Origin of the sequence: Paraburkholderia xenovorans LB400 (assembly GCF_000013645.1) — a bacterium.
In the GTDB taxonomy this organism is placed as follows: domain Bacteria; phylum Pseudomonadota; class Gammaproteobacteria; order Burkholderiales; family Burkholderiaceae; genus Paraburkholderia; species Paraburkholderia xenovorans.
In genome coordinates this window covers 519,045-576,715 of record NC_007952.1, presented here as the reverse complement: position 1 = coordinate 576,715, position 57,671 = coordinate 519,045, and the positions used below count along the sequence as shown (strand labels likewise).

The following is a 57,671-nucleotide window of genomic DNA, read 5'->3' as shown; positions in this document are numbered from 1 at the left end:
ACCGCCACCGAAGCGCGGATCTGCGGCAGCACCACCTGAAAGAAGATGCGCGTGCGGCTCGCACCCATGACGAGCGCTACGGCTTCGAGCGACGCGTCCGCGTGACGCAGCCCCGAGCCCACCGCGATGATCACGAACGGCACGACCAGTACCGCATGCGCCAGCGCGAGTCCGCCTATCGTGTTGACGAGCGCGAGCGCCGAGAACTGCTTGTAGATGCCGAGCCCGAGCACGACCACCGGCACGAGCATCGGCGTGATCGCCAGGGTTTCGAGCACCCGCTTGCCCGGAAAGTGTCCGCGCGCCAATGCATAGGCGCCGGGCACGCCCACGGCGATCGCGATCGCCGAAGCGAGCAGCGCCACCATCACGCTCGTCATGCACGCGCCCCACCACGCCGGATCCGCAAAAAACTGCTGGAATAACGAGAACGAGAAGGTCCGCGGCGGGAAGGTCAGTTCGCTGCCGCCGCCAAACGAGATGGGCACGATCACGAGGCTCGGCAGCAGCAGGAACAGATAGCCGCACCAGCCGCCGACCGAACCCAGCACGCGCAGCGCCGCGCGCCGGTCGCGGCGCTTCGGTTCGGGCTGGACCAAGTCTTTGCCCACGTGGGCCGCAGTGTTCATCATACGAGTGCCTCCTTGCCGTGCTGCACGCGCCCGAGCATTCCGATGAGCGCGCCGGAAAGCACGAGCAGCATCATCGCGATCGCGGCGGCGAGCGTCCAGTCGAGCGTCTGCCGCGTGTAAAAGTCGATGAGGTTGGCGAGCATCATGTCGCGCGGGCCGCCGAGCAACGCGGGCGTGATGTACATGCCCATCGAGAGCGTGAGACACATGAGCACGCCCGCCACTACGCCCGGCATGGAAAGCGGCAGCGTGATGCGCGTGAAGATCATCGCCGGACCCGCGCCCATCAGTTCGGCGGCAGACTTCAGATTGCGGTTCTGCGTAGTGAGGCTCGCCAGAATCGGCAGCACCATGAAGGGCAGCAGATAATTGGTCATCCCGATTACGACGCTCGTGCGGCTGAACATCAGATCCGGATGCCACGCATCGCCGCTCAGCCATCCGGCGAGCTTCGCGACGATACCCGCGCTGCCCAGCACCACCGTGAACGCGTAGCTTTTCACGAGAATGCTGGTCCAGAACGGCAGCATCACCATCACCAGATACGGTGCGCGTTTCCCTGCCGGCATGCGCGCGAGATGCAGCGCGACGATATAGCCCAGCACGAGGCTGGTTGCGGTGGCGAGCACGCTGATGATCACGGTGTTGCCGAGCACGCGATGAATCAGCGTACTGCTCAGCGCCTGCTCGTAGCCACGCAGCGTGAAGGCGTGCTCATAGACGCTCGACCATCCCACCACGCCGAGCGGCCAGAGAAAAAACACCGCGAGCAGGCCGTAAAGCGGCAGCAGCATCGCCACGACGGCTTTGAGGTTCAGCGTATAGTTCATCGCCCGCTCCCGTGTTACGTCAGCATCCACGTCGTAAAACGGTTCTGCAGCGCGTCGTAATGATCGCCCCACCACGTGTCGTTGATGATCACGCTGTTAGGGTCGTGCATGTCCGGCATGCGCGCCTTCGCGGTAGCGGAGACGAGCGGCAACGCCTGAGCCACGTTCGGTGCGAACTCCACCTTTTCGCAGAACGCCGCCTGACGGTCCGGGCGCAGGCAGAACGCCACGTATTTCATCGCCGCCTGCGTGTTCTTGCCGTACTTCGGCACCGCGAGATATTCGAGGCTGTTGAGCGTCTGCTTCATCGACATCGCGATCGACGTCCCCGCGCGCTGCGCCGGCAGCACGCGGCTCAGGTAGGTGTAAGTGAAATCGAGTTCGTTGCTCGCGATGAGCGACACCGTCTCGGGCGTCGTCTCGATCCACTTGCGCACCGCCGGCTTGATACGGTCCATTGCCTTGAAGGCTCGCTCGATGTCGAGCGGATAGAGCTTGTCGGGCGCGACGCCGTCGGCGAGCAACGCCATCTCGAGGTTCTCGCTCACCCGCGGGCGCAGGCCGCGGCGTCCCGGAAACGCCGTCACGTCCCAGAACTCGGCATAGGTGAGCGGATGCTTGCCGGCGCGCTTCGGGTCGAAGCCGATACCGCCCGCGTACGAATAGGTGCCGACAAAGTCCGCGCCCGTCCTGGTGATGAGTCCGTCGGTCCTGACGATGGCCGGATCGAGCTTTTCCCACATCCCGCCACGGGAGCCCGCGACGATCTGCGGCCCAATGCTGTCGAACACGTCCCACGAGACGTTCTTCGATTCGACCTGCACCTTCATCCGCGCGAGGTCGGCGCTGTTGACGAGATTCACCGCGATGCCGGTCTCTTTCGTGAACGGCTCGGCGAAGGCGGCACGCACCGCTGCCTCATACGCACCGCCCCAACAGGTTACGCTGATGCTTTTAGATTGAGCGCGCACGATGGCGGGCGCGCCGAGGATCGCCGCGCCGGCGAGCGCTCCGGCTCGCTGCAGAAAGGCGCGCCGCGAACGCGACGAAGAATCGGCTTGCGTGGCGGCATCGGCATCGGCGTCGTTGACTGCCTTGTTGCAGCGGTGGGACAGAGGCGCTTTCATGTTGGTCTCCATGAGTGGTCGGGGCACTGTGTTATCCGGCGATCCAGATCGCCTTCCAGTCCATGTATTTGTCGAAGGCATGCATCGACTTGTCGCGGCCGAAGCCGGATTGCTTGAAACCGCCGAACGGCGAGGACATCGTGCCGCGGTCGAAACAATTGACCCACACGACGCCCGCCTTCAATTGCCGCGACACCTGCTGCGCGCGCGTAACGTTCGAGGTCCACACCGCGGCGGCGAGACCGTAGATGGTGTCGTTGGCGACCCGCACCGCTTCTTCCGGCGAGTCGACCGTGATGGCCGAAAGGACAGGTCCGAAAATCTCTTCGCGCGCGATGCGCATGTCGTTGTTCACGCCGTCGAAGACCGTCGGCTCGATGAAGTAGCCACCCGATTCGGGCCGCGCCGCGCGACCGCCCGCGACAACCCGCGCGCCGTCGGCACGGCCCGCGTCGATGTACGACATGATCGAGGCGTGCTGCACGTCGCTCACGATCGCGCCCATCTTCGTGGCGGGATCGAGCGGATCGCCGGGCACGAGTTCACGCGCGATGGCCGCGACCTTTTCCAGCAGTTCGTCGCGCACGGCCGCCTGCACGATCAGGCGCGAGCCGGCATTGCATACCTGGCCGCTATTGCCGAAGATGCCCGCCGCAACGGCGCGCGCGGCCGCGTCGAGATCGGCGCAATCGTCGAGCACGATATGCGGGCTCTTGCCGCCGCATTCGAGCCCCACGCGCTTGATGTTCGATTGGCCCGAGTACTGCATGAAGAGCTTGCCGACCGCCGTCGAACCGGTGAATCCGACCGCGTCCACGTCCATATGCAGGCCGAGCGCGCGACCCGCCGTTTCGCCGTAGCCGGGCAGCACGTTCAGCACGCCGGCCGGCAGCCCCGCCTCCATTGCGAGCGCGGCAATGCGGATCGCACTCAGCGGCGACTGTTCCGCCGGCTTGAGCACGACCGAATTGCCCGCAGCGAGCGCGGGACCGAGCTTCCAGCTCGCCATTGAAAGCGGATAGTTCCACGGCACCACGGCGGCGACCACGCCGAGCGGCTCGCGCACGATCATCGTGGTCATGTCGGGGGCGGCGGGCGCGGTCTCGCCGTACAGCTTGTCGATCGCCTCGCCGTACCATTGAATGCAGGTGGCCGAGCTGACGATGTCGCCGTTATAGGCGTTAGCGACAGGCTTGCCGACATCGAGCGATTCGAGCAGCGCCAACTCCTCGCGGTGTTCCATCATGAGTTGCGCGAAGCGCAGCATCACGGCCTTGCGTTCGGCGGGCGCACGGCGCGACCAGACACCGGATTCGAACGCCTTGCGCGCGCTTGCGACCGCCAGGTTCACGTCTTCCTCGCCGCACTCCGCGACTTGCGCGATCACCTGCCCCGTGGCCGGGTTGACGGTGGCAAAGGTGCGGCCCGACAGCGCGCCCACGTAGTTTCCGTCGATGAACGCGCGGCCTTCGGGCCGGATCTCCTGCGCGCGGGCGCGCCACACCGATGCGTCTGGAATGTTCACAACAAAGCTCCTTGAAATTTGGGTGAACTGCGTATTCCTCATGCCACTGAAATCCAGTGTACGGTTTCAAAACTATGAAAACCAATACATTATGCTAAGCTTGTTCCTTCCGGAAAGTTATACCTTTACCCGACTCCTCCATGCTCAAAGTGCGCCATCTCGAGATCTTCCGCGCGGTCGTGAAGGCCGGCAGCGTGTCTGCCGCCGCGCGTCTGCTCTATGTGTCGCAGCCCGCCGTGACCAAGACGCTGCGCATGCTGGAGGAGGAAATCGGCCTGACGCTTTTCTTGCGCGTAAAAGGGCGGCTCGTATGCACGCCTGAAGCGGAGTCCATCCTGCCGGAGATCGAGCGGCTGTTCGGCAGCGTGCAGTCGATTGCCGAGACCGCGAGAGAGATCCGCCAGGGTCAACGCGGTTCGATCCGCGTGTCCACGGTGTCGATGCTTGCCACCACCATCGTCGCGCGGGCGGTGGGCGAATTCCGCAAGACGCATCCTTATGTCGAATTCGACGTGCGCGCGTTACCCACCCGTCACGTCGTCGAATACGTGAACAACAATCAGGCGGACTTCGGCATTCTCGATGTGGCCGCGCCGTCCGGCACGCTCGAAGTGGAAGAGTTCTGCAGCGCAGACCTGCGCTGCGTGATGCGCGCGGCGCATCCGCTCGCCTCGCGCAAGACGATTACACCACGCCTGCTCGACAACGAGGCGCTGGCCACGTTCGGTGAAGATACGCTGACGGGCTGGCGCCTGCGCGAAGCGTTTCGCGCGCAGGGCCGGCCATTTACGAGCGTGTTCGTTTCCAATAGCACGCCAGTGCTGTGCGCGCTCGTGAGGGAGGCCGACGCGGTAGCACTGGTCGATCCCTTCGCGCTGATGAGCCGCTCGTTTCCGGATCTGGTGTCGCGGCGGTTTTCACCCTCCGTGCCCGTACAGCCGCGCTTTCTGTTCGCACCGGGCAGACCGCGCTCGGTGATCGTCGACCAGTTCGTCTCGCAGTTGAGAAAAACCGCCGGCGAAATGGCGATGGGTTGAGTTCTGGACCGTCAACACGCCGCTGAACGCGCAACTCATTCGCGATGAAGGTGAAACGAATCGCCAAAGGCGTTCACAACAACCGCAGCAGACTGATCCCTGAACCCGCCGCCGCGATACCGCCCGCGAGCACCAGCGCCGTGAAGGTTGCGTGGTCGATGCCCTTGCCGAGCATCACGGTTGCCGCAGCAGCCCCTAGCGTCATGCCGACCAGTCTTGCCAGGCTCATCATTGCAGACGCGGCACCGCTGCGGTTACGTGGCCCGCTCGTCATCACCATACTGTTGTTCGGCGTCTGGTACAGCCCGAAGCCTGTGCCGCAAATCACGAGCCGCCACGCAATCGACAGATTACCTGCGTCTGCCGGCAGCGCGGCAGACGCCCACAGTCCGCCCGCGAGCAATGCCAGACCAATGGCACACAGGACACTGGCACGATAGCGTTCAGCCAGTCGTGCGGCCCAGGGCGCCACGATCACGATCACGAGCGGCCACGGCGTCATCAGCATGCCGCTCACCCGGATGCTGCGGCCGAAGGTCTGTTCGAACAGGAAGGGCAACGACACCAGTGCCATAGCCTGCGCAGCGTACGCGCAGATCGAGGTGAGCAACGACCAGCTCGACGCATGCAGGATGAACGCCGCGAGACCTGGGCCAGTGGAAGCCGACAACGCGACAATGAGTGCGAGCCAGCCGAGTGCGCGCCCGATCATGGAATGAGGCACGACGATACGCAGGAGCGCCGGGCCGACTGTGGCGAGACACGCACCGCCGATACTCTGGACGGTGCGCGCCGTGATCAGCATGTCGATGGACGGCGAGACGGCACAGGCAATCAGGCTGGAGCTCGAGCACCAGCGAGGTCACGAAAGGCGTCACCGGTATTGCAGCCGCTGTATTGGATAATCAGAATGCCGTGGTTGGCAGCTTGAGCATCTCGATGGCTAGTACATCAATCAGTGATGCCGAAATAATCCGCATTGCCGAACGCGTGAAATTCTGCGCCCGCATCGTGTCGAATGGGATTTCCAGAATCCGGAAGTGACTGCGCTGCCAGGAAGTTTTCCGCGCAATTCAACAGGCGTAGCCCGGAGCGGCCGTAGCCGCGAACTTTCATGGATCGACGGAAGAAGCCGGAAGGGCCCGGAAGGCAGATGTCTGGCGGAAGGCAGCCGGAGTCGAACCGACCTGAGAGCGTCTGACGCCCTCAACTGGGTTTGAAGCCCAGCCGCACCACCGGATACGAATGCCTTCCTACGGTGATTGAACTACACGTGGCCGATCAAAGCAGATCGAGCCAACGACTATCCGTGCGCAGCAGATGCAGCCCACGGTGGAAGCGAGTATACCCAACCCGGTCGAAGAATTCCAAAAGCTGGATCGCGCGTTTGCGGCCCAGTCCCGTCACATCGCGAAACGGTGCGGCCGCAACCGTGCCGGCATTCTTCTGCGCCTCGGCCGCCGCAATCGAAGCCAGTTCCCGAATCACCTGCTGGTGATAAAAGAGATCGCGCACGACCTGAAACAGCTCGCCCTGCCGCGCGAGCTTGCGCATCAACTGACGCACACGCTCTTCGGATACGCCGTGTGCGGTGGCCAGATCGCGCACCCACGGCGGATCGAAACGTCCCGCTTTCACCGCGGGAAGCAGCGTTGCCGCGAGCGAGCGATCGGCGTCGTCGAGCGTCACCGCGTGGCCCGGCAGATGCAACCAGGGCCCGCGTTTGACGATCTCGCCACGCAGCGCGGCATCGTCCACCAGCGCGCGCCACAGCGCGTCGTCCACCAGCGGCGCCGCGATCCGACGCAAGCGCGAGACGTCCGGGCCCAGCTCATCCGGCGAGCGTTCGTGGTATTCGGCGAGCGTTGTCGTCAATCGCGCGTTGAGCGCTTGCCAAAGCGCATCGGCAACCAGCAACGCGTCCTCGTGAGGCAGTTCGACTATACGCGTGCCGGGCGGTAGCGCCAGCGCGGCCGCCGGCATGCCCGTCAAGCGTTCCAGCAGCGAGCGCGACAAACCATGCGGCGCTCTGGCGAAGAGGGCGTCGAGCGTGCCGGTGTCGAGCATGACCTGAAGCGCGTCGAGCCACGCCAGCCGCTCAGCCGAACGACGCTTGCGCGACGGCGCGAACGGATCGAGTACATGGCCGCCGCCAATCGTGCGAGTGGCCTGCGCGTTGCGCACCACGAAGCGATCGCCCGGCAGTGCGCAGACAGGGCGCTCGAATACCAGTTGAACGCGGGCACGCTGACCGGCGTGGAGTGCTTCGCCATCCAGCAACGCAACGTGCGCGACCTGGTGCTGCGTGCCCAGATGCACATGCAGCGGCGCCCAATGCTCCAACGTAAGCGATGCATCGGCAAGCAGTGTCAGCATGACGTCGACTCGCTCCGACGCCTGCGAAAGCCGTGGATCGACGACCCAGTCGCCGCGATCGATCGCACTCTTCTCGATGCCCGCGAGGTTCAGTGCGCAGCGCTCGCCCGCTCGCCCAGTCTGCGCCGCACGATTCTGCGCGTGAATGCTGCGCACGCGCACCGGTAGATTCTTCGGCGCGAGCAGCATGGTGTCGCCCACCGTCACGCGGCCCGATACTACCGTGCCGGTCACGATCGTGCCCTGGCCCGCGAGCGTAAAGACACGATCGACGGCGAGACGGAACAGGCCGTCGTCGCGCTTCATGCGCCACGCCGTGGCCGCCGCGAACAGATGCGCTTTCAGCGCGGCCACGCCGGGGTCGCCGGAACGCGTCGCGCAGGTCTCGAAGACGGGCGCGTCCTGCAGCACGCTGCCGCTCAGAAACGCGCTCACTTCGTCGTGCACTTCCTGCAAACGCTGCGCGTCCACGCGGTCCACCTTGGTCAGCGCGACGGCGCCGCGCCGGATGCCGAGCAACTCGACAATCGCCAGATGCTCGCGCGTTTGCGGCATCACGCCGTCGTCGGCGGCAATCACGAGGAGCGCGAAATCAATGCCGCTGGCGCCCGCGGTCATGGTATGCACGAGCTTCTCGTGCCCCGGCACATCGATCAGGCCGAGCACGTCGCCGTTTTCGAGCGGCACGTACGCATAGCCCAATTCGATCGAAATGCCGCGCGCTTTCTCTTCCTTGAGACGATCCGTATCGACACCCGACAGCGCTTTCACCAGGCTCGTCTTGCCGTGGTCGATATGTCCCGCCGTACCGACGATCATGCGCGCACGCCTTCCAGCTGCCCGATCAGTTGCGCTTCGTCGGCGGCTTCGAGACAGCGCAGGTCGAGGCGCAATGCGTCGTCCGCGATACGGCCGATCACGGGCCGCGCCATCTCGCGCAGCAGCTTTTCGAGCGCGAGCAATTGGCGGCCGCCGCGTTTGCCGTCCGCCGTTCTGACGACAAGGCCGTAGCTCGGCAGCACATCAACGGGTAAGGCTCCGCTGCCGATCTGACTGAACATCGGCTCCGCCGCGACCGCATAGCGTTCGCCGAGCGCCCGCTGCAAAGCGGGCTGTACGCGCTCGGCAGCGAGCCGGATATCGTCGGCGGGACGGGTCAGCAAGCGCAGCGTGGTGAGCCGCTCCGTGAGCTTTTCGGGCGCGCGATAAAGCTGCAGCACAGGCTCCAGCGCGGCGAGCGTCAGTTTGCCGACGCGCAACGCGCGCTTGAGCGGATGCTTCTTGATCTTCGCGATCAGATCGCGACGCCCGACGATCAACCCGGCCTGCGGACCACCGAGCAGCTTGTCGCCACTGAACGTGACGAGGTCGGCGCCGGCCTTGACGGTTTCGCGCACGGTCGGCTCGCGCGGCAAACCCCATTGGCCCAGATCGACCAGCGTGCCGCTGCCGAGGTCCACGGCAACCGCAAGGCCACGCGCGTGGGCGAGCGGCGCGATTTCATCCAGACCGACTTCTTTGGTGAAGCCGTTGATCGCGTAGTTGCTCGCGTGGACTTTCATCAGCAGCGCGGTTTGCGGGCCGATGGCTTCCTCGTAGTCCTTCAGATGCGTGCGGTTCGTGGTGCCGACTTCGCGCAGCCTCGCGCCCGCGCGGCTCATGATGTCCGGAATGCGAAACGCGCCGCCAATCTCGACCAGTTCGCCGCGCGACACGATCACTTCTTTCTTCGACGCCAGCGCGGACAGCGCAAGCAGGACCGCGGCCGCATTGTTGTTGACCACGGTGGCGGCTTCGGCTCCGGTCAATTCGCAGATGAGCTCGTCGATCAGATCGTCGCGGTCGCCGCGCTTGCCGGTGTCGAGATCGAATTCGAGGTTGGCGGGTTGCGTGAGCGCCTTCATGACGGACTGCACGGCCTCGTCAGGCAGCAATGCACGGCCGAGGTTGGTATGCAGCACGGTGCCGGTCAGATTGAAAACGCTACGCAGGCGCGACTGGTTGCGCTGGCGCAGCGTGGCTTCGACTGAGTCCTTCAGTTGCGCGGCGTCGAGCGCGCTCACGGATGCGGCGCCCGACTGCGCGCTCGTACGCCAGTTGTCGAGCGCCTCGCGCACCGCGCCCAACACCTGCGTGCGGCCGTACTCGCCGATCAGCGGCGTGAACTCGGCCGACGCCATCACTTTTTCCACCGACGGCACGCGCGCCATCAGCGCCCGCAATTCAGAGCCGCTTACATCGCTCACGAGGCAATCCCTTTTCTGATCTACTGGTGTCCAAGCGCTAGTGCTAGTCGGACTCGCCGGAGAGCTCGTCCGCACCGGCGGCCTGTTCGGGCCACAGCCACGGATGCGGCGAAGCCCGCCGATAACCTTCCGCGCCCATCAAGAGATCCAGCGTGAGACTGGCGAGATCGTCCGCGAACGGTTCGAAATCGTAGTCTTTCGACTGAATGCCGATCTTTCGATAAGTATGGCATTCGTCACACGATTCCGCTTTCAGCGCGGCGTTCTTCGATTCGGTTTCGCGCGTGGCCTCGTCGGCATCCGGCGAACCGACCGTGTGATAGGCAATACCCTTGGTCGAATCGCAGTTCGAGCACTTCGCCCGAACCATGTGCCATTCGGTCGAGCACAGCCCGCATTGCAGGTAACGGTAGTTATCATACGCGCCGCCCACGCGCACGATGCTCGCCACCGGATGCGATCCGCACACGGGACACAGGCCGAGGGTTTCGATGTACGGCACTTCGCGCTTGTCGATATCGGCGGCGAGGTCGGTCCAGACCACTTGCAGCGCGGCCACGATGAACGGCGCGCTCGCCGGGTCGACCTCTTCGAAGCGCTGCGCGAAGATCGCGTCGGACTGGAATTCGAGCGCCGCGGTATCCAGCGTGCGCAGATGGTCGATCAGCGCTTCGAGCGGCGGCGTGAGCGGACCCGCGGCGGCCACCTTGTCGAGCAGTTGGCGCAGCACGTCGCGCCACGCCGGATCGCGCACGCCCGAAAGCGCCGGAATCAGCGGCATGGAATGTTGCTGGGCACTCGCGATCAGCTCGGGGCTCGGCGGCCGTGCCTTGAAACCCGCCATGACGGCTTGCTGCGCGTCGGCGAGCACGGCCATCAGGCGCAAATAGCCGGCGATCGGATTGTTGAGCGCCGCGAGCTGGCGCAGACGCGCGGCGCGCGCGGAGAACACCGCAAGCCGCTCCGGCGTGCGGATGCGCGGAATCGCCGAATGGTCGAGCGACTCGATATCGCCGGCTTCGAGAATACGTTGAACCACAGTATCGACCTCTGAAAACTGAAGAGCCGCCGCCGTTCATCGAACAAGGGCGGCGGCTCGGGGTGCAGCGCGCTTTGGTTGCGCTGCCTGGGTGCCTAGGCGTGGCCCGCTATTTACCGATGATTTCCTTGAACCAGTTGGGATGATGCTTTCTCGCCCAGCCGTAAGTCACCGTGCCGCGCGTCATGGCGCCGATCGATCCCTTGATCCACAACGCCGCATAAATATGCACGACGATGCCGACGATCAGCACGAACGCCGCCGCCGCATGCACCAGCGCCGCGAGCCGGATGATCCCGATCGGAAAATAGAACGAGAAGTAGCGCCGCCAGATCACGATGCCGCTTGCCAGCAACAGCAGCAGGCAGATCACCATCGTGAAAAATAGCAGCTTTTGACCGGCGTTGTACTTGCCGATCGCGGGGAGCTTCTCCTCGCGATTGTTGAGCACGTCGTCGATCTGCTTCATCCACTGAATGTCGGCCTTGTTCAGATAGTTGTGATGCCAGAAGCGCAACGCAAGAATCAGGAACGACAGAAACATCACGCAGCCCACGAACGGATGCAGAATCCGCGTCCATTGCCCGCCGCCGAAGATCGCGTAAAGCCACGACATTGCCGGATGAAACATGGCAAGGCCGGAGAGCGCCAGCAACACGAACGTGATGGCGGTGATCCAGTGATTGGTGCGTTCATTGGGCGTGTAGCGCACGATCAGGCTGTTGCCCTTCACGTCCTTCAACCCGGTATGCTCAGGGTGCTTCATTGGATGCCTCCCGCGAACGGCGTGCTTCGTCGGCTTCGTGCTGGGCTTCGGCTTCTTCCGCCTCGCTCACCTCGTTCGGACCCACGCGCGTGTAGTGGAAGAAGCCGGCTACGGCCGCGAACGCGATACCCGCGAGCGCCAGCGGCTTGGCCAATCCTTTCCACAGCCCGACCATCGCGCTGATCTTCGGATTCTGCGGCAAACCGTGATACAGGTTGGCCTTGTCGGCGTGATGCAGCACGTACATGACGTGCGTGCCGCCCACGCCGGCAGGATCGTACAAGCCGGCATTCTGGAAACCGCGTTCCTTCAGATCTTCCACCCGATCGGCGGCCTGCTGCTTCATGTCCTCCTTGGTGCCGAACATGATCGCGCCGGTCGGGCAGGTCTTCACGCAAGCCGGTTCCTGGCCGACCGCCACACGGTCCGAACACAGCGTGCACTTGTACGCGCGGTTGTCCTTCTTCGAAATGCGCGGCACGTTGAACGGGCAGCCGGTCACGCAATAGCCGCAGCCAATGCAGTTTTCCTCGTGGAAATCCACGATGCCGTTCGTGTACTGCACGATCGCGCCCGGCGACGGACAGGCCTTCAGACAGCCCGGATCCTCGCAGTGCATGCAGCCGTCCTTGCGGATCAGCCACTCGAGATCGCCTTCGGTGTTCTCGTATTCCGAGAACCGCATGACGGTCCACGAATGCTCGCTCAGATCGCGCGGGTTGTCGTAGATGCCGGTCGTGGTGCCGATTTCGTCGCGCAGATCGTTCCATTCCATGCAGGCGGTCTGACACGCCTTGCAGCCAATGCACTTCGACACGTCGATGAGCTTGGCGACCGTGCCCGTGACCGGCTCACGCACTTGCGGTTCGGGCAAGGTCGTGGCCGAGAGGCGTTTGATGTCCAGTGATTGCAGTGCCATCTCTTTTCCTTATGCCTTTTCGACCTTGACGAGGAACGACTTGAATTCCGGTGTTTGCGAATTCCCATCGCCCACGGAGGGGGTCAGCGTATTGACGAGATAGCCCGGCTTCGTGAGTCCCTTAAAGCCCCAATGCAACGGCAAGCCAACGGTCTGGACTTTCTTTCCTTCGATCATCAGCGGTTTGATCCGCTTGGTGACGAGCGCGACCGCAATGATGTGCCCGCGATTGGACGACACCTTGACGCGATCGCCGGCCACCACGCCCACCTCTTTCGCCAGATCCTCGCCGATCTCCACGAACTGCTGCGGCTGCACGATCGCATTCAGACGCGCGTGCTTGGTCCAGTAGTGGAAGTGTTCGGTCAGACGATACGTGGTTGCGGTATGCGGGAAGTTCTCGTGCGTGCCGAACGCAGCCCGGTCGTCCGGGAACACGCGCGCAGCCGGACTGCTGACCACCAGCTTGTTGTCCGGATGCAGCGGGTTGTAGCCGATCGGCGTCTCGAACGGTTCGTAGTGCTCGGGGAATGGCCCTTCCACCAGCCCGTCACGCGAGAAGAAGCGCGCCACGCCCTCCGGATTCATGATGAACGGATTCATGCCGTTTTCGGGCGGTTCATCCACCTTGAAGTCGGGAATGTCCGCGCCCGCCCACGCCTTGCCGTTCCACGCGATCAGCTTGCGCGTTGGATCGAACGGCTTGCCGCTGACGTCGCACGAAGCGCGGTTGTACAGAATGCGCCGGTTCGCTGGCCACGCCCATGCCCAGTTCAGCGTATTGCCGATGCCGGTCGGGTCGGAGTTGTCGCGGCGGCCCATCTGGTTGCCCGCCTGGGTCCACGAGCCACAGAAAATCCAGCAACCGCTCGCGGTGCTGCCGTCGTCGCGCAACTGGGCGAAGCTCGCCAGTTGCTCGCCCTTCTTCGCGAGCACCTTGGTTTTGTCGGTTGCGTCGGTGACGTCGGCGAGCGCCTTGCCGTTGAACTCCATCGCGATTTCTTCGGGCGTGGGGCTCTCCGGATTGGCGTACGGCCAACTCATGTTCAGAATCGGATCGGGATACTTGCCGCCGTTCTTCCTGTAAGCCTCGCGAATGCGCAGCCACAGCCCCGACATGATCTCCAGATCGCTCCTCGATTCTCCGGGGCCGTCCGCGCCCTGCCAGTGCCACTGCAGCACGCGGCTGGAGCTGACCAGCGAACCGCGCTCTTCCGCGAAACAGGTGGTCGGCAAACGGAACACCTCGGTCTGGATCGAAGCCGGATCGACGTCGTTGAACTCGCCGAAATTCTTCCAGAACTCGGACGTTTCAGTGGCGAGCGGATCCATGACGACGAGCCACTTCAGCTTGGCCAGACCCGCGCCGATCTTCGCCTTGTTCGGCGCCGCGGCGAGCGGATTGAAGCCCTGCGCGATGTAGCCGGTCATCTTGCCTTGATTCATCAGCTCGAAGACCTGCAGCATGTCGTACGACTTGTCGAGCTTCGGCAGATAGTCAAAACCGAAGTTGTTCTCGGCGGTCGCGTTATCGCCCCACCACGACTTCATGAAGCTGACATGGAACGCCCGATAGTTGCGCCAGTAGCTCAACTGATTCGGCCGCAGCGGCTGGCTCGCGCGCTTCTTGATGAAGGCGTCGAAGTCCTGCTCGGCTTCCAGCGGCAGCGTCATGTAACCCGGCAACAGGTTCGACATCAGGCCGAGGTCGGTCAACCCCTGAATGTTGGAGTGACCGCGCAGCGCATTCATGCCGCCGCCCGCAATGCCGATATTGCCCAGCAGCAATTGCACCATCGCGCCGGTGCGGATGATCTGCGCGCCGATCGAATGATGGGTCCAGCCGAGCGCGTACAGGACCGTGCCGGCGCGCCCCGGGACCGCCGTGGATGCCAGCATCTCGCACACCTTGAGGAATTTTTCCTTCGGCGTGCCGCACGCTTTCTCGACCTGCTCGGGCGTATAGCGCGAGTAGTGCTGCTTCATCAGCTGATAGACGCAGCGCGGGTGCTGCAACGTAGGATCGACTTTGGCAAAGCCGTCGTCCCCGCGTTCGTAGTCCCACGAACTCTGGTCGTACTTGCGCTTGTCGGCGTTGTAGCCGGAATACAGACCGTCGGTAAACGAGAAATCCTCACGAACGATGAACGGCATGTCCGTGTAGTTTTTTACATACTCGTGCTGGATCTTGTCGTTGGTGAGCAAATAGTTGATCACCCCGCCCAGGAACACGATGTCCGAGCCGGTCCGAATCTGCGCGTAATAATCCGCAACCGATGCCGTACGCGTAAAGCGCGGATCGACCACGATCAATCTTGCCTTGCGATGCGCTTTGGCTTCAGTGACCCACTTGAAACCGCATGGGTGTGCCTCGGCCGCATTGCCGCCCATTACGAGAATCACATCCGCGTTCTTGATGTCGACCCAATGGTTCGTCATCGCTCCACGGCCAAACGTCGGGGCAAGACCTGCCACCGTCGGGCCATGTCAGACACGTGCCTGATTGTCGAATGCGAGCATGCCAAGACTGCGGACAGCCTTGTGCGTCAAATAACCGACTTCATTGCTGCCGGCCGATGCCGCGAGCATGCCGGTGGTCAGCCAGCGGTTGACCTTCTTGCCGTCTTCCGTTGTCTCGACGAAGTTGGCGTCGCGGTCCTCCTTCATCAATTTCGCGATGCGATCGAGCGCGTCTTCCCACGAAATGCGCTTCCATTCATTCGAGCCGGCCGCGCGGTACTCCGGATACTTCAGACGGCTCGGGCTATGAATGAAGTCGATCAGGCTCGCGCCCTTCGGGCACAGCGTGCCGCGATTGACCGGATGGTCGGGATCGCCTTCGATGTGGATGATGCTGGACTTCGCGTTCTTGGCGTTGTCGCCAAGTCCATACATCAGGATGCCGCAGCCTACCGAACAGTACGGGCAGGTATTGCGGGTTTCGGTTGTGCGCGACAACTTGTACTGACGGACTTCCGCTAACGCGGGCGTCGGTGAGAAGCCCATGAGGGCGAGACTCGATCCGGCTAGCGTGGTGGCGGAGACCTTCAGAAATTGTCGCCGGGACATATGGGGCATTGAATGGCCTCGGCTCTTTTTGGGGGTACTGATCATGATTATAGAGGGCGGCATAAAGTCCTGCAGCGAGAACTTCCGCCTTCCACAGCGCCTTCAAATATGAAGCGGCACAGCCGGTTTGAGGAAAGCCGGGGCATTGTTTTTGCTGCTGAGTTAGGTATGGACAAACCCTCACTTCGGATCTTGACGCAAACCATGACCCACTCACTGCTCGATTCTTCACCCCCAAGCCGTTTTTGCAGCGCAGTAAAGCGGCGGGCGCCGGCGGGTCTCGCTTCATTTGCGTTCGGCATTGCAATGCTCGCGTCGAGTCAAAGCGGCCTGGCCCAGATCACCCAGGGCGGCGGCTCGTCGCAGCAGGACAACCGTACGTCTTCGATGGGATCGGCGCCTGATTCGTCCGCCTCGATGGTTCACGAATCGAACAAGCCGCAGACGAAGGATGGCGGTTCGGCGAAGTCGCGCGGCAAGACTGCCGGTCAAGGACACAAGGCCCAAGGCGCGGGCGGCTTCGATAACGGCCTGTACGGCACGGGCGCGGGCACCAACAAATAAATAGCGGATCGGTTGGCCTCGCCGTGTCGGCGTGGGCGCGCTCGTTCTCAAGGCTGCCGCTTGTGGGCGGCATGCGAGCAAATACGTGGGCGGTTTCCGCAGCCTGGGGAAGCGCCTCGCTGCGCGGCCGCTCTGCGCCGCGAACGAACAACATTCATAATGCGTGCATTCGTAGCCAGGAATGCACGCCACAATGACCGATACCTCCGTCCCCACGAGCACGTCGCCCCGTCTGACCAGTCTGTCGCACGGCGGCGGCTGCGGCTGCAAGATCGCGCCCGGCCTGCTCGCCGACCTGCTCAAACGCAGTGCACCATTGCCGTTCTTTCCCGATCTGCTGGTCGGCAACGACACAGCCGACGACGCCGCCGTCTACAAACTCAACGACGAGCAGGCGATCGTCGCCACCACCGACTTCTTCATGCCGATCGTCGACGACCCGTTCGACTTCGGCCGCATCGCCGCGACCAACGCGCTGTCCGACGTCTACGCGATGGGCGGCAAGCCGCTGATGGCGCTGGCCATCGTCGGCATGCCGATCAACGTGCTGCCGCACGACGTGATCGCAGCCGTGCTGAAGGGCGGCGAATCCGTCTGCGCCGAGGCCGGCATTCCGCTCGCCGGCGGTCATTCGATCGATTCGGTCGAGCCGATCTACGGCCTCGTCGCCATCGGCGTGGTCGACCCGAAGCGCGTCAAGCGCAACGCGGGCGCGCAGGCGGGCGACGTGCTGATTCTCGGTAAGCCGCTGGGCGTCGGCATTCTCTCGGCCGCGCTGAAGAAAGACCGGCTGGACGCCGCCGGCTACGCCGCCATGATCGCCGCGACGACCAAGCTCAATCGTCCGGGCGCGGAGCTGTCCAGGCTCGACGGTGTGCATGCGCTCACCGACATCACCGGCTTCGGCCTGCTCGGCCACACGCTGGAACTGGCGCGCGGCTCGAACCTGACCGCGCGCGTGCGCTATGCGGATCTGCCGTGGCTGCCGGACGTGGTCGGCCTGGCGGAAGCCGGCATTTTCACCGGCGCGTCGGGACGCAACTGGGACGCCTACGGCAAAAGCATCGGTTTGCCCGCCTCATTGCCGGCGACGGCGCGCACCCTGCTCACCGATCCGCAAACCTCCGGTGGCTTGCTGGTTTCGTGCGCGCCGCAAGCCGTCGACGAGGTTCTCGCACTATTCCGCGCCGACGGATTCGGCGAAGCGTGCGTGATCGGCGAAATGGTGAGCGGAGAAGGACGCGTCGAGGTTGTTTGAGAGGCCGGGCGGCGGAAGCGGCAACGCAGGGCGGATGTCTCGCAAGCTGTCCTGAACGCTCTGCCAGCCGGTATTTACTGCGCATGAGATAATTTCAACCTTCCCGCCGGCCCGTTTCGTCCCTAACTCCTTGAAAAACCTACTCGTCAGCCTCGAAAAAGCAGGTGATTTCGATGAAATCATCGACGTGCGCACGCCGCTCGAGTTTGCGGAAGACCACATTCCGGGCGCGCTCAACGCGCCTGTGCTGAGCAACGAGGAGCGCGTGCTGGTCGGCACCACGTACAAGCAGGTGTCTCCGTTCGAAGCCACGCGGATCGGCGCGGCGCTCGTCGCGCGTAATATCGCGCACCATCTGGAAACGACCTTCGCCGACCGGCCGCGCAACTGGCGGCCGCTGATCTATTGCTGGCGCGGCGGCAAGCGCTCGGGCTCGGTGACCACGCTGTTCAATATGATCGGCTGGCAGGCGCGTCAACTGGAAGGCGGCTACAAGACTTATCGGCGGGCCACGCTCGATACGCTGGACAGCTTGCCGGCAACGTTTTCATACATCGCGCTGGTGGGTCCGACCGGCAGCGGCAAGACGCGCCTGCTCACGGCGTTGAACGCGGCGGGCGCGCAGACGCTGGATCTCGAAGCGCTGGCCTCGCACCGCGGCTCGCTGCTCGGCGCATGGGCCGGCGTGCCGCAGCCCTCGCAGAAACGGTTCGATACGCTGCTCGTTACCGCGCTGCGCACCCTCGACGCGGCACGGCCGGTGTTCGTGGAAGCGGAAAGCCGGCGCATCGGCTCCGTTGCGTTGCCGCTCGCGCTGCTCGACACGTTTCACCGGGGCCGCTGCGTGGAGGTGCTGTCGAGCCGTGAAGATCGCGCGGCATTCCTGCTGCACGACTATGCGCATCTGTTCGACGATCCGCAGTCGCTGAAGGCGCAATTGCAAAGGCTGATCGGTTTGCATAGCCGGGAACGTGTCACGGGCTGGCAACGGCTCGTCGACGACAACCGGCGCGCCGAACTCGCGCGCGAATTGATCGAGCGCCACTATGATCCGGCGTACGCGCGCAGCAGCCATGAGCATTTCGTCCAGTTGCCGCACGCATTGCAGTTCAATTTTCGCCCTAACGACGCCGATGCCGTCGACCAGGCAAGCGCACTGCTTGCCCAGGTCGAGGGCAGCGCGCTCGCTGTCATCTGATCAAATCCAACGTTCAAGACTCCCATGCAATCAACCCTTCGACAACCGCGTGTCGCTCTCGGCTGGATCGTGTTCCTGCTGATTGCCGTCGTCGGCCTCTTCTATGTGAAGTGGTTCCCGTACTACAACCGCGCCTTCGTCGCCGCGAGCCAGCACTCCATCGGCAAATCCATTCTGATGGGGACGTCGGCGAGCGCGCCGGCGGCGTCGTGGCAGGCCGCGATCGACTACGCCCTCGCCTACGGCAAGGCGATCTGGCAAGCGATGGTGCTGGGGCTGCTGCTCGGCTCGGCGGTGCAGGCGCTGATTCCGCCGCAATGGGTCGCGCGTGCGCTCGGCCGGAGCGATTTCAGCAGCGTGGTGAAAGGCGGCCTGATGTCGCTGCCGGGCATGATGTGCACCTGCTGCGCGGCGCCGGTCGTGGCGGGCCTGCGCGCGCGTCAGGCGGCGCCGGGCGCGGCGATCGCGTTCTGGCTCGGCAATACCGCCCTGAATCCGGCCACGTTGATCTTCATGGGCTTCGTGCTCGGCTGGCAATGGATGGGCCTGCGGCTCGCCTTGGGCATCGTGATGGTATTCGGCCTCGGGTATCTGGTGAATCGCATGGTCACGCCGAAAGAAGCCGAAGCGTCGCGCGAAGCGATGGCGCAACTGATCACCAGCGACGTGCCCGGCACTGCGTTCACACGCTGGGTGAAAATCCTCGGCACGATGACGCTGCGGCTCATTCCCGAATACATCGTGCTGGTGCTGATTCTTGGCGCGGCGCGCACGTGGCTGTTTCCGCATGTCGGACCGGATATCGACAACAGTTTGCTGTGGATCGTCGCGCTGTCCATCGCCGGCACGCTGTTCGTGATTCCGACCGCGGGCGAAGTGCCGATCATCCAGGCCATGCTCTCGTTCGGCATGGCCGCCGGCCCGGCGGGCGCCTTGCTGATGACGCTGCCGCTCATTAGCGTACCGTCGATGGCCATGCTCGCCCGCTCGTTTCCGCGCCGCGTGCTGACGGTGGTGGCGCTCGCCGTGGTGGTCTGCGGCGTGGTCAGCGGATTACTGGCTGTCGCCTTGGGGTTTTAAAGCATGAAACGTATCGCCGCTTTTTCTTTGACGAGCTGGTCCGCCGCCGGCCTGCTTTACTTCGGACAGCATTCGGTGGCGCTGATCGTGGTGAGCGGGGTGGTCGCGCTGGCCGGCTTCGATCTGCTTCGTCCGTAACAGCGCGCCGTATCCGGGCTGAAGCGCGCGGAGTCTGATCGCTGACGCGACGAGCCGTCTTTCGACGACAGCTCACTTTACTCCGCCAGCGCCTCGCGGATCGCCGCGAGCCACAGCGCCACCGCGTGCGCGCCCGGATCCGCGTGACCGAGCGCACGCTCGCCGACGTAGCTCGAACGCCCGCGCCGCGGATGCATCGACGCCGTTTGCGCGGCGCCTTCGGTTGCCGCGTCGACGGCCGCTTTCAACGCGGCGTCGAGCGCATCGGAACGTGCGAGAGCGGCTTGCAATGCATCGGCGGCCGGCTTCAGCGCATCGACCATCGTGCGATCGCCAGGTTGCGCACCGCCTAGCGCCATCAAGCCGTCGACGCCCGCGCTGAAGGCCGCCGCCCACTGCTTCGGCGTCGCTCCGCCCGATTGTTCGAGCGCGAGCGCGGCGCGCAGCAGCATGACCGCGTAAAGCGGGCCGGAGGTGCCGCCGACCACGCGCCGCAGCGTCGCCGACATGTTGCGCAGGACAGCGCCCGGCGTCGTTTCAGCCGGATAGCCGTCGAGCTCCTGAATGATCGCGCGCGCGCCGCGCGACAGGCTGATGCCGAGATCGCCGTCGCCGACGCGCTGATCCATGTCGGTCAGCGTCGGCTCGGCTTTCAGCAGACACGCGCAGACCGCTTCGATGACGCGGCGCAGCGTCGCTTCACGCGACAGCGTCGCACCGCTTGCGCGATCCGGTTCGGCCGGCGCGGGCCGCGCGGAGGTCCGCGCGATGCGTCCACCGAGCGCCGGCCACGCACTGGTCTGCGCGGCGGCATCGAGCCAACCGAGACGTTGATCGTCCACTCGCAGCAGCGACAGCGAAATGCCCGCCATTTCCAGCGCGCTCAGGAATGTGCCGGCCCACGCGCGCTCCGTCCTGATGCCGCGCTCCGCCAGATAACGCAGCGCGGCGCCGGCCACAATGTTCAATTCGCTCGACGGCGTGCCGCCCAGATTGTTCACCAGCAACGCCACCCGCTCGCCGGCCTGCAACGACAGGTCGCCGACAATCTTCTCCAGCAGCTTGTCGACGACCGCGGCGGCGGGCTCCAGCGCGCCGCGCTCCACACCGGGTTCGCCGTGAATGCCGAGACCCCATTCCACCTCGCCATCGGCCAGTTCGAAACCCGGTTTGCCCGCGGCCGGCACCGTGCACGCGGTGAGTGCCACGCCCATCGTGCCGAGCGAGGCCGCCACGTCGCGCGCGATCTGTGCGACCTCCGCCAGCGGGCGGCCCGACGCCGCGGCCGCGCCCGCAATCTTGTGAACCAGCACGGTCCCCGCAAGCCCGCGACGGCCCGCGTGGTCGCCGCTCGCCGTCAGTGCGACGTCGTCGGCGACGATCACCATTTCCGTGGGGATGCCTTCGGCGCGCGCAATCTCCGCCGCCAGGCCGAAGTTGAAGCGGTCGCCGGTGTAGTTCTTCACGATCAGCAGCGCGCCGGCCGCGCCGGCCACCGCGCGGATCGCATCGAGCACGGCGTCGGTGGACGGCGACGTGAAGACTTCACCGGCGACCGCCGCGCTCAGCATGCCGGGGCCGACATAGCCGCCGTGCGCGGGTTCGTGGCCCGAGCCGCCGCCTGAGATCAGCGCGACTTCTCCGCGCGCGGCGGCGGCCTCGGCATCCGCGCGCACGATGATCGTGCTGCCTTGCAACAGCGAGAGATGGGGATTGAGCGCCGCGAGTCCGTCGAGCATATCCGGAACGACCGCGGAAACCTCGTTGATGAGTTTCTTCATTGCGTCAGCTTCCTTTTCAAACTGCCGGCGCTTGCATCACGCGCTGAACGGCGGTTGATTCAGTGGCAAAAGCGGAAGGATCAACTGTACCGCGCATTGGTGAATGACGACATGACGCGGGAACACGCAGGAACGTTGGACGCACACGGGCATTCGCGGCGAACGGGTCACGCTGCGTACGGTTCGAGGTAATACGAAGGGGAGAAACTGACAGAACAGCGGCACGACAAACGGTGCGCCGGGTGATGCGGGAACCTGACCGTAGACGAAAGCGGAACCGCTTTCGTCTACGTCACGGATGCGTTGGTAGGCTCGATTGGATTCGAACCAACGACCCCCACCATGTCAAGGTGGTGCTCTAACCAACTGAGCTACGAGCCTTTAGAGGCGCGAATTATAGAGAACCCGCACGCTCAGCACAAGCCCCCAACGGCGCTTCTGCGAGCGAGCGCGCGGCATTCAGTTCGTGACTGCCCATTCGGTCTGCGTATCGAGCGGATAAACTGGCCGTTTCACGTGCGCGAAAGCGAACAGACCGTAATCGGAACTCGTCACACCACGGCTGTCGCATTCCACCAGCGCCGCGGCGATCGGCACGAAAACCGGCCGGCAGTACATGCGCGACTTGAGCAGCAGGAAACGCGCGCGACGCGGATCGATGCCGACGCTTTCGAACACGCCGAGGTCCCACGGTTCGTGCGTGCGCTCGGTGATCACCAGCTTGACGGCGCCGGTGTCGAGTACCGCGGCGCGTCCCATGAAGGCACGCTGACCGGTGTAAGTCGGGCCGCTGATCACGTACTCGCCGTCGGTCAGCGCGCGCACCACGCCGGTCACGGCAAGCGGCGAACGCGGCTTGAGCGCATCGCTCGCGATCTTGTTGCCGATGGTCACCGTCACCGTGCTGCCAACGCCGGCCGCCATCAACGCGGCGACCGCTTGCGGATCGCACAACGGTCCGCTTACGATGCCGTCGAGCTTCTGCTTCAGTGCTTCTTCGAGCAGGTCCATCGTGTCGCATGTGCCGCCCGACATGCAGTTGTCGCCGTGATCGAGCAGGAGCACGGGCTTGTCGGCGTTCACCGCGAGCGTCGCGGCTTGCGCTACGGAGTCAGCGAGAGGCGCGCTGCGGTACACGAAATCTTCGCGCTCATCCCAGATCTGCCGCGCGATGCGCTCCGCCACCGCTTCGGCCTCGGCGCGTTCGCCGTTGCCCACCACCACTACGCTGATGCACGGCGCCGCGATATCGGCCAACGAGAAACCGGACAACACCGACACCGCGAGCATGCCGTCGGCTTCGGCGGCGCGCGCGGCGTCCACGGCGCGTTTCATCGCGCCTTCGGCGGTGGCGCTGCGCAGCGTATGCGTGAGCAGCGGCGGCTGGCGCCATGCGATCACAGGCTTCGCCTTGCCGTGGATCAGGTCGAACAACAAACGCGCCGCATGCGCGCCGGTCTCGTACATATCCACGTGCGGATAGGTCTTGAAGCTGACGATTACATCGGCGTTGTCGATCATCTTTTGCGTGACGTTGCCGTGCAGATCGAGCGCAACCGCAATTGGCGCGTCCGGCAACAACGCGCGCACGCGTTCGAGCAGATCGCCTTCACCATCGTTTGAATTTTCGGCGACCATCGCGCCGTGCAGATCGAGCATGACCGCGTCGCAACCTGCCGCAGCCGACACGATCGACTCGCAGATCGCCGCGTAAGCGGCGGCCTCGACCGGTCCGCTGGGATTCGCCGACGCCGATACGGGTGTCACGATTTCGGCATGCTCCTTCTCGGCGGCGTCGATGAATGCGGCCATTGCCGTCTGCATGCCTTTGTTCTCGGTGAACGCGTCTTCTCCATAGCTCGGGCCGTTGCGCCCGAACGCGGCCAACGGCGTGGCCACCGGCGAGAACGTGTTGGTCTCGTGATTCATCCGCGCGATGAGGATTTTCATGCGTCCGCGCTCCCCGCTTTCTGCGCGGCGTTCAGCATGGCCTGCAACAGCACGTTGCAACCGGCTTCGAGATGATCCGCGCGTGCGTCTTCGATTTCGTTGTGGCTGATGCCGTCTTTGCACGGCACGAAGATCATCGCGGCGGGCGCGACTCTCGCAAGATAAACGGCGTCGTGGCCGGCGCCGCTGATCACATCCATCGACGCAAAACCGAGTGTGTCCGCGCCCTGCTTCACGGCGCCGACCAGTTCCGCGGCAAACGGTTGCGGCGGGAAATACACGACCTGCTCGACGTCCACGGTGATGCCGGCTTTCTCGCCCGCCAGCGAGCATGCGGCGCGCAATGCGCTGTCCATTGCGGTGAGCGTGGCGTCGTCGGCGGCCCGCAGATCGACGGTGAGCGTCACGCGGCCCGGAATCACGTTGCGTGAATTCGGATGCACGTCGAGCCAGCCAACCGTGCCGCGCCCATGAGGCGCGTGATCGAGCGCGATGCGATTGACGGCGTGAATCAGATCCGCCGCGACGAGCAGCGCGTCGCGGCGCAGTTCCATCGGCGTCGGGCCCGCGTGCGCCTCCATGCCGTGCACCGTCACGTCGTACCAGCGTTGGCCGAGCGCGCCTTGCACCACGCCGATTGTTTTGTCGTGTGCTTCCAGCACCGGCCCTTGTTCGATATGCGCTTCGAAATAAGCGCCGACAGCATGCGGCTTTTCGTTCTCGCCCGCATATCCGATCCGCGACAATGCGTCGCGCACCGATACGCCTTCGCGGTCGCGTTGTTCGAGCGCATGCTCCAGGGTGAACGCGCCGGCGAACACGCCGGAACCCATCATCACCGGCACGAAGCGCGAGCCCTCTTCATTGGTCCACACCGCGACTTCCAGCGGCGCCAGCGTTCGCACATTGGCGTCGGCAAGCGTACGCAGTACTTCGAGACCCGCGAGCACGCCATAATTGCCGTCGAACTTGCCGCCCGTGGGTTGCGTATCGATATGGCTGCCGGTCATCACCGGCGCAAGGTCATCGCGCAACCCGGCGCGGCGCGCGAAGATGTTGCCGATCGCGTCGATCCGCACGGTGCAGCCGATCTCCTTCGCCCACGCGATAAAGAGGTCGCGCGCCTCGCGGTCCAACTCCGTGAGCGCGAGCCGGCATACGCCGCCTTTATCGGTAGCGCCGATCCGCGCGAGTTGCATGAGACTGTCCCACAGTCGCGCGCCGTCGACTCGCAGATCGGCAAACGTCGCGACGGTCGTTGATTCGTGAACTTGCATCGATGCTTCCTCGTGTTGAAGACTAATACGCGTCAGACCACGCCGACGCCGAGATAACGGTCCTTGATCGAGTCGTCCGCGGAGAACGACGCGTTATCGCCGGAATACACGATCACGCCCTGTTCGATGATGTAGTGGCGGTCCGCGAGTTGCGTGCAAACTTCGAGGTTCTGCTCGACCAGCAGAATCGCCACGCCCGCCTCGCGGATCAGCTTGAGTTGCGCGACGATTTCTTCGACGATCACCGGCGCAAGACCTTCCACCGGCTCGTCTAGCATCAGCAAACGCGGGTGATTCATCAACGCGCGGCCGATTGCAAGCATCTGCTGTTCGCCGCCGGATAGCTGCGCGCCCCCGTTCGTGCGCCGCTCCTGGAGACGCGGAAAAATGCGGTAGATGTCGCCCAGTTGCCACGGCGAATCTTTGCGCGCGCCGAGCCGCAAATTCTCTTCGACCGTGAGCAAACGAAAGATGCCGCGATGCTCCGGCACGAAACACACACCTCGTGACGCGATCTTGTGCGGCGGCAAGCCGCCGATTTCGGCGCCGTTGAACGTGACCGTGCCGCGCTGTGGCGCGACGACACCGGCAATCGCCTTCAGCGTGGTCGACTTGCCAGCGCCGTTGCGGCCCAGCAGCGTCACCGTTTCACCCTCGTTGATTTGCAGGGACACGCCTTGCAGGATGTGGCTCTTGCCGTAGAAGCCGTGAATCTGCTGCACGTCGAGAATCATGCGCGGCCTCCGGTGATCATGTTGCCGAGATAGGCGCTGCGCACGCGCTCGTCGCCGCGAATGTCGTCCGGGCGCCCTTCCACTAGCACGCGCCCTTGCTGCATGACGGTGATCGTGTCGGAAATGTCCATCACGATGCCCATGTTGTGTTCGATCAGCACGACTGTGTAATCGTCGCGCAGGCCACGGATCAGTTGCTTCATATCGTCGAGGTCGTCGATACCCATACCCGAGGTCGGCTCGTCCAGAAAGATGGCCTTGGGCCGCGCGGCGAGCGCCATGCCGACTTCGAGCCGCCGCTGCTGACCGTGCGAGAGCGCGCCCGCCGATACTTCGCTGAAACGCTGCAACGCCAGCCGTTCGAGCACGCTATCGACGGTATCCGAATGCGTGAGCGCACCGTGCGGCGGCGCCCACGCATTCAGCGCGCGCACCGCGTCGACACCTTGCGCGGCGAGCCGCAGATTTTCCCGCACGCTCAGATTGGCGAACAGGCTCGTTACCTGGAACGAACGCGCTACGCCGCGTCGTACGCGCTTGTGGTCCGGCTCATGCGTGACGTCGTGGCCGTCGAAAACGATCTTGCCTTCGGTGATCGGCAGCGTGCCCGTCAATACGTGAAACAACGTGGTTTTGCCCGCCCCATTGGGACCGATGACGGAGTGCACCGTGCGCGGCATGATGTTGAGCGTGACGTCAGCAAGTGCCGTGAATTTTCCATAGCGCTTTACAACGCCACTCGCTCGCAGAATCGCTTCGCTCATATGGGCTCCTTGTCTGCGTCGTTGTCTGCGCCGTTGCCTGCGTCGGTAGACGATCTGCGGCGAAGCGATTGCCAGATGCGTTCGCCCAGTCCCCACAGCCCGCGCTGCATGAACAGGCTGACAGCGATCAGTACGATGCCGAGCAGCAACAGCCAGCGCGGCCACAAGGTGGAGAGCCAGTCGGCGAACAGCACGTAGAACGCGGCGCCTAGTACGGATGCGAACAGATTGCCCGTGCCGCCGATCACGGTCATCACGAGGATCATCTCGCTCGTGTGATAGTCGATGTTGGAGAGCGGCGCGATGCCCGTCATCAGCGCATGCAGCGCCCCCGCCAGCCCCGTGACCGCGCCGGAGATCACGAACGCCATCAGTTTGAAGCGTTTGACGTCGTAGCCGACCGCGGCCGCGCGTGCCTCGTTGTCGCGAATCGCCAGCAACGTACGGCCGAATACTGAGTGCGATACGCGCATCAGCAGCCAGAACACCACGAGAAACAGCACGGCGACGAAGCCGTAGTATTGCCACGGCGAGGTCAACGGCACGATCGTTTTGCCGAACAGTCCGAGCGCCGGGCGCGGAATGTCGAGCAACCCATTGTCACCGCCGGTCAGATCGGGCGTGGTGTACGCGAGGAAATAGAACAGTTGCCCGAACGCGAGTGTCAGCATGACGAAGTACGTGCCACGCTGACGAATCGAAAACCAGCCGACGAGCGCCGCAGCCGCCGCGCCGATTATCGCCGCTGCAAACAACGCCGCGGGCACCGGCAACGCCGTCCTGGTGAGAACCAGTCCCGCGCAATAGCTGCCTAGTCCGAAGAAAATGCCCTGCCCGAATGAAAGCAGCCCTGTGTAGCCGAGCAGCAGATTGCAGCCGAGCGCGGCGAGCGCGAACACCAGCACTTCCGTGGCCAGCGATCCGGAGCGCAGTGTCAGCGGCAATACGCACACCACTAGCAGCGCAAGCAGCAGGAAGCGATAGCGATGCAGCGAATGCTTCAGGCCCGGCTGGGCCCTTACAGAAGAAGCACTTTGCGCGATGGGCTTCGAGGTATCGATCATGCCGCCCTCCCGAGCAAACCGTTCGGCCGCAGCAACAGAACGGCCGCCATCGCGACGTAGATCATGAGTCGCGCGCCCTCCGGCCACAAGGTACTCATGACGCTTTGCACGATCCCCACCAGCAGTCCGCCGACCAGCGCGCCGAGGAAATTACCCATGCCGCCGACCACCACCACGACGAATGCGACGCTGAGCGCTTCAATGCCCATGAAAGGATCGACGCCGCGAATCGGCGCGGCAAGCACGCCCGCCAACGCGGCCGTTGCAGCGCCGAGTGCGAATACGAGGCTGAAAACACGCAATACGTTGATGCCGAGCAGCGAGACCATCTCCGTCGATTCACTGCCCGCGCGCACCGCGCTGCCTAGCCGCGTGCCTTCCAGCACCCACCACAAGAGCGCCGCCAATACCGCCGTGAAGCCGATCACGAAGAGACGATATTTCGGATACACGAAGCTGCCCCAGATCACCACGCCGTTCAGCATGTCGGGCACGGCTACGTTATCGCCTAGCGGTCCCCAGATCAGGATCGCGCATTCCTGCACCACGAGCGCGAGACCGACCGTCACGAGAATATGGAACTCATGCTGCTGCGCGTACACGTGCCGCAGAATCAGTTTCTCGACGACCCATGCAAGCGCGCCCACGACAATCGGCACCACCACGAGCGCGGTCCAGAAACTCATCGACCACTGCATCGCCTGATAGCAGAAGTACGCGCCGAGCAGATAGAACGCACCGTGCGCGAAATTCACGAAGCGCAGAAGGCCGAACACGATCGACAACCCGACCGCGAGCAGGAAATACAGCATCCCCACTCCGATGCCGTTGACGATCTGCAGAAGATAAACGTTCATGGCGTCCGTCTAAAGGGTGGTGCGAAGGAGCATCGCGCTGGATTGCCGCGTGGGCGTGCCGCGATATGCGTGCCGCGCTCGCGTGCGGCACGCGGGCGTCAAACCATCTTGCAGCCGGTCTTGTCGAGCGGCAGGAACGATTGACCGGAACTCACGATATCCGCGTAGTCGTCGGCGTTTTTCATCTTGTTCTTCGCCTTACCCTTCAACAGATAATAGTTCTTCAGTACCTGGTGGTCGCCTTTGCGAACCTCCTCCGGACCAGTCAAACCGTCGTATTTCATGCCTTCGAGTGCTGCGATTACTTTCTTCGGATCGACATTGCCCGCTTTCACGATGCCGTCCAGCAGGATCTTCGTGCAGATATAGGAGCCCGCCAGGCTGTAGTTGGGGTTCGCCTTGAATGCGGCGTTCGTGCGTTTGACAAGATCGCGGTTGAGCGGCGAATCGATGTCGTGCCAATACTGCGCGCCGAAATAGACGCCTTCGCAAAGATCCGCGCCAAGCGATTCGAATTGCTCGAGTCCGGACGCCCACGCCATCAGAATCGTGCAGTTGTTCTTCATGCCAAAGCTCACGGCCTGGCGCAACGTATCGGACGACTGCGAGCCGAAGTTCAGAATAAGCAGAACGTCAGGCTTTGCTGCAACTGCATTCGTCAGATAGCCGCTGAACTCCTTCTCATTGAGCGAGTGGTAGCTGTTGCCCACGTGCTCGATACCCTTCTCTTTGAAGATCGCCTTGGCGGCCGACAGCAAGCCGTCGCCGAACACGTATTGCGGCGTGATGGTGTACCAGCGTTTCGCCTTGGGCAGCGTCTGGATCAGCGGACGCACCGTTTGCTCGATCGCGCCATAGGTCGGCACCGACCAGCGGAACGTGGCGTCGTTGCAGTCCTTGCCGGTGATTTCATCCGCGCCCGCCGTAGTGATGAAAATGCCGCCGGCTTTCTGCACTTCCTTGCCCATTGCCAATGCTTCGGAGGACAGAATACCGCCCGCAAAGAAGCGTGCATTCTTCTGCTGCGCGATTTCCTGAACACGGCGCACTGCGGTTGCCGGCTTGCCTTCCGTGTCGAGCACCGTGTATGCGAGCGGTTGGCCCAGCACCTTGCCGTACTGCTCGATAGCGAGCTTCATGCCGAGGTCGGCGTATTTTCCGTTCGCCGCGAACGGACCGGACATCGGCACCGGACAGGCGAACTGCAAGGTGCCGGCCTGCGCGAACGCGCTTCGCGCGACCAGCGAACCCAACGTCCCCGGAACGGCCGACAACGCGGCCAGCTTCAACATATTTCGGCGATTCAAAATGACGCTCCTTAGGAAAGAGACACGCACTGACCGACTACGAAACTGCACACACTGCGCGAACGAGTACTCGAGCTTGCTGGCCGCCGTGAAGTTTTCCACCTCACAGGCTTTGTTCTATTTATCATGATAAATAGGTTGGACTTGATCGTAGGTACAATAAATTCGGGTGTCAATAAGGCAAAATTCCTGGCAGCATGAGGCGGCCTTCTGTGCTGCGAAGGCGCCGGCGGATCAATCGAAGATCGTGCAGGACAAACTGGGAGCATCGAATATGGCCACGGACCGCGCCAAGGCTGGCGTCGCGATTGAGATCAAGCAGCAGAAACGCGGCGATCTGGTCGCGGAGGAAATCAAGCGGCTCATCACCGAGAAAGACCTGAAGCCAGGCGACCGCCTGCCGCGCGAGGTGGAGTTGCAGCAACTCTTTTCGGTAAGCAAAAGCACGATCCGCGAGGCGCTGAAGTCGCTCGAAGTGCAAGGACTCATCAAAGTGACCACCGGCCCGAGCGGCGGCGGCATGGTGGTGGAGGTGCCGCTCGATCGCACGTTGCAACTTCTGCAGAACTACCTGTTCTTCAAGGACGTGTCGATCGACGATATCTACACTGTGCGCAAGCTGCTGGAGCCGGAACTCGCGGCAGGGGCCGTGCCGTATCTGACGGAGCAGGACTTCGAGGCGCTCGACGCGAGCATTGCATGCTGCGATCGGCCGGCTTCGTCACATGGCGGGCAGGACATTGTGCGGCAACGTCAGGAAGACGTGAATTTCCACGACATCCTCGCAGCGGCGAATCCTAACCCGTTCCTGCGTTTCAGTTGCGAGTTGATCAACGAAATGATCCGGCAGCTCATCGAGTTTCGTAACGACACGCCGCAAGCCGAACATGAGCGGTTCGGTCAGGCTAACGTCAAGATTCACAAAGCGATTACGAAAGCAGCACGTGAGCGCGACGCAGAGAAAGTGCGCGAGTTGATGGTGATCCACATGACCGAAGCGCCGCGCTATGTGAAGCGGATGAAGGGAAAACTGCGCGGACGTCTGATCCTGGATTCGGAGATTCGTCGACGGGTGCGAGCGCGAAGCGTCATGCCAGCTGACAAGGGCGATGACGAGTGAGGCGGGATTTGATGAAGGTTACTGGTGTTGTGGATTGCGCATTGTAAGGCGAGGGCGCTTCCGTCGTGGACGGCCGGTATGTTGCCTGTGCGGATCGCGGGTTTTTTCTCTACCGAATGGATGTGTAAATCGCTCGATGCATCTGGCATATAGCCTTAGGTGCGGCTTGCTCGCCACATCGGCGCAACGCACAGGCAACGCACAGGCAACGCGGGACTCAAGTCTATGAGACACGCGGCGGCGTGGGGAAAATATCGAAAGGCGTCGCGCACGTGAGCAGAGAGATGCGCGCACCGGTCCCCGTGACGGAGAATCGTGGCGAAGGCCACCCATCAAACGGAGTTCCACTCGGTCCGCCGGTTCAATGCACACCGAGGGCTCAACCTTTTTCGGGGCGCGCCGTTATTGCATCTGCACAGGCGCAAACATTGGACCTTCATGGCACAACCTATCCCGTTATCTCGTAATACTGGCGTTGCACGTGCACGGCACGCCAAGGCCATGCTGCTACCGATCGCCCGGCAGACCGCCGACGACCTCGCACTACGGGTCCATCTGGCACTCGACGCCTTGCGCCGCGGCGCCGGCAGCATGACCGACGCACAAACACTCACGCAAGTCATGCTGTTGACTGGCTTTCTGGCTGAGTCGGGCTTCGGCTCGGCGACTGGCGAGCAGTTGAGTGCGGCAGAACGCGCGGTGTCGGCCGTGTTCGATATCGGCCGTGAGACCGGCAAGTGGCGTTTGGACGAGGCGGGATTCTCGCTTTTTGCGATGATCGCGACGAACTACGATCGGCAGTTGCATAGCGCGCCCCTTTGGGCCATCACAGATGCAAGTGAGCGACTTGATCGATTTACCGCAGGCATGTCGTATCAGACTCCAGTGCGTAAGCGAGCCTAGGCCGATCGGCGAGCGAAATCTTTCGATGCATTTCCTGCCAAGCGACGGGTACGGTGTACTGGGAAGGCGCCGCGCGGATATCGCGACGCAGTAAGTCATGAGATGGATCTGACGCCGGGCACCGCTGGCTGTGCGTGGGTACGGCAGCGGTGCGGGTGTCAGGAGGGTGGAGTGTCGCGGGTGAATTGCGCCGTGGCGCGGCGGGATGCGGGTAGCGAACCGGGTCAGGTTTTTCGCGGCGGTTTTGCGCGCTGCTTCTGTTCTGCTTCTGTTCTGGATGGTGTGAGCGGTAAACGCAGAAACCCCACCTGTGTTGGGGTGGGGTTTCTGATGCTGCTTGGGAGCCTGACGATGACCTACTTTCACACGGGTAATCCGCACTATCATCGGCGTGGAGTCGTTTCACGGTCCTGTTCGGGATGGGAAGGGGTGGGACCGACTCGCTATGATCATCAGGCATGACTGGTTGCCGCGCTGGATCTGGGGCCAGCGCGGCCAATCGGGAAGAAGTAGTTTCTGGTGATGCTCACCAGGGGTGGAGCGTGGGGTTGTGTTGTTTCTGCTGGCACAACACGGATCACTCAACCGTGCGTGTCCTGTTTCCCCCTGTGGGGGCAAGACACACCTGTTATAGGATCAAGCCTTACGGGCAATTAGTATCAGTTAGCTTAACGCATTACTGCGCTTCCACACCTGACCTATCAACGTCCTGGTCTTGAACGACCCTTCAAGGGGCTCGAAGCCCCGGGGATATCTCATCTTAAGGCGAGTTTCCCGCTTAGATGCTTTCAGCGGTTATCTCTTCCGAACATAGCTACCCGGCGATGCCACTGGCGTGACAACCGGTACACCAGAGGTTCGTCCACTCCGGTCCTCTCGTACTAGGAGCAGCCCCCTTCAAATATCCAGCGCCCACGGCAGATAGGGACCAAACTGTCTCACGACGTTTTAAACCCAGCTCACGTACCTCTTTAAATGGCGAACAGCCATACCCTTGGGACCGGCTACAGCCCCAGGATGAGATGAGCCGACATCGAGGTGCCAAACACCGCCGTCGATATGAACTCTTGGGCGGTATCAGCCTGTTATCCCCAGAGTACCTTTTATCCGTTGAGCGATGGCCCTTCCATACAGAACCACCGGATCACTATGACCTGCTTTCGCACCTGCTCGACTTGTCGGTCTCGCAGTTAAGCACGCTTATGCCATTGCACTATCAGCACGATTTCCGACCGTACCTAGCGTACCTTCGTACTCCTCCGTTACACTTTGGGAGGAGACCGCCCCAGTCAAACTGCCTACCATGCACTGTCCCCGGTCCGGATAACGGACCAAGGTTAGAACCTCAAACAGACCAGGGTGGTATTTCAAGGTCGGCTCCACGCAGACTGGCGTCCACGCTTCAAAGCCTCCCACCTATCCTACACAGACCGGTTCAAAGTCCAATGCAAAGCTACAGTAAAGGTTCATGGGGTCTTTCCGTCTAGCCGCGGGGAGATTGCATCATCACAAACACTTCAACTTCGCTGAGTCTCGGGAGGAGACAGTGTGGCCATCGTTACGCCATTCGTGCAGGTCGGAACTTACCCGACAAGGAATTTCGCTACCTTAGGACCGTTATAGTTACGGCCGCCGTTTACCGGGACTTCAATCAGGAGCTTGCACCCCATCATTTAATCTTCCGGCACCGGGCAGGCGTCACACCCTATACGTCCACTTTCGTGTTTGCAGAGTGCTGTGTTTTTATTAAACAGTCGCAGCCACCAGTTTATTGCAACCCCTTCACCCTTCTGGCGCAGGCCAGTCAGGCTACAGGGGCGTACCTTATCCCGAAGTTACGGTACCAATTTGCCGAGTTCCTTCTCCCGAGTTCTCTCAAGCGCCTTAGAATACTCATCTCGCCCACCTGTGTCGGTTTGCGGTACGGTCTTGTTAAACTGAAGCTTAGAGGCTTTTCCTGGAACCACTTCCGATTGCTTCTTCACCGAAGTGAATGGCCTCGCACCCTTGAATCCTGCGCCCGGATTTGCCAAAGCGCCTTCTCCAATGCAAGGACCGGGACTTCCAACACCCGGACAACCTTCCGCGATCCGTCCCCCCATCGCATTTAACAATGGTGCAGGAATATTAACCTGCTTCCCATCAGCTACGCATTTCTGCCTCGCCTTAGGGGCCGACTCACCCTACGCCGATGAACGTTGCGTAGGAAACCTTGGGCTTACGGCGAGGGGGCCTTTCACCCCCTTTATCGCTACTCATGTCAGCATTCGCACTTCCGATACCTCCAGCACACTTTTCAATGCACCTTCGCAGGCTTACGGAACGCTCTCCTACCATGCATATAAATATGCATCCGCAGCTTCGGTATATTGCTTAGCCCCGTTACATCTTCCGCGCAGGACGACTCGATCAGTGAGCTATTACGCTTTCTTTAAAGGATGGCTGCTTCTAAGCCAACCTCCTGACTGTTTTAGCCTTCCCACTTCGTTTCCCACTTAGCAATATTTGGGGACCTTAGCTGGCGGTCTGGGTTGTTTCCCTCTTGACACCGGACGTTAGCACCCGATGTCTGTCTCCCGTGATTGCACTCTTCGGTATTCGGAGTTTGCTATGGCGTAGTAATCCGCAATGGACCCCACAACCATGACAGTGCTCTACCCCCGAAGGTGATACACGAGGCACTACCTAAATAGTTTTCGGAGAGAACCAGCTATTTCCAGGTTTGTTTAGCCTTTCACCCCTATCCACAGCTCATCCCCTAACTTTTCAACGTTAGTGGGTTCGGACCTCCAGTACGTGTTACCGCACCTTCATCCTGGCCATGGATAGATCACCTGGTTTCGGGTCTACACCCAGCGACTGAATCGCCCTGTTCGGACTCGCTTTCGCTACGCCTGCCCTAATCGGTTAAGCTTGCCACTGAATGTAAGTCGCTGACCCATTATACAAAAGGTACGCCGTCACCCTCTTTCAAAGGCTCCGACTGTTTGTATGCATGCGGTTTCAGGATCTGTTTCACTCCCCTCCCGGGGTTCTTTTCGCCTTTCCCTCACGGTACTGGTTCACTATCGGTCGATCACGAGTATTTAGCCTTGGAGGATGGTCCCCCCATCTTCAGACAGGATTTCACGTGTCCCGCCCTACTTCTCGCATACCTAGTTCTTCCATGATGTTTTCGTCTACAGGGCTATCACCTGCTATGGCAGCACTTTCCAGAGCTTTCGACTAACACTACGGATAAAGAATGCAGGCTGGTCCCATTTCGCTCGCCACTACTCTGGGAATCTCGGTTGATTTCTTTTCCTGCGGTTACTTAGATGTTTCAGTTCACCGCGTTCGCTTCACGCAGCCTATGGATTCAGCTACGGATGACCCATACGGGCCGGGTTTCCCCATTCGGATATCGGAGGATCAAAGCTCGTTTGCCAGCTCCCCTCCGCTTTTCGCAGGCTACCGCGTCCTTCATCGCCTGTGATCGCCAAGGCATCCACCACATGCACTTGTTCGCTTGACCCTATAACGGGTGTGTCTCTCGATACACACGCTACAGGTTGAGTATTCGTGTTGCGCCGTATTCCAAAGCAATCTTTCGATCACCTTTTCATACATTGATACAATCACAACCCTGATTCACCTACTCGCACACCCATCTCTAAGTATGCTTTCGTGAATCTCCTTACTACTTCTTCCTGATTGTTAAAGAACGACAGCCGATATCACGGTTGCTATAACCATGTATCACTCTGACTGGCTCAATCGCCAATGCACAACGCTCTGCTTCTCTCGCAGAACGCTACGCATTGAGGATTGGTGGAGGATGACGGGATCGAACCGACGACCCCCTGCTTGCAAAGCAGGTGCTCTCCCAGCTGAGCTAATCCCCCAGTCATGCACACACCAGATCCGCCCTGCCCCCTTCGGGGGTGGGATGCCCGTAAGCGCTAAAGCGCCAACGGTCATCGACATGGTGGGTCTGGATGGATTCGAACCATCGACCCCCGCCTTATCAAGACGGTGCTCTAACCGGCTGAGCTACAGACCCCTGAGTCTGTCTGCGTTTCTGTCTTCAATTTCACAGCCGATAAGCGTGAGCGCTCAACGCTTGACACGTTAGCTCGGGAAAGGAGGTGATCCAGCCGCACCTTCCGATACGGCTACCTTGTTACGACTTCACCCCAGTCATGAATCCTACCGTGGTGACCGTCCTCCTTGCGGTTAGACTAGCCACTTCTGGTAAAACCCACTCCCATGGTGTGACGGGCGGTGTGTACAAGACCCGGGAACGTATTCACCGCGGCATGCTGATCCGCGATTACTAGCGATTCCAGCTTCACGCACCCGAGTTGCAGAGTGCGATCCGGACTACGATCGGTTTTCTGGGATTGGCTCCCCCTCGCGGGTTGGCGACCCTCTGTTCCGACCATTGTATGACGTGTGAAGCCCTACCCATAAGGGCCATGAGGACTTGACGTCATCCCCACCTTCCTCCGGTTTGTCACCGGCAGTCTCCCTGGAGTGCTCTTGCGTAGCAACTAGGGACAAGGGTTGCGCTCGTTGCGGGACTTAACCCAACATCTCACGACACGAGCTGACGACAGCCATGCAGCACCTGTGTTATGGCTCCCTTTCGGGCACATCCACCTCTCAGCAGACTTCCATACATGTCAAGGGTAGGTAAGGTTTTTCGCGTTGCATCGAATTAATCCACATCATCCACCGCTTGTGCGGGTCCCCGTCAATTCCTTTGAGTTTTAATCTTGCGACCGTACTCCCCAGGCGGTCAACTTCACGCGTTAGCTACGTTACCAAGTCAATGAAGACCCGACAACTAGTTGACATCGTTTAGGGCGTGGACTACCAGGGTATCTAATCCTGTTTGCTCCCCACGCTTTCGTGCATGAGCGTCAGTATTGGCCCAGGGGGCTGCCTTCGCCATCGGTATTCCTCCACATCTCTACGCATTTCACTGCTACACGTGGAATTCTACCCCCCTCTGCCATACTCTAGCCCGCCAGTCACAAATGCAGTTCCCAGGTTAAGCCCGGGGATTTCACATCTGTCTTAGCGAACCGCCTGCGCACGCTTTACGCCCAGTAATTCCGATTAACGCTTGCACCCTACGTATTACCGCGGCTGCTGGCACGTAGTTAGCCGGTGCTTATTCTTCCGGTACCGTCATCCCCCCACCGTATTAGGGCAGAGGTTTTCTTTCCGGACAAAAGTGCTTTACAACCCGAAGGCCTTCTTCACACACGCGGCATTGCTGGATCAGGCTTGCGCCCATTGTCCAAAATTCCCCACTGCTGCCTCCCGTAGGAGTCTGGGCCGTGTCTCAGTCCCAGTGTGGCTGGTCGTCCTCTCAGACCAGCTACAGATCGTCGCCTTGGTAGGCCTTTACCCCACCAACCAGCTAATCTGCCATCGGCCGCCCCTGTAGCGCGAGGTCCGAAGATCCCCCGCTTTCCTCCGCAGAGCGTATGCGGTATTAATCCGGCTTTCGCCGGGCTATCCCCCACTACAGGACACGTTCCGATGTATTACTCACCCGTTCGCCACTCGCCACCAGGGTTGCCCCCGTGCTGCCGTTCGACTTGCATGTGTAAGGCATGCCGCCAGCGTTCAATCTGAGCCAGGATCAAACTCTTCAGTTCAAACCTGTTACTGTTTTTCGGGCTCTTCCGAGCCCGGTCGCTCACTCAACGTACTGACGAATGATCCAACCATCTTGCGACAGTCAAACCTTCCTTTCATTACTGTGTGAGACCTGATACTTCCGCTTTACGGCAGATCCCGGAAGATCCGCCCCGCATCGCGCATCAAGCGCCCACACTTATCGGCTGTTAATTTTTAAAGATCGGGTCCGCATTCACCACCAAACCGCCACCGGGAAACCTCAACAACCCACCACCCGGTACCGCTTCGTTCTGCGTCGCTGCATCAGCAGCAGAGAGACGAGATTATGGAGAACGAGTGACGCGTCGTCAACCCCCTTTTGTGAATTTTCTTTTGACCCGGCGCTGATCGACGCCAGAATCACTCGCCCCCTATATATAGCGAGAGCGACGCAGAAATGATCCGTCGTGTGAGGGCGGCCGAGTTCCTCTATAGTGAGGAGCTTGAAATCAGCCGATATGCACGCACCTTGATGCATGGATCCGGCAACCGCTCTACGTCCGGCCGGCAGCTTGGGGATGCACCTGCAACAAACGCGCATGATGAAATGATGTGCACACAATGAGCGCGAAAGCTCAAGCTCGTATATAATGCGAGCCGCGCGAATTTCGCACATTTCTATCGGCCCGCTTCGAGCGGGCTCATCTTTTTTGCTCCCCAGAGCACAGCCAAACAACCGCGTTGAGTCACTCAGGTGATGTTGAGCCATGCTCGAAACGCCTGACGGTCGCGTCTTGCGTCTCATAGCGAAGCCTCTAGAGGAGAATACGTGAACCCTTTTGATCGCGAAGATTCGCAACACGAAACCGCCGGCTACGCCGCCAAAGCTCCCTCGGGCCGCACGGCCAAGGGCAAGGGCGCCGGCAAAGCGATCCCCGTGGCGGCCGAACTGCCGCCGCAGCAAGCTGAGGAACGTCAGCGCCAGATGCGTGCGCTGATCCAGTTGGGCAAGGAACAGGGTTATCTTACCCACGCGCAGATCAACGACCATCTGCCCGACAACTTCGCGCAAACGGCCGCGATCGACAGTATTGTCAGCGCGTTCAACGACATGGGCGTGCAGGTCTACGAGCAGGCGCCGGACGCAGAAACGCTGCTGCTCAACTCGAACGCCCCTGCCGTGGTGTCGGACGATCAGGCAGACGAGGAAACCGAAGTCGCCCTGTCGACCGTCGATTCCGAATTCGGCCGCACAACCGACCCCGTGCGCATGTACATGCGCGAAATGGGCGCGACCGAACTGCTGACGCGCGCCGGCGAAATCGCGATTGCCAAGCGCATCGAAGACGGCCTGCACGAAATGGTGCAGGCAATCGCTGCTTGCCCGCTCGCGATCTCGGCGATTCTGGCGAGCGCCCAACAGGTTGCCGACGGCGAGCTGCGCATCGACGAACTGGTCGACGGCCTCAATGAAGACACGATCGCCGCCGAAGAAGACAGCGCAAGCGCGGAAGCATCGGCCGAAGTCGACGCGGACACGGACGGCGACGAGGACGAAGACAGCGACGACGACGTCGGCCCCGCTGACTCGTCGGCAGCAGACGAAGCACGCCTGAAGCAGCTCACGAGCGACTGCCTCGAAATCTTCGCGCAAGTCGGCATGCTGTCCGACCAGATGAACGCCTCGCACACGCGCGGCGACGTCACCTCGAAGGCGTATCAGCGCGCGCGCGAAGAGATCCAGCAGCACCTCGCGAAGATCCGCTTCACGGCACGCACCATCGACCGCCTGTGCGGCGACGTGCAGCAACAGGTCGCGCAAGTTCGTGCGATCGAGCGCAACATTCTGCAAATCGTTGTTTCGAAGAGCGGCATGCCGCGCGAGAAGTTCATCGAGTCGTTCGCCGGTCATGAAGCCGACCTCGGCTGGACGGAACGTGCGGCGCGCGGTGCGTCCGCCTACGGCGCGGCGCTGGAGCGCCATTTGCCGGCCATTCAGTCCGAACAGCAAAAGCTGATCGAAATCGAAGCCACGGTTTCGCTGCCGCTGAAGCATCTGAAAGAAATCAACCGCCAGATGGTCGCGGCCGAATCGAAGATGCGCAAGGCGAAGAGCGAGATGATCGAGGCGAATCTGCGTCTCGTGATCTCGATCGCGAAGAAGTATGTGAATCGCGGCATGCTGTTCCTCGACCTGATCCAGGAAGGCAACATCGGCTTGATGAAGGCCGTGGACAAGTTCGAATACCGCCGCGGCTGGAAGTTCTCCACGTACGCAACGTGGTGGGTCCGCCAGGCTGTCACGCGTTCGCTTGCGGATCAGGCTCGCACGATCCGCGTGCCGGTGCACATGATCGAAACGATCAACAAGCTGAACCGCATTTCGCGCGAAATCCTGCAGCAGACCGGTCAGGAAGCGCATCCGTCCGTGCTCGCGGAACGCATGGAACTCTCGGAAGAGAAAGTGCGCGGCATTCTGAAGATCGCCAAGCAGCCGGTGTCGATGGAAACGCCGGTTGGCGACGACGGCGATGCCACACTCGGCGACATGATCGAAGACTCGGCAGCTTCTTCGCCGGCCGACGCGGCCATGCAGGCCGACTTGCGCGCCGCCATCGACGACGCGCTCGACTCGCTGTCGCCGCGCGAAGCCAAAGTGCTGCGCATGCGTTACGGCATCAACACGAAGTCGGACCATACGCTCGAAGAAGTCGGCAAGCAGTTCGACGTTACGCGTGAGCGGATTCGTCAGATCGAGAGCAAGGCCATGCGCAAGCTGATGCATCCGAGCCGCGCCGATCGTCTGAAGTCGTTCCTCGACCGCTAAGTCGGCAAATGCGCTTGTCGTGCTTTACTACGCACGGCAAGCGCATTCTTCTCTCTCAAGCCAGCAGCGAAACGGCCCCGTTGAGGGTCAATCCCGCTGCCAGCCACCCTCCTGCCGCATAGCACGCGCGGCCGCCAGCGGCGGCAACCGGCAAAAGCACTCCCTCACAACCGTCCTGCAAGCAACAGGCATAGTCGTTGCGCGTTCCTTTGTATGCTTTTTACGAGGAGCACATCATGACTACGTTCAATCCCCAAGTCCCGGCATCCGCCGGCGCGCAGGGCGCAAATATTGTTGGAGTCGGCATGGGTGACGGTCCCGGACCGGACGTCATGGCGGCATCCACGCTCGATGGAAACAAGGTGATGTCGTCCGACGGCGAGCATGTCGGCAAAATCTCCGACATCATGCTCGACGTACGCGGCGGGCGGATCGCCTACGCGGTATTGTCCACCGGGGGTTTTCTCGGCATGGGCGACACGCTGCACGCCATACCGTGGAGCGCGCTCACGCTCGACACGGACGACAGGTGCTTCGTGCTCGATGCAAGCGCTGACAGGATCAAGAATGCGCCGGGCTTCGATAAGGATAACTGGCCTTTAATGGCGGATACGCAATGGGGCACGGCCGTGCACGAGTACTACAACCGTCCGCCGTACTGGTCGGCCACGCGCGGCGCGGTGGAAGAGCGAGACGTGGACTCCGATCTTTGAAAATTCACCCGGCGCGCGGGACACCTTTGCGCCCCGCAAGACCAATCTATCCACAGATTCCGTTCATAAGCCTGTGGACAACCTGCGCATGACTCAGGCAACTCCTTGAACGCATTGGCTTTCACCTCTGCGCTCTCAAGGAGTCGCGAGCGTCATGGCTCGCCGCACATCCACTGCGGGGCAGGAAACGGCCCGCGGCCATCTGCGTCACATCGCGCAGGCATGTGCGGACCGGCTCGCGAGAGAGCGCAGGCCGACGAGCACGATCATTACGCGCTCCATCCACCGTATTACGGCAGCACGAACGTTTTTACGAGTGTCAATTCACCCGCCTTGCGCATCGGCACACGAATCGTTTCGCTCTTTTCGTTCGGCGTGTTCTCGTTCGTGATGATGGTCACCTGGGCGACGGTCATATCGGCACCGCTATTGCCGCTACCGTAGTAGTTCACATAGACCAGATAGGTGCCCTTCAACGGCGCCGCGGACGAATAAATCTCCGGCCCATAGCCGGTCGTCACGTCGACGTCGAGCGCGCCGCCGTTCGGTGCAACGCGCTCGCCATACCAGGTATGCGCGCCGTCAGGCGACACGACGTGCAGATCCAGATCGGTGCCGTCGGTATCCCACGCGAGCAGCACGCGCAGCTTCGGCTGGGTCTTACCGCTGTAGGCGTCGTAGAACTGCACGCGCTTGCGGCTGCCGTCCGGCGCGCGCAGTTCCACGCCGTTACTGCCCGCAGGAAACGCGTAAGGCCGCGAGAACTTGCCGTCCTCTTCCACGCGCTGCGGCAACGGCGTGCCGTCGACCACCAGCGTGCCCACTGTAGTGCCTTTCTTCTTCGGTGCGTTGCGAATCTGCCCTTCGATCAGCGCGAATCTGGACTGCCCTTCCGGCGTCGATACCGACACCGCCGGGTAGTGCACGTCCTGCGTATAACGCTCACTGTCGCCGCTCGTGTTGCGCCAGCCGTTCAACGGCGCGGCGAAGTCGATGTCGCTCGCGTACGCCGCCGGCGCGGCCTGCAGGCCGGCCAAACAGGCCACTGCAAGGAATCTGTGGCTCGCCTTCGTCCAACCCGTGGTCTTGACCTTCATCTTCATTGCTTCCCATCCCGCTGTCAGAGTCGCTCGCGCTTGACGAGCATCAGGCCGCCGATCCTGCGTGAAAAAATCCGCCGCCTCGCACCACACGCTCACGGTTGCACAAACGCGAGCATGGCCCGCGCGAGACGGCCAGCACCACAGCGACAAAGGCAAACGCGAAAAGATATTCATTGGATTGGATTGTCGGTGCGAATCAGCGTGCGCGCGGTCCGCTCGACGAACGTCTCATCGAGACCACGCGGGTGATGCTGGAACGCGAGGTGAACATATTCATGCGCCAACGCGATGCGGTCCTCTTCAGTCTGCAAGCGGTACACATACACGCGATTACGCTGCGCATCGGCATACGGACGCCCTTCACGCACCGCGCAGACAGCGGGCAGATCGGGCGTTTCGTAGCCCGCCGCGCCGTCCATGCGCCGCGCCCACAACGGCGCGTTGCGCTGCAGCCATGCCTGCGCGCCGGCCACCGCGATGCAGTCGCCCGATAACGGACTCTGGAACGACGTCAGCGTCGCTTGCGGCCAGGTGCGGGCGAGAATGGCGTCGAACGTCAGGCCGGTTTGCGCGGAGGCCTTCGCGGCCAGCCAGCTCATCTGTCCCGGCGCGGCCTCGTCGTGGTGATACTGAACGGGCGCGCCGGTCAGCACGAGCGCGTCGGTCAGGTCGGCGGCATGGCGCGCGGCTGCCGTCGGCGCGCGCGGCAGGACGCGCTGCGTGCTGCTGCTGTCGTCGATACGAAAACAGCCGTGATCGTGGTTGCCATGCTGCACGACGTAGGTCCGCGCCGCGACAGCCAGCGCCTTGGCCGCTTCCGGCTCGCTCGTGTCGCCTTCGCGCTCGACCACGCGCGCCACGTAGTCGTTCATACCGAAACGGCCGACCACGTGCGGCGCGCCGGCCGCGTCGCGATCGAGCCGCAATTCGCCGCGGCTCGTCACCCGCGCCCAATTGCCGTTCACGAAGCCGACCCGGAAATTGCCACGCAACGGCCCCTTGGGTGCGGCGGCCGGCCCTTTGTCGCCGACCACCTCGCGAATCGGATAGCGGCTGAAGAAATCGATCAGTACGCAGGCGGCGTCGTCGGGCACGGAGATTTGCGCGAGCAGCGGCGCGAGGCGCGGCGCGGCGGCCGTCAGCACGCGTGCGCTGCCGCCCGAACCGCCCAGCCACACCGGCGTGCCGTCGGCGAGCCAGCCCGCCGCGCCGCCGATCGACGCGCCCGGCCGCGCCGGATCCGGCATCGTCCAGGTTTTGGCGCGCAGCACACTGCCGTAGAGCGACACCGTGCCTTCACCGCGTCCGCTGGTCAGCACCGACACGAGCGTGCTGGCGGCCGCTTCGCGCGGCCGGGCGGGCATGGCCTGCAACGCGGCGAGCAGTTCGGTTACCGGCACGCGGTGCGCCGGGGTCATGGTGTGCAGATCGCGTAGCCAGGCTGGCGCGTGAGCGGCCGTCCAGTACTTGCGCCAGTCGGCGGAATCGAGTTGCAGGCGCGCGGGCTCGAAAAAGAGTCCGCACGACTGCACCAGCGCATGTTCGCGATCGATGTGACCGCCGGTCATGCAGCAATACACTTCCTCCGGGTCGCCGCCGTTGCAGGCGTAATCCGGTGTAGTGACGTTGCGGTCCACCAGATAACCGTAGACGAACAGTTTCCACACGCTGCCGAGCGGCGTCTGAAGCGTGCGCGGCAACGCGCCCGCCGCCTGCGGCGAAAAGCCGACCGCGGCGCCGCTGCCGTCGACTTGCCAAAGCTGGCTCCGGCCGTCGCGCAACCAGGCAAAGCGCAGCATCTGCGGCGCGGATGCCGTGGTCAAAGCGGGTGAAGATGAAGCCGCCGCATCAGCTCCCGCCCCGTTAAAACCGCACACCATGCCCACGGCGAGCGCGATCCGCAGCGTAGCTGCCAGACGTTCGCGTAATGGCCGAAGGACGCGGAACATGGCGGTCTCGTCTCGCTTACTGGATGCGCAACGTCGTCAGGTGATCGCTCTTGCCGCCTTCGAACGCCTTCGCGTCCGGCTGATACATGCGGAAGTAGCGCGCGGGCGGCAACGCGAACGTGCCCGGCAACGCGAAGCGCACCAGTTGCCGCAGCGTGACCGGCCGGTCGAGCAACGGCACGGGCTGGTGATACGCCAGCTCACCCATCTCGTACGACGCAACGCGCTGGAACGGCTGCGGACCGCTGGCGCCCTCTTTCGCGCCCGGCAGACCGTCGATCGACACGCCCCAGCTCGTCGCCTCGACATCGCCGCCCGGCGGCAGCGGCACGTCGAGCAAGCCATAGTGGTAAGCGTTGCCCGAGCGCGGCGTGAGCGTGACTTCGTCGACGTAAAGCGCGTTGCTGTCGATCGCATCGCCCTGCTTCACCAGACGCGCGGTGAACGCGGCGCGCCCCACCTGGCTCTCGGCCGAGGCATCCTTTTTCTTCGGATCGGCCGCGACCTCGACCGGTTCGAGCTTGTAGAGGCGGCGCTCGACGCTGATATTCAGACGGCTGTCCTCGCTCGTATGACTGCGGAACGAGACCAGCGCGTTGACGTCGGCGCGGGCGGCGCCGACGTCGAGCGCGGCCGGCAGCGTGGCGCCGGTCCACCTGTAAAGCGGCGTGCCGGTGGGCGTCGCGGCGCGTGTCCAGCCCGCGCCTTGCAGCGACGGCAACGACGTGGCCGCCACATCGCCGCCCAGCGCCTTGCGTAACCACAGGAGCGTGAGCGCGCGATCGAGCGTCGGGTAATCGGCGCTGCTCTTCGCGAGCAAGGCCGATGGATCGGCTGCCGCGCCGCCGTCGCCACCCGACATGACCAGCAGGCTTTGCACGAGCGGCGCAGGATCGTTGCTCAATGCCGCGCGCGCGGCGCTCGCCGCCGCATCGAACCCATCGGGCAATTGAGCACTCGTGCTGCGCGCCATGCCGGCGATCAGCAGCGTCGCCATCTGCTTGCCGCGCGGCGAATCGGCTTGCGCAAAGACGATGCTGTCCGACGCGCCATACGTGCCGTTGCGTGCGGGCACGCTGGCCGTGGCCGCCGCGTCGCTCATCAGGTCCGCGGCCACGCCCGAGACCGGCGTCGCAACCGGCAGGCCCATCTGCTGCATCAGCCACAAGGCCAGCGCGCGATGCAGCAGCGGCTCTTTCGCGCCGGCGTCGCGATAGACGTCCATTGCATGCTGCCAGTTGTCGGCGGGCAGGCTGATGCCGAGGCTGCGGCTCGCGAGCCAGTCCGCGTAATACGCGTAGGCCGTAATCAGTGCGCTGCCGCCCGTGGTATCGCCCCACCAGCCGAACGTGCCGCCGACACCCGCCAGCATGGCCAGACGCTGCCGCTGATTGCGCAGCAGCGCTTCGAGGCCTTGCGCCGAACTCGCGCCGCCGTCACCGGAGACGCCGCGGCCGATCGCATCATGCGCGAGCGCCAGCGGAATCAGGCGGCTCGACGTCTGCTCGGCGCAACCGTACGGATAGGCGATCAGATCGTCGGCGACACGCATGAACTGGCTCGCCGCGCTGCCGATGAAACGCACGCTGACGTCCTGCGCGTCTTGCGGCAGACTGAGCGGCTTGTTCGAGCCGTCGAGCGCCACCGTGTTCTGATGCAGATCGAGCCAGCCGCTCGCGTCGAGATGAATCGTGGTTTGCAGACGATCGACGTCCTTACCCGCGCTGCGCAGCGACGCGTTGATCACGCCGTCCTTCAGCGCGCCGCTCGGCAGACGCAGATAGTTCGCGCCGCGCTTGAGCGTGACCTTCTGATTGAGCGACAACCCGCCGCCGTCCACCACCCACTGCGCGTCCATATCCGCGTCGGTCTGATTGAACGCGATCATGTCGATGGCGGGCTGATCGTTGACGCGGAAATGCGATGGCCCGCTCCACTTCAGATACAGCGCCTTGTCCGAGCGCACGTAAGCGGTGCGTTGGCCAACCATGCCATCCGGCGCCGCAGCGCGCACGGTAATGCGCCAGCGCGCCAGCGAATCCGGCATCTTGAACGTCATGGTGGCGTGGCCGTTCGCGTCGGTTTTCAGGTTGGCTTCCCACGCTGCCGTGTCCTGATCGTCGCGGCGTGGCCGTTCGAGCACCTTCACGCCACGCTCGTTGTAGTTCGCGCGCTGCGGTCCGCCCGGCGCGCCTTTCAGCGGCGAGCGTGCGAGGTCGTAGGTAATGAACGACAGGCTCGACGAAGTCCGCACGTTGTTGCGGCGCGGGTGATAGAAGAAGTCGACGATATTCGGCGCGATTTCCGGCTGCAACACGTAGACCATCTCGTCGACCACACTCACCGTCAGATTCGCCGCTTCCGGCTTGCCGTTCAGCGTGCTGTCTAAATTCAGCGTGACCGTGTCGCCCGGTCCGTACACCGGCTTGTCGCTCTTCACTTTCAGTTCGATCTGCGGTTGAGCGACCACGATGCCCGCGTTCTGGAACACGTATTCGCCGGCGTGTACGTACAACACCGAGAACGTCATGTTCGGCGCGAAGTCTTCACCCACCTTGATCCGCGCTTTCCATTGCGACGGCGCCACCCGTTGCAGTTGCAACCAGTCGCCGCCAGCCGTCAGCAGAGCGCGACGTTCGACGTTGTCGCGTTCGAGCGTGAGCAGCGCGTCGTCGACCGGCATGGGGAAGGTGATCAGCGCTTCAGCGGTGTCGCCGATTTTGTATCTGTCGCGATCGAACACGATCTCGACGCTGCCCGGAATCGCCTTCAGGCCATCGCCCGCAACCCAATGGCTAGTGGCGGCGAGCAGATTGCCCAAATCATCTTTGACCGACAGCATGTACGAACCCGGTTCGTCGAATTGCACCGGGAACGACAGCTTGCCGCCCGCGCTCGCGCTTTTCAATGCGCCTTCGCCATGCGTTTGCGATTCGAGGCGCGTCCATTCGTACTTCGACGGCGCGTGCGACGCAGGATCGATTGCGCCGAGCGCCTGTAAGTCGAAGCTCACCACGTCCTTCGGTTGCGAGAACGACTTGGCCGTGTTCAAACGATACGGCGTCGCGCCGCGCGCGATCAGCACTTCGCGCGTCACGCGCACCTTGTATGCGGCGCCGTCCTGCGCGAACAGCGTCAACGCATAGCGGCTCGGTTCTTTCGCGGCCGGCAGCGTAAGGCTCGCGTTGCCGTCGCTATCCGTCTTCAGTTCCTGCTGGTCGAGCTTGACCGGGAACAGTCCCGCATAACGCAATTCGCCGTCGACGATCGTCACTTTCTGCGCGCGCAGCGTGACCGAAATCTTGCTGTCGCGCACCGGCTTGCCGTCCGGATAGCGCAACTGGATCTTGCCCTTCAGCGCCTCGCCGGTCGCGTAGTCGGCTTTATCCATCGAGAGATTCACGTCGAAGTGCGGTTTCACATATTCGGCGACGCGAAATGCACTGCCGTATACATCGCCGTTGTAGTCGAAGCGCAGCGTATAGCCGCCGGCGGTGGCGTCGGCGGGCAGCGTGAACGCGGTATCCGCGCCTGTGCCCGACGCGAAATGCACCTTGCTGCTCGCCACCGGCGCGCCGTTCGGATCGAGCACGTCGAGCCTGATATCGGCCTCGGCGGGCGCGGACGATTGCGTCGCGCTCTGGAACGTGCGGCCGATGAACTTCACATGCACCGGATCGCCCGGCCGGTACATGGGCCGGTCGGTCACCGCGTAGATCTTCGTGTTGTAGATCTCGCTGTCGTAATAGAAATTCTCGGAGACGAACACGCCGCCTTGCGGATCGGTGCCGAGCACGTAGCTGCGCTCGGGGCTCACGTGTTGCAGCACCAGCGCGCCGTCGCCGCCGGTCGCGCCGCTTTGCAGAACGCCCACGCCGTCGGTCCAGCTCACTTCCGTATTCGCGACCGGCTTGCCGTTATCGCGCCGTGTGGTCCATACCAGCATGCCGCTCGACGCGGCTTTCACGACCGCCACCGTGTCCGACACGAACAGCAGCGTATGCGCACGATAGTTGCCGATCACCGCTTCGACGATATACAGCCCCGGCGGCAGCTTGCCGACCGGAATCATTACGTTGCCCGCACTGGCTTCGATAAAGTTACTGCTGCTGCCCGCCAGATTCACGCCCTTGGGCGGCTGGATCACTTTCGCGTCCCAGATCGGATAGCGGAAACGCGCGACCATGTCGTAGCCTTTGAGTGGCGCGAATTGCGAACTCGGCTCGAATTGCGTCTGCTTGCCGGTCTGTTCGCCGAGCTTGAATTGCGGCGCCGCTTCGGTCGCCTTGCTGCGGGTCGCGAACGACAGCACGCGCTGCCATGCGCGGCGCGCTTCGGTAAACCACCGGTCCCACAGATAGGTAAGCGTATTCGCGAGCCCTTCGCCCTGATAATTCGGCGCGACATTCAGCCGGTGCAGATTCTTCTGCGCCTTCAGAAAGTCTAGCGGCCTCGGCACGCGATACACGACGATGTCCGCGCCGCCATATGCCTGCAACGCGTCCTTGAAATCGCGGCCGGGCGCTTCGAGCCGCACCTGTGCCAGTTGATCGCTGCCGAAGCTCGCGTCCGAAAGCAGGAAGAACGGCTGTCCGTCGACCTTCTGCGAACTGAAGTTACTCGATGGCGCTGTCTGCAGCGTTGGATTGCCGGCGATGTTGGCATCGGCTGCGGCAGCGGCGCTCGCTGCGTCGTCGTCCGCGTAAGCAGCCGGTGAGACGGCGAGCGTCATCGCCGCGAGCAAGACAGTCAGCAGCGCCGCGAACGTGCCTGCCGCGCGACGGCGCGCGTTGCCCAACCAGTTGCTCGACGGCGTGACGGAAATCATTCGGGTCATGGTGTCAGAAAGTCCAAACGAAACACGCCGACGAAATTCGGATTGCCGTCGAGCGGCTGCCAGCGGGAGTCTTTCCATTGCATCAGGTCGGAAACGGAGACGGCGCGCAGACCGGTATCGGTCAGCGTGACGGTGCCTGTGTGATAAGCGATGTAGCGATCCAGCCAGATCATCAGATGCTGGTCGTCGCCCTGGTCGAAGAACAGCAGATCGCCGGGCAGCGCCTGGTTCACGTCCTTCGAAACAAAACGGCTATTGCGTTGAATCAGTGCGATCGCCGATGCGTATGCGCCGGTGGAACCGTCGAGTTGGGTCCAGCGGTTGGCGATTCCACGCTGCGCCGCGGACAGTTGCAGTTCGGGCGGCATGCTGCTGGTATCCGCGAGACTGGTCATGCCGTTGGCGCGCAGCCAGCGGGTGTCGTGCGGCCTGAGCGTCTCGCCGACCGCGAAGCGCACGAGGCCCGCGCAGTCGCGTTGGGTCCAGCGCGGCGTCGGTCCGCGCCGCATCTGCTGATCGACGATGCGCACGAACCACGCGCGGAATGCCGCCGATTGCTGCGGCGACAGCGCGTCGGGGTCGGGTGATGCGGCGGTGTCGGTGAGCGCGTGGGCGTAGGGCGTGAGACTCGCCACGGCGAATGCGCAGGCGGCGCTTGCGAGCCACGCGCGGCGCGAGGTGGTGGCGGCGTGGACTGCGAGAGTCGTGGACTGCGCAGCATGCGTTGACTGCGCAGCATGCGTTGACTGCGCAGCATGCGTTGACTGCACGGCATGCGTTGACTGCACGGCATGCGTTGACTGCACGGCATGCGTTGACTGCACGGCATGCGTTGACCGCGCAGCATGCGTGGACTGCGCAACACGCGTACGCTGCGCTGTCCTCGCCGCGACCATGCCTTGCGGCGCGCGCTCAGCCACGCACGTCGCGAATGCCGCGCCAAGGACGCGAACGCGGCGCACTCAGTCGCCCCCGGTGCCGGGCTGATCTGCGGGCGTATCGGCAGCGCCTTCAGTCGAACCGGAACCGGCACCAGCCCTCGCGCGATCGAACCACCACTCCACCGGCACCCAGCCGGTCGAACCCGGCAGGTTCTGCGGCAGCGTCAGCGAAACCGGCGGGTAGTGAGCAAGCGCGTGCAGCTTCGGCACGAGATGCGTACGCGATGCGTTGCGGAACACCGCCTCCTGATCCGCGGGCAACGCCGCGCCCGCCTCACGTTCGATCAACGCGGCGGCCGACGAAGGCGTGAGCGTCAGAATCGTGCGCGGCAGACGCTGCGGCGCGAGCGTATCGGCAAGCGCCGGATACCGCTTGTCGAGCACCGCGAGCGTGTCGTCGACGAGGCGGCCGTCCGGCGAGAAGATCAAATAGCCGTGCGCAAGTGCCAGCGTGACCGGGAAATAACGCTCCGCCGACAACTGCGATGCGAACGACGCCTTGCTCGTCAATGCCGTGCCCGAACGCGCGCTGACCGGCCGCTGCCACACGGTCACATCCGCGCCCTGCTCGCGCGTGGTGACCGGCAGGCGGCGATAGCCCGCGGAGTCGGCGCCGTCGGCTTTGGCGGCCTTCGCTTCATAGGCGCCGATCACATCGCCGAAGGTTTTGCCCAGCGCGGTCTTCAACGCGGCGATATCGGCCGCGTCCTGCTTCTTCACGCGCGCGACGAACACCGGCGCGACCAGCGTCGACTTCGCATACCAGCACACCGCCGCGGGACCGGTGAGCTGATCGCCGATCGCGGCAGCGTTATCCGCGCCGCCGCCGGCCACCTTACCCAATAGGCCCGAGGCCTCTTTCCAGTCCGCCGGCAAGCTCGTGCAGGCCGCCGGGTTGGCCGGCAACGCGCGCCACAGATCGGCGCTGTTCCACTGTTGCGGCAACTTGTCCGGCACGATCAGCGCCGAGGTCTGCCAGTTCGCCACGCCACGCCCCCCTGCGGGATTGCCGGTCGACGAAAAATCGAAACGCAGCGCGTCGATGCCGGAGAAAAACGCCTGATAGCCGAACGACAGGTAGTTGGCCGACACCACCAGCCGGTGGCCCTTCGGCGATTCGCCGGGCGCGTCTAGTTGATAGGCGCGCGCTGCATCATCGCGGCCCGAGGACAACATCCCGGACACCACGTCGGCCCGCTCGCCGAGCAGTCCGCCCTTCTCGTCGAGCAGCACACCGGGCGCGGACAGCACGACCAGCCGATCGTCTTTGCTGGCGAACAGCAGCGTGCGGCCGACCGCGAGTTTCAATGCATAGACCGGCACATCGCCGGAGAGCTTCGCCACCTGGCTCAGTTGCGCGTCGCTCGTGGCGACGTTGCCCACGCCTTGCAGCAGCTTCGCGAAACCATTGCGATGCATCGACATCACCCAGTAGCCGAGGCGGCCGTCGGGCGAGCGCCACAGCAGCACGTGCGCGGGTTCGTCGAATACACGGCGGATCAGTTCGTCGCGCCAGTCGAGTTGATGTTCGAACGCGAGACGCCGCAACGCGCCCTCGGCCGACAGCCGCGTGTTGTCCGACTCGTAATAGTCGACGAAATCTTGCGTCAGCACGTCGCGCAGCAGCGGCACACTCAGAATGTCGCGCGGCAAACGCGAGAGCGCTTCGCTGTCGATCACCGCATCCGGGTGGTGAATATCGAGGACGATTTCGCCGTTCCCGGCTGCTTTGCGATGCGCAAATGGACGCCATACCGCCTGAATGATCACGCCGGCCACGACCAGAAGACCGACGACCAGGATTGCAATCTTTTTGCGCGACATCTTCATCTGATTTCTTCTGGTTCGATGCGACGGTATTAACGTGAATGTCCGGCGAATAAAGTCAGCGGGATCAGTCTCCGAAGGCAGCGATGATAACCGATATTTTTAGCCGGAAACCAGCGGCAATTTCTATTTAACAGTCAGGCACGCTTCGGAGTTTTATAAAACGGATCCGCGTCTGATTAAGGGATTAGGAAACGCGAGCGTTCGACGCGGCGCGCCGATTCGTCAAACCGGCAAGTGCAAGTGCACGTGAAAGCGCAGCCTCGGGCCACAGACATGCATGCGCGGCGCCCGCGCCGGATACCTCGGGAATAATACCTTCAGCCTCGTGCGGTCTGACATCGCATTACTCGTCCGAAGCGTTTATGCTAAATCCGCGTGATTAAACACGCATGCAAAAAAAACCCAGCTGCACGCAATATGCTCGCCGGGTTTTTTCAGCATCGCCTTTATCGCCTCGATGCGGATATTGCCTTAGCCGCTGTCAAAAATGTTCGAGCGCCTGCTTCATTCTCTGCACGCCCGTTTCGATGTCGGCTACGCCCGGCGCGGCAAATGACAGGCGCAGTGCAGCCGCATCGATATTGTCTTTATAGAACGCCACGCCCGGCACGAACATCACATTGCGCCCGATACAACCACGCAGATAATCGGACGCATTCTGACCGGCCTTCAATCGCGCCCACACGAACATACCGCCGGCGGGACGATGAAACACAATGTGGTCCGCCAGTTGCGCTTCGAGCGCGTCGCACAGCGTGCGGCATTTCACGGCATAGGCGTCGACGATGCGCGGCAAATGACGCTCCAGCGCGCCGCTCGCGAGATACTCCGCGGCAATCGCCTGAGTCCACGGCGAGCTGCACAGATCGACCGTCTGCTTGGCGACCACGCAGCGGCGCAGGATCTCCGCGTGCGCGAGCATCCAGCCCACGCGCAAACCCGGCGCGACGATCTTCGACAGACTGGAGAAATGCACGACCCAATCGCGTGAACCCGGCACCTGCGCGCTCAAGGCAAGCAGCGAAGGCAAGGCGGCGCCGCTAAAGCGCAGATCGCCGTAGGGGTCGTCTTCGACGATCAGAAAGCGGTGACGCACCGCCAGTTTCAGCAACGCGACGCGGCGCTCGAGCGACAACGTCGCGCCGGTCGGATTGGCGAAGGTGGGGACGGTGTACAGCAGCTTCGGCGCACGGCGCAGCGTGCCCGATTCGAGCAGCGCGGCGAGCGCGTCGACGTCGAGGCCGTTCTGATCGACGGGAATCGTGACCACGTCGGCCTCCTGCAGCTTGAGCGCCTGCAAGGTCGCGGGATAGGCGGGCTGCTCGACCAGCACCACGTCGCCCGGCGCAACCATCACGCGCAGCAGCAGATCGAAGCCCTGCTGCGAGCCGGTCGTCACCAGCAACTCCGGTGGCGTGCACGGCGTGCCGCGGCGTGTCATCAAGTGCGCGAGCTGCTCCTTGAGGACGACGAGGCCGTCGGTCGGCCCGTATTGCAGGCACAGTGTGGGGTGTTGCGACGCGCGTGCCGCCGCGGCATCGAGCCCGTCGCGATCGAACAGATCGCTCGCCGGATAGCCGCCGGCGAACGAGATCATGCCGGGTTGCGCCAGATACTTGAAGAGTTCGCGAATCGGCGAACCGGTCGGCGCTGCGAATGCAGGATTGAAGGTGAACATGGTGACGGGCCGCTTATCTCTGGATGGAGGATCGGCGTCGATTGTGGGCATGGTCGGGGTGAGCGGCAAACGATATCTACGCACTACGTATTGCGTTTTTCGCATCACCCCCGCGCATGCGGCTACACCACGTTTTTCTCCACGATCGGCCGGTTTTCGAGCACGCGCGTGAAGCTCAACGAGCCCAGATCGAGCGTCGTGTAGCGGCCGTGCAGAATCAGTTCGCTGATGCCACGGCCCGTTGCGGGTCCTTGCTGTAATCCGTGTCCGCTAAAACCGTTGGCGAAAATGCAGTTATCGACATCCGGGTGATAGCCGATGATCGCGTTCTGGTCGAGCACGTTGTATTCGTAGTAGCCGGACCAGCAATTCTGCACACGCAGCGCTTCGAATTGCGGCACGCGGTGCGCAAGCGTCGGCCAGATCACATCGTCGAATAGCGCGTGATCGACTTCGTCGAGCGGCAGATCGTCGGGGTCGTTGTCCGCCGAGGGCGACGTGCCGCAGATAAACGATTTGCCTTCAGGACGGAAATACACGCCGCTCGGATCGATCAGCAACGGGCAGTGTTCGAGTTGCCCCGGCGAGGTGACGTTGAAAATACTGCGGCGCCGCGCGTGCACCGGAATGTCGATGCCGGCCATCTGCGCGACTTTGCGCGCCCACGCGCCGGCGGCATTGACCACCACGTCGCAGGCATAGATCTCGCCGTTCGCGGTCTGCACGTGGGTAACGCGTTTGCCGTCGCGCTGCAATGCGGTGACGTCGGCGGCGACGTAGCGCGCGCCGAGCGACTGTGCCTTCTTGCGCAGCGCCTGCACGAGCCCGTAGCCGTCGAACCAGCCTTCGCCGCTCTCACCGTACGCGCCGGCCACGAGGTCTTCGGTGTTGAGCCAGGGAAAGCGCGTTTGCAACGCGGCTTTGTCGAGCAGACTGATATCGGCGCCAAGACTTTTTTGCAGCGCGTGGTTCTCGCGCAGCGTGGCCTCGCCGGCCGGCGTCGCAAGGAACAGGTAGCCGCCTTCGTGCAGATCGATCGACGGTTTGGCGCCGTTCACTTCCAGCCGTTCGCCGATCGAGCGCAGAAACTCGATGCCGAACAGCGACATCTGAATGGAAAGCGGTGTGGAGAATTGCTGACGGATCGAGGCCGCCGATAATGCCGACGAGGAACGCGCATAAGTCGGATCGCGCTCGATCACCGTGACGCTGACTGTCGGATCCGACAGCCGCAAGAAATACGCGATGGAACTGCCGATCACCCCACCGCCGACAATCACGACTTTGGAACTCACGTCTTACCCCACGAGTAGCGTGGCCGCTCCTGACGCCGGCGGCGCAAACGGATTGCTAAAGAAGGTTTGATAAAGCAGCAGCGGCGCGCGAATGCGCCGCTGCATGTCAGGACTCGACGAACGGACTACGCGAACGGTATCAGCCGATATTGAAGTCGATACCCTGCGCGAGCGGCAATGCCGACGAGTAATTGACCGTGTTGGTAGCGCGGCGCATATAGGCTTTCCACGCGTCCGAACCCGATTCGCGGCCGCCGCCGGTTTCTTTCTCGCCGCCGAACGCGCCGCCGATTTCCGCGCCGCTCGGCCCGATGTTGACGTTCGCGATACCGCAGTCGCTGCCCGAATCGGACAGGAAGCGTTCCGCTTCGCGCAGATCGGTGGTGAATACACACGACGACAAACCATGCACCGCCGCATTGTTCGCTTCCACCGCGTCGGCGAAATCGGTATAGCGCAGCACGTACAGAATCGGTGCGAACGTTTCCTTCAGCACCACCGACGTTTGCGACGGCATTTCGACAATCGCCGGTCGCACGTAGTAGCCGCCTTCATATCCCTTCACCTCGACGCGCTCGCCGCCGAACACCTTGCCGCCTTCGGCCGTAGCCTGTTGCAGCGCTTCCTGCATGCGGCCATACGATTGCTTGTCGATCAGCGGCCCCATCAGCGTGCCCTTTTCGAGCGGATTGCCGATCGGCACCTTGCTGTACAGCTGCTTCAGACGTTCGATGGTTTTGTCGTACACGCTCTCGTGCACGAACAAACGGCGCAGCGACGTGCAACGTTGCCCCGCCGTACCCACCGCCGAAAACAGAATGCCGCGCATGGCGAGTTCGTGATCCGCCGTTTGCGTGACGATGCCCGCGTTGTTGCCACCGAGTTCGAGCAGCGAGCGGCCAAAGCGCTTCGCCACTTCCACGCCGACCGTGCGGCCCATTTCCGTGCTGCCCGTAGCGCTGACAATCGACGCGCGCGGGTCGGCCACCAGCTTCGCGCCCACGTCGCGGCCGCCGTTGATCAACGCGGTGAGGCCGGCCGGCGCGTCGCCGAACTCCTGCAGCGCCTCGCTCAGAATCTGATTGACGGCGAGCGCGGTAAGCGGCGTCTTTTCCGACGGCTTCCAGATCACCGCATTGCCGCAGACCAGCGCGAGCGCCGCATTCCACGACCACACCGCAGCCGGAAAATTGAATGCCGAGATCACGACGCAAGTGCCCACGGGATGCCACGTCTCCGCCATGCGGTGCCCCGGACGTTCCGAAGCGATCGTCAGACCGTACAACTGGCGCGACAGACCGACCGCGAAATCGCAGATGTCGATCATTTCCTGCACTTCGCCCATGCCTTCCTGAAGAATCTTGCCGGTCTCGAGCGTGATGATGCTGCCGAGCGCCTGCTTCTTCTCACGCAGACGGTTGCCGAGCAGACGCACCAGTTCGCCGCGGCGCGGCGCCGGGACGTTGCGCCAGGCGGTGTACGCCTGTTTCGCCTGAGCGAGGGCCGTGTCGACTTCCGCCACGGTGTTGCTGGCCACGCGGCCGATGAGTTCGCCGGTAATGGGCGAATGAACCGCGATGTCGCCGGCTTGCGCCGCGTGGGCGATGCCCAGGTCGGCGAGGATGGTGGAAGCGTCCATGAAAATCCCTTTTATTTCCGATGCGAAACAAGAGTAAGTTCGGAAACTATACACGCGGGTTTTTATGGCGGCAAGGGTATTTGCCCGGCAACGGCAGGCGAAAAACGCCTGAAGGCTTACTGAGCTTGAATAACTTGTGCGGTAGATGTACGGCTCGCGGCGTTCATGCATGCCGGCGGCCAGGCAGCGGGCGCGCACCGGTCAGAGCACTTCCGTTTCTTATTGGAAATGTCCGCTGACTCTCCCGGCATCAGGAAAAAGCGCATGACTTAATCTTCCAGACCGACTGGATCGAAAACGCCCGGGAGAGCGCACCGCGTGCGGGCAACCGCGCCGGACTCAAACGCTCGCCATCAACCTGTCCACCAGCACGCGCGCGAACGGCGGCAGGTCCTTGAGACTGCGCACGCAAATCTTGAGCTTGCGCTCGGCCCAAGGGTCGTTCAGCCCGACGGTGGCGATCTGCATCGTCTTCCTATGCCGCCGCGCAACCGATTCCGGCACGATGCCGATGCCCACGCCCGCTTCGATCATCCGGCAGGCGGCTTCGAAATTGCCCACCTGGATACGCAGTTTCAGACGCGCGCCGAGCGCATCGGCGGCACTCATGATGAACGCGTGGATCGCGCTGGAGGTGGGCAAGCTCACGAAATTGGCCGCGAGCACCTGCGAAAAATCGACCGACGCCAGCCGCGCCAACGGATGATCGCGCGACGTGACCAGCACGAGCCGGTCGTCGCGATACGGCAGCATTTCCAGATGTTCCGCATGCACATTGCCCGCCACGATGCCGATATCCGTCGCGCTATCCGCCACGCCTTTGACGATTTCGCCGCTCAGCACTTCACGCAGGTCGATATTGACGTCCGGATGATCGCGCAAAAAATGGCTCAGCACAGCCGGCATGAACTCGCTGATCGCGGTGGTATTGGCCCAGATGCGCACGTGTCCCTTGATACCTTCGCCGTATTCCTGCATGTCGCCGGCGAGATGCTCGACCCGTTCGAGCACGAGCCGCGCGTGGTGCACGAAGGCCTCGCCCGCGGGCGTCAGCGTCACGCCCTGGCTGGTGCGGTAAAGCAGCTTGAAACCCAGCTGCTCTTCGAGATTCTTGACCCGGTTGCTCGCCGCCGGCGCCGACAGATGCGAACGCTCCGCCGCGCGCGCGAGGTTCTGCGTATCCGCGATATTGAGGAGCAAACGCAAATCCACGAAATCGAAATGCATGGTGAGGGCCTGAGTTGAAGCGCCGTCGGCGCTCACGAGACAAAGGCCAATCTTAACCGGGCGCGAAAGAAGCGCCGGACCGCTTCGGCAGAGCGGCCCGTCACGCGGGCGGTTCCGTGTATCAGACGCCGCGCCTTCACCCACGATCATGCACGATCACGCGCCGGCGGGACCATCGGGCACGCCCCTTGCTTAAAGGAGCAACCCGACAGACTGGGAACGCATGGCGATTTTGCCTGCACCCCTGTCGCGACCGGGCCGCGAACACCCGAGGCCCGGTGCAACCGATATCTCAGGCATAAGCAAAATGAGTCGCGTATTACTGGTCGACGACCAACCCGAGGCATTGTCCGCGCTGCGCGCCGTATTGGTCGGCCGTGGTTACACGGTCGCCACGGCGGCGGATGGCGCCGAAGCTTTTGAACGACTGCAACGCACGCGCGTGAGCGCCGTCGTGT

40 protein-coding genes, 4 tRNA genes and 3 rRNA genes (2 of these 47 cut by a window edge) are annotated in these 57,671 nt (G+C 62.8%); 12 read left to right on the top strand and 35 right to left on the bottom strand.

The annotated features are described in order from the left end of the window. The 4 genes in view from BXE_RS24505 to BXE_RS24490 are tightly spaced (at most 31 nt apart) and all read right to left on the bottom strand, a layout consistent with a single transcriptional unit that may run on beyond the window. Positions 1–632, bottom strand: the 5' portion of a protein-coding gene (locus tag BXE_RS24505; protein WP_011490818.1) for an ABC transporter permease. Its footprint begins 220 nt before the window's first position; 632 of the gene's 852 nt are visible here — the first part of the coding sequence; it begins with the start codon at positions 630–632; its stop codon lies beyond the left edge, outside the window. Then, the gene (locus tag BXE_RS24500; RefSeq protein WP_011490817.1) at positions 629–1,462 is read right to left on the bottom strand and encodes an ABC transporter permease; all 834 of its coding nucleotides are present in this window, start codon (positions 1,460–1,462) and stop codon (positions 629–631) included. The genes BXE_RS24505 and BXE_RS24500 overlap by 4 nt, the downstream gene beginning before the upstream one ends. A 14-nt stretch (positions 1,463–1,476) precedes the next feature. Beyond that, a complete protein-coding gene (locus tag BXE_RS24495; protein WP_011490816.1) occupies positions 1,477–2,589 on the bottom strand; it encodes an ABC transporter substrate-binding protein in 1,113 nt (370 codons plus the stop codon). A 31-nt stretch (positions 2,590–2,620) separates the two neighbouring features. Continuing rightward, positions 2,621–4,156, bottom strand: coding sequence for an aldehyde dehydrogenase (locus BXE_RS24490; RefSeq protein WP_011490815.1), 1,536 nt, complete (start codon positions 4,154–4,156; stop codon positions 2,621–2,623). A 98-nt stretch (positions 4,157–4,254) separates the two neighbouring features. On the opposite strand from BXE_RS24490, the gene BXE_RS24485 reads away from it, so the two are divergent. Further along, positions 4,255–5,151, top strand: coding sequence for a LysR family transcriptional regulator (locus BXE_RS24485; RefSeq protein ID WP_011490814.1), 897 nt, complete (start codon positions 4,255–4,257; stop codon positions 5,149–5,151). 73 nt (positions 5,152–5,224) lie between these two features. Here BXE_RS24485 and BXE_RS24480 read toward each other — a convergent pair whose 3' ends face one another. After that, complete coding sequence (locus BXE_RS24480) at positions 5,225–5,986, bottom strand: MFS transporter (RefSeq protein ID WP_407668636.1); 762 nt, start codon at positions 5,984–5,986, stop codon at positions 5,225–5,227. A gap of 47 nt (positions 5,987–6,033) precedes the next feature. On the opposite strand from BXE_RS24480, the gene BXE_RS48225 reads away from it, so the two are divergent. Beyond that, positions 6,034–6,195 (top strand): IclR family transcriptional regulator domain-containing protein, encoded by a 162-nt coding sequence (locus tag BXE_RS48225; RefSeq protein WP_407668635.1) that lies wholly within the window; start codon positions 6,034–6,036, stop codon positions 6,193–6,195. Between the two features lie 114 nt (positions 6,196–6,309). Here BXE_RS48225 and BXE_RS24475 read toward each other — a convergent pair. The 7 genes from BXE_RS24475 to fdnG all read right to left on the bottom strand — a co-directional run bounded on the left by BXE_RS24475 (position 6,310) and on the right by fdnG (position 15,575). Next, a tRNA-Sec gene (locus tag BXE_RS24475) sits at positions 6,310–6,405 on the bottom strand. A 27-nt stretch (positions 6,406–6,432) separates the two neighbouring features. Next, entirely contained in the window at positions 6,433–8,346 is a 1,914-nt protein-coding gene (gene selB, locus BXE_RS24470) for a selenocysteine-specific translation elongation factor (RefSeq protein WP_011490813.1), read from the bottom strand. Beyond that, positions 8,343–9,773: an L-seryl-tRNA(Sec) selenium transferase gene (selA, locus tag BXE_RS24465; RefSeq protein WP_011490812.1), complete on the bottom strand. Its 1,431-nt coding sequence runs from the start codon at positions 9,771–9,773 to the stop codon at positions 8,343–8,345. Before selA ends, selB begins: the two co-directional genes overlap by 4 nt. A 43-nt stretch (positions 9,774–9,816) precedes the next feature. Continuing rightward, complete coding sequence (fdhE, locus tag BXE_RS24460; protein WP_011490811.1) at positions 9,817–10,812, bottom strand: formate dehydrogenase accessory protein FdhE; 996 nt, start codon at positions 10,810–10,812, stop codon at positions 9,817–9,819. 109 nt (positions 10,813–10,921) lie between these two features. After that, entirely contained in the window at positions 10,922–11,578 is a 657-nt protein-coding gene (locus tag BXE_RS24455) for a formate dehydrogenase subunit gamma (protein WP_011490810.1), read from the bottom strand. Next, entirely contained in the window at positions 11,565–12,497 is a 933-nt protein-coding gene (fdxH, locus tag BXE_RS24450) for a formate dehydrogenase subunit beta (protein WP_011490809.1), read from the bottom strand. Before fdxH ends, BXE_RS24455 begins: the two co-directional genes overlap by 14 nt. Positions 12,498–12,506: 9 nt before the next feature. Further along, positions 12,507–15,575, bottom strand: coding sequence for a formate dehydrogenase-N subunit alpha (fdnG, locus tag BXE_RS24445; RefSeq protein ID WP_081958727.1), 3,069 nt, complete (start codon positions 15,573–15,575; stop codon positions 12,507–12,509). Between the two features lie 195 nt (positions 15,576–15,770). Here fdnG and BXE_RS24435 point away from each other — a divergent pair, with 195 nt between their 5' ends. The 5 genes from BXE_RS24435 (at position 15,771) to BXE_RS47920 (ending at position 19,804) form a co-directional block, all read left to right on the top strand. Next, positions 15,771–16,130 carry a hypothetical protein gene (locus BXE_RS24435; protein ID WP_049782351.1) on the top strand — a complete coding sequence of 120 codons (360 nt, stop codon included), beginning with the start codon at positions 15,771–15,773 and terminating at the stop codon, positions 16,128–16,130. A 193-nt stretch (positions 16,131–16,323) separates the two neighbouring features. After that, positions 16,324–17,388 carry a selenide, water dikinase SelD gene (gene selD, locus BXE_RS24430; RefSeq protein WP_011490806.1) on the top strand — a complete coding sequence of 355 codons (1,065 nt, stop codon included), beginning with the start codon at positions 16,324–16,326 and terminating at the stop codon, positions 17,386–17,388. A gap of 130 nt (positions 17,389–17,518) precedes the next feature. Further along, a complete protein-coding gene (gene mnmH, locus BXE_RS24425) occupies positions 17,519–18,586 on the top strand; it encodes a tRNA 2-selenouridine(34) synthase MnmH (protein WP_011490805.1) in 1,068 nt (355 codons plus the stop codon). A 24-nt stretch (positions 18,587–18,610) separates the two neighbouring features. Beyond that, on the top strand, positions 18,611–19,666 hold the full coding sequence (locus BXE_RS24420) for a permease (protein WP_011490804.1): 1,056 nt from the start codon (positions 18,611–18,613) through the stop codon (positions 19,664–19,666). A gap of 3 nt (positions 19,667–19,669) precedes the next feature. Next, the gene (locus tag BXE_RS47920; protein WP_011490803.1) at positions 19,670–19,804 is read left to right on the top strand and encodes a hypothetical protein; all 135 of its coding nucleotides are present in this window, start codon (positions 19,670–19,672) and stop codon (positions 19,802–19,804) included. 77 nt (positions 19,805–19,881) lie between these two features. Here the strand turns inward: BXE_RS47920 and dhaK are convergent, their stop codons facing one another. The 9 genes from dhaK to BXE_RS24370 form a co-directional block, all read right to left on the bottom strand. After that, positions 19,882–21,585: a dihydroxyacetone kinase subunit DhaK gene (gene dhaK / locus BXE_RS24410; RefSeq protein WP_011490802.1), complete on the bottom strand. Its 1,704-nt coding sequence runs from the start codon at positions 21,583–21,585 to the stop codon at positions 19,882–19,884. A 304-nt stretch (positions 21,586–21,889) separates the two neighbouring features. Next, a tRNA-Val gene (locus tag BXE_RS24405) sits at positions 21,890–21,966 on the bottom strand. Positions 21,967–22,044: 78 nt separating this feature from the next. Beyond that, positions 22,045–23,535 (bottom strand): M81 family metallopeptidase, encoded by a 1,491-nt coding sequence (locus BXE_RS24400; protein ID WP_011490801.1) that lies wholly within the window; start codon positions 23,533–23,535, stop codon positions 22,045–22,047. Beyond that, a complete protein-coding gene (locus BXE_RS24395; RefSeq protein WP_011490800.1) occupies positions 23,532–24,812 on the bottom strand; it encodes a Zn-dependent hydrolase in 1,281 nt (426 codons plus the stop codon). The genes BXE_RS24400 and BXE_RS24395 overlap by 4 nt, the downstream gene beginning before the upstream one ends. 32 nt (positions 24,813–24,844) lie before the next feature. Then, positions 24,845–25,546, bottom strand: a complete 702-nt coding sequence (locus tag BXE_RS24390; RefSeq protein ID WP_011490799.1) for an ABC transporter ATP-binding protein — start codon at positions 25,544–25,546, stop codon at positions 24,845–24,847. Next, positions 25,543–26,310, bottom strand: coding sequence for an ABC transporter ATP-binding protein (locus BXE_RS24385; RefSeq protein ID WP_011490798.1), 768 nt, complete (start codon positions 26,308–26,310; stop codon positions 25,543–25,545). Before BXE_RS24385 ends, BXE_RS24390 begins: the two co-directional genes overlap by 4 nt. Beyond that, positions 26,307–27,374, bottom strand: coding sequence for a branched-chain amino acid ABC transporter permease (locus BXE_RS24380; protein ID WP_011490797.1), 1,068 nt, complete (start codon positions 27,372–27,374; stop codon positions 26,307–26,309). Before BXE_RS24380 ends, BXE_RS24385 begins: the two co-directional genes overlap by 4 nt. Then, positions 27,371–28,231 carry a branched-chain amino acid ABC transporter permease gene (locus BXE_RS24375; protein WP_007176157.1) on the bottom strand — a complete coding sequence of 287 codons (861 nt, stop codon included), beginning with the start codon at positions 28,229–28,231 and terminating at the stop codon, positions 27,371–27,373. The genes BXE_RS24380 and BXE_RS24375 overlap by 4 nt, the downstream gene beginning before the upstream one ends. A 98-nt stretch (positions 28,232–28,329) precedes the next feature. Further along, entirely contained in the window at positions 28,330–29,538 is a 1,209-nt protein-coding gene (locus BXE_RS24370; RefSeq protein WP_040124069.1) for an ABC transporter substrate-binding protein, read from the bottom strand. Positions 29,539–29,812: 274 nt separating this feature from the next. On the opposite strand from BXE_RS24370, the gene BXE_RS24365 reads away from it, so the two are divergent. Beyond that, positions 29,813–30,658, top strand: coding sequence for a FadR/GntR family transcriptional regulator (locus tag BXE_RS24365; RefSeq protein ID WP_011490795.1), 846 nt, complete (start codon positions 29,813–29,815; stop codon positions 30,656–30,658). Between the two features lie 438 nt (positions 30,659–31,096). Beyond that, positions 31,097–31,561, top strand: coding sequence for a hypothetical protein (locus BXE_RS24360; RefSeq protein WP_040125013.1), 465 nt, complete (start codon positions 31,097–31,099; stop codon positions 31,559–31,561). A gap of 343 nt (positions 31,562–31,904) precedes the next feature. Here BXE_RS24360 and rrf read toward each other — a convergent pair. The 5 genes from rrf to BXE_RS24335 form a co-directional block, all read right to left on the bottom strand. Then, positions 31,905–32,018 (bottom strand): 5S ribosomal RNA (gene rrf / locus BXE_RS24355). Between the two features lie 175 nt (positions 32,019–32,193). Next, positions 32,194–35,075 (bottom strand): 23S ribosomal RNA (locus BXE_RS24350). Positions 35,076–35,369: 294 nt separating this feature from the next. Then, positions 35,370–35,445, bottom strand: a tRNA-Ala gene (locus BXE_RS24345). Between the two features lie 81 nt (positions 35,446–35,526). Beyond that, positions 35,527–35,603 (bottom strand) — tRNA-Ile (locus BXE_RS24340). A gap of 78 nt (positions 35,604–35,681) precedes the next feature. Beyond that, positions 35,682–37,212, bottom strand: a 16S ribosomal RNA gene (locus tag BXE_RS24335). Together the 16S, 23S and 5S rRNA genes with 2 tRNA genes alongside form the textbook arrangement of a ribosomal RNA operon. Positions 37,213–38,003: 791 nt before the next feature. On the opposite strand from BXE_RS24335, the gene rpoD reads away from it, so the two are divergent. Both rpoD and BXE_RS24325 read left to right on the top strand, forming a co-directional pair. Then, positions 38,004–40,001, top strand: coding sequence for an RNA polymerase sigma factor RpoD (gene rpoD, locus BXE_RS24330; RefSeq protein ID WP_011490793.1), 1,998 nt, complete (start codon positions 38,004–38,006; stop codon positions 39,999–40,001). A gap of 236 nt (positions 40,002–40,237) precedes the next feature. Further along, a complete protein-coding gene (locus BXE_RS24325) occupies positions 40,238–40,714 on the top strand; it encodes a PRC-barrel domain-containing protein (protein WP_011490792.1) in 477 nt (158 codons plus the stop codon). Positions 40,715–41,004: 290 nt separating this feature from the next. Here BXE_RS24325 and BXE_RS24320 read toward each other — a convergent pair whose 3' ends face one another. From BXE_RS24320 to BXE_RS24280, 9 genes are all read right to left on the bottom strand, one after another. Further along, the gene (locus tag BXE_RS24320; RefSeq protein WP_040124071.1) at positions 41,005–41,811 is read right to left on the bottom strand and encodes a YfaP family protein; all 807 of its coding nucleotides are present in this window, start codon (positions 41,809–41,811) and stop codon (positions 41,005–41,007) included. Between the two features lie 176 nt (positions 41,812–41,987). Continuing rightward, positions 41,988–43,766 carry a DUF2300 domain-containing protein gene (locus BXE_RS24315; RefSeq protein WP_040124074.1) on the bottom strand — a complete coding sequence of 593 codons (1,779 nt, stop codon included), beginning with the start codon at positions 43,764–43,766 and terminating at the stop codon, positions 41,988–41,990. 16 nt (positions 43,767–43,782) lie between these two features. Next, positions 43,783–48,603, bottom strand: coding sequence for an alpha-2-macroglobulin family protein (locus BXE_RS24310; RefSeq protein WP_081435572.1), 4,821 nt, complete (start codon positions 48,601–48,603; stop codon positions 43,783–43,785). After that, entirely contained in the window at positions 48,600–49,373 is a 774-nt protein-coding gene (locus tag BXE_RS24305; protein ID WP_011490788.1) for a DUF1175 domain-containing protein, read from the bottom strand. The genes BXE_RS24310 and BXE_RS24305 overlap by 4 nt, the downstream gene beginning before the upstream one ends. Positions 49,374–49,565: 192 nt before the next feature. After that, entirely contained in the window at positions 49,566–51,374 is a 1,809-nt protein-coding gene (locus tag BXE_RS24300) for a DUF2138 domain-containing protein (protein WP_011490787.1), read from the bottom strand. 481 nt (positions 51,375–51,855) lie between these two features. Next, positions 51,856–53,052 carry a PLP-dependent aminotransferase family protein gene (locus BXE_RS24295; RefSeq protein WP_011490786.1) on the bottom strand — a complete coding sequence of 399 codons (1,197 nt, stop codon included), beginning with the start codon at positions 53,050–53,052 and terminating at the stop codon, positions 51,856–51,858. A gap of 122 nt (positions 53,053–53,174) precedes the next feature. Further along, entirely contained in the window at positions 53,175–54,347 is a 1,173-nt protein-coding gene (locus tag BXE_RS24290) for an NAD(P)/FAD-dependent oxidoreductase (RefSeq protein ID WP_011490785.1), read from the bottom strand. Between the two features lie 139 nt (positions 54,348–54,486). Next, positions 54,487–55,986, bottom strand: coding sequence for an L-piperidine-6-carboxylate dehydrogenase (locus BXE_RS24285; protein WP_011490784.1), 1,500 nt, complete (start codon positions 55,984–55,986; stop codon positions 54,487–54,489). 339 nt (positions 55,987–56,325) lie between these two features. Continuing rightward, positions 56,326–57,213, bottom strand: a complete 888-nt coding sequence (locus BXE_RS24280; protein WP_011490783.1) for a LysR family transcriptional regulator — start codon at positions 57,211–57,213, stop codon at positions 56,326–56,328. Between the two features lie 307 nt (positions 57,214–57,520). Between BXE_RS24280 and BXE_RS24275 the strand changes: the two genes are divergently transcribed. Beyond that, a protein-coding gene (locus BXE_RS24275) for a response regulator (RefSeq protein WP_040124076.1) crosses the window boundary here: on the top strand, positions 57,521–57,671 show its start. The gene runs 218 nt beyond the window's last position; the window shows 151 of its 369 coding nt (coding positions 1–151); the start codon lies at positions 57,521–57,523; its stop codon lies off the right edge, out of view.

What these genes read in the sequence shown, in the direction of transcription:
- dhaK (WP_011490802.1), bottom strand. Translation starts at nt 21,585, where the DNA reads ATGAAGAAACTCATCAACGAGGTTTCCGCGGTCGTTCCGGATATGCTC.
- selD (WP_011490806.1), top strand. Translation starts at nt 16,324, where the DNA reads ATGACCGATACCTCCGTCCCCACGAGCACGTCGCCCCGTCTGACCAGT.
- BXE_RS24315 (WP_040124074.1), bottom strand. Translation starts at nt 43,766, where the DNA reads ATGTTCCGCGTCCTTCGGCCATTACGCGAACGTCTGGCAGCTACGCTG.
- BXE_RS24380 (WP_011490797.1), bottom strand. Translation starts at nt 27,374, where the DNA reads ATGATCGATACCTCGAAGCCCATCGCGCAAAGTGCTTCTTCTGTAAGG.
- BXE_RS24320 (WP_040124071.1), bottom strand. Translation starts at nt 41,811, where the DNA reads ATGAAGGTCAAGACCACGGGTTGGACGAAGGCGAGCCACAGATTCCTT.
- BXE_RS24310 (WP_081435572.1), bottom strand. Translation starts at nt 48,603, where the DNA reads ATGACCCGAATGATTTCCGTCACGCCGTCGAGCAACTGGTTGGGCAAC.
- BXE_RS24360 (WP_040125013.1), top strand. Translation starts at nt 31,097, where the DNA reads ATGGCACAACCTATCCCGTTATCTCGTAATACTGGCGTTGCACGTGCA.
- BXE_RS24500 (WP_011490817.1), bottom strand. Translation starts at nt 1,462, where the DNA reads ATGAACTATACGCTGAACCTCAAAGCCGTCGTGGCGATGCTGCTGCCG.
- BXE_RS24420 (WP_011490804.1), top strand. Translation starts at nt 18,611, where the DNA reads ATGCAATCAACCCTTCGACAACCGCGTGTCGCTCTCGGCTGGATCGTG.
- BXE_RS24490 (WP_011490815.1), bottom strand. Translation starts at nt 4,156, where the DNA reads ATGAGGAATACGCAGTTCACCCAAATTTCAAGGAGCTTTGTTGTGAAC.
- fdxH (WP_011490809.1), bottom strand. Translation starts at nt 12,497, where the DNA reads ATGGCACTGCAATCACTGGACATCAAACGCCTCTCGGCCACGACCTTG.
- BXE_RS24435 (WP_049782351.1), top strand. Translation starts at nt 15,771, where the DNA reads ATGACCCACTCACTGCTCGATTCTTCACCCCCAAGCCGTTTTTGCAGC.
- BXE_RS24280 (WP_011490783.1), bottom strand. Translation starts at nt 57,213, where the DNA reads ATGCATTTCGATTTCGTGGATTTGCGTTTGCTCCTCAATATCGCGGAT.
- BXE_RS24365 (WP_011490795.1), top strand. Translation starts at nt 29,813, where the DNA reads ATGGCCACGGACCGCGCCAAGGCTGGCGTCGCGATTGAGATCAAGCAG.
- BXE_RS24390 (WP_011490799.1), bottom strand. Translation starts at nt 25,546, where the DNA reads ATGATTCTCGACGTGCAGCAGATTCACGGCTTCTACGGCAAGAGCCAC.
- selB (WP_011490813.1), bottom strand. Translation starts at nt 8,346, where the DNA reads ATGATCGTCGGTACGGCGGGACATATCGACCACGGCAAGACGAGCCTG.
- BXE_RS47920 (WP_011490803.1), top strand. Translation starts at nt 19,670, where the DNA reads ATGAAACGTATCGCCGCTTTTTCTTTGACGAGCTGGTCCGCCGCCGGC.
- BXE_RS24375 (WP_007176157.1), bottom strand. Translation starts at nt 28,231, where the DNA reads ATGAACGTTTATCTTCTGCAGATCGTCAACGGCATCGGAGTGGGGATG.
- BXE_RS24295 (WP_011490786.1), bottom strand. Translation starts at nt 53,052, where the DNA reads ATGTTCACCTTCAATCCTGCATTCGCAGCGCCGACCGGTTCGCCGATT.
- BXE_RS24485 (WP_011490814.1), top strand. Translation starts at nt 4,255, where the DNA reads ATGCTCAAAGTGCGCCATCTCGAGATCTTCCGCGCGGTCGTGAAGGCC.
- BXE_RS24495 (WP_011490816.1), bottom strand. Translation starts at nt 2,589, where the DNA reads ATGAAAGCGCCTCTGTCCCACCGCTGCAACAAGGCAGTCAACGACGCC.
- BXE_RS24400 (WP_011490801.1), bottom strand. Translation starts at nt 23,535, where the DNA reads ATGAAAATCCTCATCGCGCGGATGAATCACGAGACCAACACGTTCTCG.
- BXE_RS24325 (WP_011490792.1), top strand. Translation starts at nt 40,238, where the DNA reads ATGACTACGTTCAATCCCCAAGTCCCGGCATCCGCCGGCGCGCAGGGC.
- BXE_RS24385 (WP_011490798.1), bottom strand. Translation starts at nt 26,310, where the DNA reads ATGAGCGAAGCGATTCTGCGAGCGAGTGGCGTTGTAAAGCGCTATGGA.
- BXE_RS24455 (WP_011490810.1), bottom strand. Translation starts at nt 11,578, where the DNA reads ATGAAGCACCCTGAGCATACCGGGTTGAAGGACGTGAAGGGCAACAGC.
- BXE_RS24395 (WP_011490800.1), bottom strand. Translation starts at nt 24,812, where the DNA reads ATGCAAGTTCACGAATCAACGACCGTCGCGACGTTTGCCGATCTGCGA.
- BXE_RS24300 (WP_011490787.1), bottom strand. Translation starts at nt 51,374, where the DNA reads ATGAAGATGTCGCGCAAAAAGATTGCAATCCTGGTCGTCGGTCTTCTG.
- BXE_RS24285 (WP_011490784.1), bottom strand. Translation starts at nt 55,986, where the DNA reads ATGGACGCTTCCACCATCCTCGCCGACCTGGGCATCGCCCACGCGGCG.